Genomic DNA, 57671 nt, shown 5'->3' on the forward strand with positions numbered 1-57671 from the left:
AATCGCATTTGCATCAGTTTATCGCCGATGGCGTTTTTTACGGCGTACCGGACGAAGAGTTTGACTTAAAGGATGAAAGTCAACATACGATTTCTGAGCTTCTGAATCAGGAAATGCAGGAAATTAAATACGAATACGATTTCGGCGATAGTTGGATGCATACGATTACACTAGAAAAAATCCTATCTAACGATGACAATGGCGGCCATTTGCCTCGTTGTATAGAAGGCGAACGCGCAGCACCGCCTGAAGACTGTGGTGGTATTCCAGGTTATGAAAACTTGCTCAAAATCCTAAGCGATCCGGAAAATCCGCAATATGATGAAATGCACGAATGGTTGTCAATCGATGAATTCGACCCGGCCTATTTCGATATGGCAGATGTTAATGACGAGTTGCTGGATTTATAGGTGAAAGAGGAAAGAGGAAAGAGGAAAGAGGAAATTAGGATTTGACTAGCGGTTAAAATGTCGCACCATTTCACTATTCACTATTCACTATTCACTATTCACTATTCACTATTCACTATTCACTATTCACTATTCACTATTCACTCTTCACTAATAAACCCATGAAATCTAACTCATTCATCGACATTTCGATTCCCGTGCAACGATTGGTAATTGTCGATGAAGGTAGGGTTGTAAAGTCGTATCCCGTTTCTACGGCAAAAAACGGCGCCGGCGAATTGAGGGGCAGCGAATGTACGCCGCGCGGCTGGCATAAGATTCGCGCGAAAATCGGTGAGGGTATTCCTGTCTATTCCGTTTTCAAAGCACGTAGGCCGACCGGTGAGATTTATTCACCGGAATTAGGCAAGCAATTTCCGGAACGCGATTGGATTTTGACTCGAATTCTCTGGTTGGGCGGCCTCGAGCCGGGAAAAAACCGTTACGGTTCAGTCGATACGGCCTGGCGTTATATTTACATTCACGGTTGCCCCGACGAACTGATGAACGGCAAGCCCGAATCGCACGGCTGCATTCGTATGATCAATGCCGATCTGATCGATTTATTCGAGCGCGTTGCGATCAATACCGAAGTTTATATTCATGAATAAATTATTAGATTGAGATGCCTAGAATCGTTTTAGGAATCGAATACGACGGTAGCGCTTTTTTCGGTTGGCAATGGCAAACCGCGCGGCGCACCGTTCAATCCGAGTTGGAAACTGCACTGTCCAAAATCGCCGACGAGCCGATTACGATAATCTGTGCGGGCCGGACCGATGCCGGCGTGCATGCGCTCGAGCAGGTGGTGCATTTCGACACGCAAGCCGAGCGATCTATGTACGGATGGATGATGGGCGGGAATACGCATTTGCCCGATGACATCAGGATTATTTGGGCGCAACAGGCGGTTTTCGATTTTCATGCCCGTTACAGCGCTATTGCCCGGTTTTATCGCTATGTCATCTTGAACAGGCCGATGAAATCGGCGTTGCTGCGCAAACAAGTCACATGGTGCTATCAGTCGCTTGATGCCGATAAAATGCATCGAGCGGCACAATATTTGATTGGCGACCATGACTTTTCGTCGTTCAGGGCGCAAGGCTGTCAATCCAAAAGTCCTTGCCGCATGATGCATTTTATCGATGTTTACCGCGAACAGGAAAAGGTCATTATGGATATTTCGGCCAATGCGTTTTTGCACCACATGGTCAGAAACATTGCCGGCGTGTTGATGGAAATCGGTATGGATAAACAGCCGGTCGATTGGGCACAAGAATTATTGTTGATCAAGGATCGCGATCAAGGCGGAATCACAGCGCCGCCCGATGGCTTGTATTTAGGTGGCGTTTATTATCCGGAACATTACGGCATTACTAAGCATCCGGTATTCGATAAACTGCCGTCCGATGCAAAACGTTTCGATGATCGTCCGAAAGTTTAAATTATAGCGCTTCCAGTGATGACTTCATACAAAGCCTTTTTTACTGTAAAAGTTCGTAGATTTGGGTTCTTTATCTAATTTTTCGATATAAGAAGCTCGGCAGAGAAAATGCCGGTTCCGGAGAGGGTGCGGTTGCTCGACCGACAGGCGTCGGCGGCAAGGACAGCCGCCGTCGAGCCTACATGGACGTATTCACGGCGTCTTGTCGGGCGAGTGACCGCACCCTCCAACACCAAGAGCTTTCATTTGCCGAGGCGATGCTTGGCCTTTATGAACGTTACTGTGAAAGTGCGCCATCTAAAGTACGCGATCAAAATAGGGTGCGGTTTCTCGACAGACAGGTGTCGGCGGTAGGGAAAGCCGCCGTCAAGCTTACATGGATGTATTCACAGCGTCCTGTTTGGCGAGTTACTGCACCCTAACCGCCCAGAGTATTTTCATTATCCGGGGTAATGAAAGTAACTTCATGTACTTCATGGATAAACTACCGAATTTAGATTAATGCGCTTGTCATGGTATCGTTTCCTTTTACGTTTCTTAAATACCCTAGGATGTTATAAAATTGCAATCTTGTTCATCGGCATTTGATGCTGTGTTCTCAAACATTGCGGATACTTGGATGACTCCGAACGGTTCCCCTCTTTCTCTATTAAATGTCGCTATCTAAAATCATCAATCAACCACTTCCATATTTCGAAGATAGTGCTCGCTTGTTCGCACCGCTTGCCGGTAAACCTTGGGCGGTGTTTTTGGATAGCGGATATCCGGTTAGTCGACATGGCTGTTTCGATATCATCGCCGCCGATCCGGTTTGCACCTTAGTCACACATGGAAATGTCACTAAGATCAAGCGGGGGGGTGTTGTCAGCGAATCGACCGACGATCCTTTTGAATTGGTTAAAAAACAATTACTACCGAAGCGGTCGGGATTCGACGATTTGCCATTCAATGGTGGCGCTATCGGATATTTTTCCTACGATTTGGCCCGCCGCTTGGAAAAACTACCGGTCATTGCGCGAGATGCCGAAAATATTGCCGAAATGGCGGTCGGTATTTACGAATGGGCTGTTATTGTCGATCATCAGTTGCGGCGCAGCCGCTTGGTCGGTTACCTCGATGAAGCACAATTGGTGGATTTGACGGCATTGTTTAGCCGATTGCCGGAAGAGGGGGCTCAAAATGTGTTCCGTGTCACGGGGTCTGTCGAAGCCAACTTCGATCTGGCGGATTATGCCGAAGCCTTTAGTCGTATCAAAAAATATTTGAAAGATGGCGATTGTTACCAAGTCAATCTTGCCCAGCGTTTCAGTGCACCATGCCATGGCGATCCTTGGGCGGCTTATTTGAAACTGCGAAAATTAAATTCGGCGCCGTTTAGCGCATATATGAATACGCCGGAGGCATCCGTATTGAGTTCCTCGCCGGAGCGTTTTTTAAAGCTTCGTGACGGCTTTGTCGAAACCAAGCCGATCAAAGGAACGCGCCCGAGGAAATCTAGTCACGCCGACGACCTGGATCAAATCAGTCAGTTGGAAAGCAGCAAGAAAGATCGTGCCGAAAATGTCATGATCGTCGACTTATTGCGTAACGATATCAGTAAAACTTGCAAAAAAGGTTCCGTTAAAGTTCCCCGTTTATTCGATATCGAAAGTTATGCGACGGTGCATCACTTGGTTAGCACGGTTACCGGCGAGTTGGCAGATGGGCGGCATAGTTTGGACTTATTGAGAAGCTGTTTTCCCGGAGGTTCGATTACCGGTGCGCCAAAGATCAGGGCGATGCAGATCATCGAAGAATTGGAGCCGCATCGGCGGGGTGTTTATTGCGGAGCGATCGGCTATATGGGTTTCGACGGCAATATGGATACCAATATTGCGATCAGAACCTTGGTGCATTCGGATGATACGATCCGTTTTTGGGCCGGCGGCGGTATCGTCAACGACTCGGTGATGGAAGAGGAATACCAGGAGTGCTTCGACAAAGCCTCGGCGATGATATCGGTTTTACGTCAGTTGACGGTTGCATGAAAGCCGGATTGCGGGTCATAAAATTCGGCGGTAGTCTTGAATGCAGCGGTACTTTAAAATCGTGTATGGACAAAGCGGCTGCTTTCTACCGGGAAGGATGTGTTTGGGTTCCCGGCGGCGGCGATTTTGCCGAACAAGTGCGTCAGGCTCAACAGCGTTGGCATTTCGATGATATTACCGCGCACGCAATGGCTCTTTTGGCGATGCGGCAGATGGCCTTGCTAATGCATTCGATGCATCGCGATTGTGTATTGGCTGGGTCGATTGCCGATACTGTTCGGCAGCTCGATCTAGGAAAATCGGTCATTTGGTCACCCGATGTCAATGAACTTAATCAAGCCGGTGTCCCCGCAAGTTGGGAAGTAACTTCCGACAGTCTTGCCGCTTGGCTCGCAGTTAGACTCGGTGCCGATGAATTAATTTTGATCAAGTCGGCTGAAATTCCGCAAGCCGCTGATGTAAACAAACTTGCGGAATTAGGGATTGTCGATCGGGCTTTTCCTGTAGTTACCGAAAATGCCCGATTTAAAATAAGCGTCGTTAATAAAGATAAGTTCTGATGGCAGATAACAATTTAACCCGAAAAACGCTCAATTCGGTCGGACGTTTGGTGAGCAAATTAGCCCGTCAAGCCTATTATCAGGCCAAGGAGTCGATGGGGCATCCGAAACGGGATATGGTGGTGAGGCATGTCGAACAAGCCTGCAGCAGTTTGCAAGAAACCAAAATTCATTTCGAAAGTGCTTTGGATCGATTTAAAACGATTGTCGTCGTTGACGATTCGACGCTCGAAACCAAATATCGCTTATTGCAGCAACAATACGATTTCTGTAAGGCGAAGGCAGATGAGGTCGGTTGCCGCGTTCGCGCGATCGAAGAAGTCACCGGTGCGTTGTTTGCAGAATGGGAAGCCGAAATAGACGAGTATAGTAATCGCTCGTTGAAGACCAAAAGTCGGCAGCAATTAAGGCAATCCCAGCAGCATTACGCTAAATTAATCAAAACGATGCACAGAGCCGAAAGTAAAATCAACCCGGTTTTGGCGGCATTCAAGGATCAGGTATTGTTTTTGAAGCACAATCTCAACGCGCAAGCGATTGCCGCGATCGAGCATGAGTTCATCGAAATCAGCATGGATATGACGCAGTTGGTTCAAGCGATGGAGCAGACCATTTTCGAAGCGAACCGCTTTATCGCCGGTTTGGTCGAGCAAAAAGCCTTGCCCGCAGCTTGAAATGGGGTCATTAAACAGCAAAGAGTCTGTTCGTCGAGTCGCTTAACAACCTAGGGTAAGGGGCCGCGAAGCTTTCTCTGCGCTAATTCGCAGGGGCGGATCGATGGTACAAATCCGCCCTGCATGTTTCTCTCTTAGGGCTTTTACAATTTGTAAAGAACGTCGTTCGCTTTATCTCTTTGGTCGGGTTTAATGTGTCGGTCTTGTTCGCGGCGTTCCCTTGCATATTTGTCGATCATTTCTTCCCAGGAGCTATATTGCTGGTATTCCCTGAAACCTTGGTTTTTACGTTGCTGATAAATCTCCCGGCCTGTTTCAATGACTTCGTCCGGATTTTTGCCGTCGACTTGAGACAGAAATTCAGCGGTGTCTTTGTAGGCGTCACGAATGGTCCAGAACGAGATTTCGAATTCAATTCGTTTTTCCGGGGGCAAGCGTTCCTTTAGCATTTTGACCGACCGGTAAGCGGTGCTGCTGCTTCGCCCGTTAATTTGTTCCGATCTACCGCAGGCGGTTAGCGATAAAGTCAATACGGAGAGCAAAAGGGCTGATAGAATCCTCATAGGGTTAACCTCAATCGTTATAGTGTCTGGTGTACTATTCTTATAATAATGTTAATTAGCTAATTAATTTTTCGGAAACTCCATTTTCCTGTTCGGTGTCCGCTGTGAAGTCGAACACTCCAATTACTTGGCGATTATAAACCTAAGCCACATCAATATGCTGGAATTTATTCAATTACTAAAGCAACGCTATCAAACGGTTTCTTCGCATACCGCTAACGATGCGGTCAAGGCAGTGTATCAGCAACGCATCGATCGGCAAATTTTGGCCGAAGCATCGATTCGTAAGGCCGATATGCATAAACGGTTTACTTTTCAACCCTTACAAGTGGCCGTAGTTGGTCCGACGCAAGCCGGAAAAAGTACCTTGGTCAATCTATTGCTGAACAGCTCTCAGGCTGGTGTGAGTCCGTTGGCCGGATTTACCGTGCATGCGCAAGGTTTTTGTAATGCGGTCAAACTTGAAGACTGCGAAAATGTGCAGCATTTCTTTGGACGTTTTCAACAAGTGCGCCAAGACGAATTACGTAAGGACAGGCTCGAGTGTTATGCCTTGACCGAGAACATAGGGTCATCCGATTTATTGCCCGAGTGCTTGGTTTGGGATACCCCTGATTTCGATTCGATCGGCGCGATTGGTTACAGCGAGGCGTTAATGCGTTCGATTGCGTTGGCCGATGTTGTGATTTTGGTCGTCAGCAAAGAGAAATATGCCGACCAATCGGTATGGGAGCTGATGAGTTCGATTGAAACATTGCGTCAACCGACCTTAATTTGCGTGAACAAGCTGGCCGAAGGTAGCGAGCATATCGTAATCCGTTCGTTGACCGAAAAATGGCGACAATCGAGAAGCGACGATTGCCCGACTATCGTGCCGCTATTCTATCAAAAACAAGCCGCACCAACATGGCCGGAAAGCGAGCGGTCGGCGGTCCGGCAATTGTTTCGCCAAGTCAATCGCCGCCGTTACAATGAAGCGGTTCAAGAGTTTTTGCTTAAACATTGGCAGGAGTGGCTGGAGCCTGTTCATGCGGAACACCTGGCATTGCAAGAATGGCGAAGCCTTGTCGATGCATCGATCAAACAGTCGTTAGCGCAGTATCAAAACGATTATTTGAATCATCCGCGTTATTACGAAACTTTTCAAAGCGCCTTGGCAAAATTGTTGAGTTTGTTGGAAATACCCGGGCTCGCAAGAGTTTTGGTCGGTACTCGCAAAGCACTAACTTGGCCGATTAGGCAAGTCATGAAAATAGGGGAGAAGAGATCTCGCATAACCGACAGCAGTCAGGAGGTTGCTTTATTGAATCATCTGGCGGAACATTTATTGATACGCATCATGGATGCATTGCTGGAAAAAACCGAACAAAATAGCGACAGCGCTTGGTGGCGGGGTGGTATCGGATTGTTGCGCAATCGGCGGCATACGTTATTGGCAGAATTCAACGATGCCGTGCTGCGTTATCATAATGATTTTCAGCAGGAAGTCGAAAGCGCGGCTTTTCGCCTCTATGCAAAATTACAGGAACAGCCTTATGTATTGAACGGTCTTAGAGCCACCCGCGCGACCACCGATGCGGCTGCCGTTGCCATTTCCCTTCAGGCTGGCGGACTAGGTCTGCACGATTTAATCATAGCACCTGCGATGTTATCGGTGACTTCGTTTTTGACCGAAAGCGCGATGGGGAGCTATTTGAATAAGGTCGAGGCGGAACTCAAGCAGCGGCAATTGCAAATTGTCAGGCAAAAACTTTATATCGAATGCCTTCGAGAGGCCTTGTTCAAACTGCCCGAGCAATTGTCCTCGGACAGCTATTTCAATATTACCCCGGAGCAATTAGAACAGGCCGAGCAGCAACTCAAGAATAAAAAACATGGATTACGATTACTCTGATTTAGTCGCAAACACCAAGCGTTGGGCCGAACGAGCAGTAGCGGCCGGATGGATAGACCAACATACGGCGAGACAGCTTGAGGCGATCGACTCGAGAACGCCGGAGTCGCTGATCGACCGTTCGTTATCCCGGCCCCTGATCGTCGCATTCATGGGCGGAACCGGTGTCGGCAAGAGCACATTATTGAACCGTTTGGCCGGTCAGGCGATCGCAAGAACCGGCATCGAGCGTCCGACGTCGCGAGAAGTGACGATGTACCGCCATCGCGCAGTGCAATTGTCGAAATTGCCGGAAAACCTACCGTTCGATGAAATCCGTCAGGCCGAGCACGATGACGAAACCAATAAAAATGTCATCTGGATCGATATGCCCGATTTCGATAGTACAGCCTTGCATAATCAAGAAATCGTGCGGCAATGGCTGCCGCATATCGATGTATTGATTTATGTCGTCAGTCCCGAACGATACCGGGATAACAAAGCTTGGCGTTTATTGCTGGCCGAAGGCGGGCGTCATGCTTGGCTGTTTGTGATGAATCAATGGGATCGCGGTGAGGCTGTGCAATACGGCGATTTTAAAGAACAGTTAAGCGTGGCCGGATTTGACGCCCCGATTATTTTCAAGACTGCCTGCGGCGAACCTGATTTCTCCGACGAGTTTGAAAACTTGGCTGAGACGATTGCAGCACTTGCGACCGAAACCACAGTCAAACAATTGGAATATCGAAATACTCAGGCTCGAAAGGATGCATTGAAAATGAGATTGGCCGATTGTTTGAATCATGTCGGCAATGACCTGGATTATCGAAATCTTGCTGAGCGCTGGCGACGGAGCTGGCAGGACACCGGTCGAACTTTGCAGCAAGGTTTCGAATGGCCGCTTCGACATCTAGCCGGTTATTATGCCGAACATGATAAAGCGTCGAAACAGCAGCAAAGCGAGTTATGGGATGCGTGGGCGCAAAGCCGTTTTGAGGATACGCTCGACGACCTTATTCTACATGCCGATGCCAACGGGTTGGCGACAGCTGCGCTGAAACGCGCATTATTGCAATTACGAGGCAAGGCCGAAAAACTCATGTATGACCAAACAGAACTCGCGGTCAGACAGGCCTTGGCCAATCCCGGACATGCCGCGCATCGTGCTTTTTTAAAAGGTATGCGGTTTTGCGAAATCGTACTGCCGCTCGGCGCGATGAGTTTTGTCGGTTACCAGGTTTTTTCCGGTTACTATCATAGTAGTTTGGAATACCGTAACTATCTGGGGGCGAACTTTGCGATCCATAGCGTTTTGTTTGTAGGCCTCAGTTGGCTGATTCCGTTTTTCATCCTGAAAAAGCTCAAGCCATCGCTTGAAAAAGCCGCATTGAAAGGTTTGAAAAAGGGCGCGGCGATAGGGCTGATACAAATCGAAGCGGAGATCGTCAATGCCATCGAGAGGCTTTGTCAGCAACGTAACGAAATTGCGGCAGAGGTCGAGCAGATAATACGACAATGCGAGAGCAGTCAAGAAAGTATCGAAACGATACGAATTGATAGTCGTTTAGCTAGAATGTTGGTTGATTAAAGTTTTTTTGGTAAGCAGTAAGTTGTAAGCGGTGAGCAGGGAAAGAGGAGGGAAGAGGAAAGAGGAAAGAGGAAAGAGGAAAGAGGAAAGATGAAAGATGAAAGATGAAAGATGAAAGATGAAAGATGAAAGATGAAAGATGAAAGATGAAAGATGAAAGATGAAAGATGAAAGATGAAAGATGAAAGATGAAAGATGAAAGATGAAAGATGAAATTAGGACTTGACAAATGGGTTAAATGCCGGATCATTTCACCGCTCACCGCTCACCGCTCACCGCTCACCGCTCACCGCTCACCGCTCACCGCTCACCGCTCACCGCTCACCGCTCACCGCTCACCGCTCACCGCTCACCGCTCACCGCTCACCGCTCACCCAAACATATCCAAAATTAAATTTAAACTTAAGGAACTGTCGGTCATTAAGAAGGTCTTTATATGCGAACGATGCAGAAACGGAAAGAGGCAAGTTCGAAGCGCGATAATAAATTAACATTTGCTAATGATGAATTTAATTGTTAATATCGCGCAACACTAAGGGGGCGACATGGCTTCGACGTGGGTAGCAAAACCTTGAGTGCATGCCGAGCACAGTACAGCTCGTAAAACCTACTGAAATAAAGTATTCGCAAACGACGAAAACTACTCAATGGCTTTGGCTGCATAAAAACAGCCACCATTCCTCTGACTATCTGTGCTTATGCGGGTAGGATCTTCGGATCACTCAGGGGTCACAGCACATAAGATCGTGCCGATGCCTGTCCGGAGCTGACGCACTAAAACCTAACGGAATCGCCGACGGTTTTCTTGGCCTGACGGGTAGCCGGCGGTTAAATCAAAAGATCAGGATAAGCATGTAGAGCTTGTGGCGGAGTGCTTGCGGACGCGGGTTCAATCCCCGCCGCCTCCACCAAATTCAAGAAGGTGAACTGATCTCAGTTCACCTTTTTTTATGCCTGTGTCCCGCGCTACAGGCCTTATTTGCCAAGGAGTTGCGGACTTGGTCGTCGCGGACTTTCACCTTTTAATGGAAAAACGCCCGATGAATGGTTGCAAGAATTGATTGCAGACACGATCAAACAACGTGCGCGCAAGGCGGCGACCTATTCTACTTCGGCTGGTAAGGAAGAGCCTTTTCAATCAGCCGGCGAATGGGATGTTTTTTTCGAGCGTTTTAGTCGCCCCGTCGTTGATGAAAGTCCTTGTACGAGAGAGGAAATCTATGCCGGCCGCTGTATCGATAGCACTATTGGGAGCCAATGATGTTAGTAGAATTACAACCCGAATTTGAAGAAGTCTTGCAACCACTAGGTCAGCATGCCATTGAATTTTTCCTGGCGGCAAGCTTGTACCATGCAGGTAAAATCAGTTTCGCCAGTGCCGCACATATTGCCGGACTTAGTTTCGAAGCGTTCAACGACCGCTTAATAGAACATTTCGATCAAGGTTACCGAATAGCCGATCAATGTGTTTTAGAAGATATAGCAACGGTTGATGACCTCAAACTATGAAAATAGTCTTGAACACCAGCCCGATTATTTTCCTTGGCAAGATCAATTGTCTGCATTTACTAACGCATTGCGCGACCGAGATTTTGGTGCCGGAAGACGTCAAAGCAGAATTAGGCGATGACAGTTTGCCCAGCTTCATGCTTGTTAAAGCATTATCGAACACCGGTGACGCTTACCTCAGAGGCGCATTAGGCCAACTCCATCGCGGCGAATTGTCCGCCATGGTATTGGCGCAAGAAACACTGGCCGACTTTGTCATTCTGGACGATTTGTTGGCCCGAAAAAAAGCCCAGCGTCTTGGGTTAAAAGTCATGGGTACCCTTGGCTTATTGTTGCTGATGGCAAAATCCGACATCCTGACCCCGGTACAAGTTTGGCGGCATATTAACAAATTAACCGGACAACATGGCATGTATTTATCGTCTCGCCTTATGGAACAAATCAGGCAAAATCTCTTAATTTCCTCAGACACGAAGTAATTGCCGCACCGCTGGTTAAAATTGGACTGCCCATTCGAATGAACACCAACAACATCAAAAAATACGCCCCACATAGGTGCGCGGGCGTTTAGTCAGATCTCCGGTATGGTCAAGAATAAGTTCTTCATACTTAGGAGTTAGATATTCTGAAGGTGGATTTTTATTTGATACAAATGGCAGCAACAAAACCACCAGACAACCATGGAAATGCAACAGCTGGAGGAAGAAAACAACCGCTTGTTCATCAACGCCTATGGCTTGCAAGACGAACTAACTGACACCCGATGAACCACTGGAGCAAATCACCTTAACCGTCAATCCCAAATATCGCTATGGCGGCAACTATCCTGACACGGGGGGAAGCTGAAACGCAAGCACTGATAGCGAAAAGTCTGGGCTACGTAACGAGCCAGTATACGGGGTGGATAATCTGCAGCTCGCGCCAGGCTATGAGCCTGAACCCCAAGAGAACAAACATTAATGACGTTGATATCCCTAAAAGACCTCGAAGCCCATCTATGGCACGCCGCTCATATCATCACCGGCCCCATAGACGCCTCTGACTACAAAACGTACATTTTTCCGGTTCTGTTTTTCAAACGGATATGCGATGTCTACGACGAGGAGTTTGATCAAGCCTTGGCGCAAGTGGGTGATGAAGAGCTTGCCAAGGGCGATATGTTCCATCGCATACAGATTCCAGAAAACTGCCACTGGAGCCATGTATTCAATCGAACGAAAGACGTCGGCCAGGCTCTGAAGGATGCGTTCAGAGGCATCGAGCTGGCAAACCCAAAGCTCCATGGCATTTTTGGTGATGCCAGCTGGACCAACAAAGATCGCCTGTCAGATGAACTATTAAGCACACTGCTCAATCATTTCAATAAGGTGAATCTCGGTGTCGCCAGCGTACGCGATGACGATATGGGTCGTGCGTACGAATACCTGATTAAACGCTTTGCAGATAAGGCCAACAAAAAGGCGGGCGAATTCTATACCCCGCGCACAATTGTTCGCTTAATGGTCAATATTCTTGACCCCAAAGCCGGTGAAAGTGTCTACGACCCCGCATGCGGCACCGGCGGCATGTTGCTGGAAACCATCCATCACGTTAAAGAAAACGGCGGTGATCCACGCCTGCTAAAAATCAAAGGCCAAGAAAAGAACCTAACCACCGAAGCCATTGCGCGCATGAATCTGTTTCTCCATGGCCAGGAAGACTTCGATATTGTGCGCGGCGATACATTGCGTGACCCTAAGTTTCTGGTCAGCGATCGGTTGGAAACCTTTGATTGTGTAATCGCCAACCCGCCATTCAGCCTCAAAGAATGGGGCTATGATCTTTGGTCGGCGGACCCGTTCGGCCGCAAACAGTATGGCCTGGCTCCCAAAACTAACGGCGATTTTGCCTGGGTACAGCACATGTTCGCCTCGTTAAATGACAAGGGCCGAATGGCCGTCGTTTTGCCACATGGCGTGCTGTTCCGTGGCGGAGCTGAAGGTGCCATCCGCACCAAACTACTACAAGAGAATCGCATTGAAGCCATTATCGGTGTGGCATCGAACCTCTTTTATGGCACAGGCATTCCAGCCAGCATTCTCGTGCTACGCAAATCACGCCCGCAGACTCATAAAGATCATGTGCTGATCGTTAATGCCGAAGAAATCTTCACCAAAGGTCGAGCGCAAAACACCCTAAGCAATGATCAAGCCGATGAAATCTACGCTATCTACCAAAGCCAGATTCAACAGGGCCCTAAAGCTGCAGAAATTGAAGGGGTTGCGCGCTGGGTTCCAATCAGTGAAATCGAAGAAAACGACTTCAACCTGAACATTGCGCGCTATGTCCAAAAGCCACTGGAAGAAGAAACCATAACGGTTGAGGAAGCTTTGAGAGATTTTCAACAAAAGCTCGCCGCATTGGAACAAGCCGAAGACGAATTGGAAGCCCTACTGATCCAAGAGGGTTTTGAGATATGAAAAAAGCAGATTTAGAAAACCTCCTTTGGGGTGCGGCCGAGTTTTTACGCGGCCAAATCGACGCCTCAGACTACAAACAGTACATCTTCCCTCTGCTGTTTTATAAACGCCTGTCCGACGTGTACTTAGAAGAATACGCCGAAGCGTTGGAGATTCACGAAGGCGATGCCGAATACGCCGCCATGCCCATGTTCCACCGTTTTGATATTCCACAAGAAGCGCGTTGGGAAAAGGTGCGCAACACCAGCAAAAACATTGGTGAAGCCATTCAAAACGCGCTGCGCTTAATTGAAGCGAACAATCCGCGCTTGCATGGGGTGTTTGGCGATGCCCAGTGGACCAACAAAGAGCGTCTGCCCGATCACCTGCTGGCCGACCTCATTGAACACTTCAGTAAAATTCCGCTGGGTATTAAATCCGTTGCTCAGGATGATCTGGGGGAAGCTTACGAATACTTAATCAAAAAATTCGCCGACGACTCCGGCCACACCGCTGCCGAGTTTTATACCAACCGCACCGTGGTGCATTTGATGACCCGCATCATGGGCTTGAAACCCGGTGAAACCGCCTACGACCCCACCTGCGGCACTGGCGGTATGTTGCTTAACGCGGTGATGGATCTGCGCGAACGCGGTGAAGAATGGCGCAGTGTGCATTTGTATGGCCAAGAAGTAAATTTGCTCACCTCAGCCATCGCCCGTATGAACATGTTCCTGCACGACATTGAAGAATTCGATGTGCTGCGCGGCGACACCCTGGCTGAACCCAAGTTTATTGAAAACGACCAGCTCAAGCAGTTTGATGTCATTTTCGCCAACCCGCCTTACTCCATCAAAAAGTGGAACCGCGACAAGTTTGCCGCCGACCCCTATGGCCGTAATCTGTATGGCGTGCCACCACAAGGCTGTGCCGACTATGCGTTTTATACCCATATCATCCTTAGCCTAAAACCCGACACTGGCCGCGCCGCCATGCTCTGGCCGCACGGCGTACTATTCCGCGATTCCGAGCAAAGCATCCGTAAACAGGTGATTGAATCCGACATTATCGAAGCGGTGATTGGCCTTGGGCCAAACCTATTCTACAACTCGCCGATGGAATCCTGCGTGGTGGTGCTTAATTGCAATAAACCTGCCGAGCGCAAAAACAAGGTGTTGTTTATTAATGGCGTAGAACACGTAACCCGAGCGCGCGCCCACAGCCGCTTATCCGATGAGGATTTAGCCGTGCTGTGTGAAGCCTACTTTGCACCTGACAAGCAAAGCGACATCACGGCTTTGGTTGATATCGACACCATCAAAGAAAACCTCTACAACCTGTCGATTCCGCTCTATGTGCAAGCACAAAGCAATGGCGAAGTACACGATATTGAACATGCCATCGAGGCATGGAAAGTCAGCCGTGTGCAATTGAAGAAACAGACCAATAAATTATTCCAGAGCCTCGCGCAGTTAGGTTACGAGGTAAAAAACAATGACTGATAAACAAACCGTTAAATTTGGTGATATTTGCCGTGAAGTAAAGCTCACCACCAAAGACCCGATTGCCGATGGCTATGAACGCTACATCGGCTTAGAACATTTGGATTCCGGTTCGCTAAAAATCAAACGCTGGGGAATGATTGCTGAAGATAACCCAAGTTTTACCCGAGTCTTTAAAAAAGGGCATATCCTTTTTGGGAAGCGCCGTCCATACCTAAAAAAGGCGGCTATTGCTGAGTTTGATGGGATATGCTCAGGTGACATTATTGTTATGGAGCCAAAGGCAAACTTCGACAGGGATTTACTGGCGCATATAGTTCAATCAAATATATTTTGGATGACGGCAATAAACACATCATCTGGGTCGCTATCACCCAGAACTAAATTCAAATCAATTGCAGAGTTTTCTACTACCAAGTCCTCATTGAATACGCTTTCAGAAAAGAAAAACATTCTTTTAGCTTCAGAAAATATCAATAATTATGCAAGGGCGGCTATTAGTTCTGGCGAAAATCTTGTGCCGCTGTTAATGCAAGAATTGTTGTACGGATGTAAGAGTGATGAACCAAAAAGGCAAGCGAATTGCGGCTTGATACCTGAGTCGTGGGATGAGGTTAGGTTTGATTTGGTAGGCAAGTTTCTTAGCGGTGGAACACCTTCAAAGTCGAAATCTGAATATTGGGGAGGTTCAATTCCTTGGTTCAGCCCAAAAGACATGAAGACGGTAAATCTATCGGAATCTATAGATACTATAACTGATGAAGGTGCAAAGTCAGGTTCAAAAATTATATCTGAGAATACAATACTATTTGTTGTAAGAGGAATGATACTGGCACATACGTTCCCGGTTGGAATAACCAATGTTACAGCGGCTTTCAATCAGGATATGAAGGCTATAGAAGTCGATGAGGATTTTTGCCCTCGATTTATTCTCAATTGGCTAATTGCGAGCTCGCCAAAGTTCCTATCGAGCGTTAGCACATCCACTCATGGCACCAAGAGATTAAGCTCTGATTCTTTTTCTACGTTTTGGGTTCCTAAGCCACCAAAGCATTTGCAGGAAAAAACTGCACTAATTTTGGATGGGTACCGTGAATTACTCAGCACTATTCGCTCTAAGGAAGAAAGAGCAAACTCAATTAGGCAGGAAATAGTAGGAAATTATTTGGGGTAACATATGTTTAACGAACAAACCGTCACAGAAAATGGAATGATTGACCGCTTAAAAGGTTTAAGCGGCGTAAAGTGGACTTACTGCCACGGTGAGAGCCTGCCCAAACAAGCGCAGGATATCTTTGTCGATGAGTGGCTTAAAGACGCGTTGTGTTCGTTAAACCCCGATATCGCCAAGCAGCCGGATTATGCGGATGAAGTGATCTACAAACTGCGTGGTGTGGTGCTGGAAGCGCGCCACACCGGCTTGGTGAAGGCCAATGAAAACTTCCATGAATGGTTGATGGCCGAGAAAACCTTGCCCTTTGGCGAGAACGGCGACCATATCACCATCAATCTGATTGATTTCGACAATATCGACAACAACCATTTTGTGGTCGCGCAGCAAGTGCACTATATCGCGGCCACCGAAGTCTATTTTGATATTGTGCTGTATGTGAATGGCATTCCCTTGGTGGTGGGTGAAGTGAAAACCGCTACCCGCCCGAGTGTTACCTGGCAAGACGGTGCCGCCGATTTTATGGGTGGCAAAAAGCACTACTGGAAAAACGTTGAACCCTTCTTTGTGCCCAACTTGCTGTGTTTCGCCAGTGAAGGCAAAACCTTTGCTTACGGCGCCATCAATGCCCGGGTAAAAGATTGGGGGCCTTGGCACAACACAGATCAGCGAAATGAAATACTGCCTGGCATGGCTTCGGTACTCGACAGTTGCGAAGGTTTGTTAAACCCGCAAACGTTGTTGCAGTTACTCGAATCCTTCGCGTTGTTTTCAACGGTAAAAATCGGCAAGAACACGCCACCCAAGCGCATTAAAATTCTACCGCGCTACCCGCAGTTTGAAGCTGCAAAGCAGATTGTGGAGCGTGTGCGCAAAGGTTACCCGAAAAAAGGCCTGATCTGGCACTTCCAGGGTTCGGGTAAATCCTTGTTAATGCTCTATGCCGCCAAAATGCTGCGCGCCGAAAATGCGCTTAAAAATCCCACCGTATTGATCGTGGTCGACCGCCGCGACCTGGACAGTCAAATCAACGAAACCTTTGGCGGTGCGGATGTTAAAAACCTCATCAAGGTGCAAAGCTGCAAGAAGCTCGGTGAGCATATCGAGCAAGACAGCCGTGGCATATTGATCTCCACCATCTTCAAGTTTAAAGAGGTCGAGATTGACGAGTGCAGCCCCAATGGCCTGAATAACCGCGACAACATCATCGTGCTCGTAGACGAAGCCCACCGCACCCAAGAGGGCGGCTTGGGCGAGAAGATGCGCTGGGCCCTTCCCAATGCGCATTTCTATGGGTTAACCGGTACACCGATTTCGGGCATTGACCGCAACACCTTCAAACTATTTGGCGCCGAGGAGGACCCCGGCCGCTATATGAACCGCTATAGCTACAAACAATCCATTCGCGATGGCGCCACCAACCCGGTTAAGTTTGAGCCACGCTTGGCTGAACTGCGCGTAGACCGTGACGCCATTAACCAAGAATTTGAACAGCTGGCCCAAGAAAACAACCTGGACGAAGAAGAAAAGGCGGCGCTCTCCAAGCGTGCAGGTAAATTGGCTGTGATGCTCAAAGCACCCAAACGCATGGCCGCAGTCAGCTCCGATATTGCCGAGCACTTTACCAGCCATGTGAAGCCGAAAAAGATGAAAGGCATGGTGGTGGTGTACGACCGCGACGCTTGCGTGCAGATGTACTATTTGCTCGGTGAAAAACTCGGCTTTGATGCCGTTGATGTGGTGATGAACGTCGACCAAGCACCGGTAAAAGCCGGAGAAGGCGGTAAAAAAGACAAGCTCAACAAAGACTGGCGCAAGTGGCATGACGATTTAGAACTGCCGATTCAGCAGACAGATTTCGAGCGTTGGCAGCAGATTGATGCCGAAGATCAGGCTCAGAAGGACTTAATCGAGAGCTACAAAGATCCCAAGCACCCGATACAGCTGATTATCGTGACCGCCAAGTTGCTCACCGGATTTAATGCGCCGATTTGCTATTGCATGTACTTGGATAAGCCCCTGCGCGATCACACCCTGTTACAGGCCATGTGTCGCACCAATCGCTTGTACGAAACGGACGAGGTGCGCAAAGACATGGGCCTGATCATTGACTACCTCGGCGTATTTGAAAACCTGCGTACCGCGCTGGCCTACAATCCGGAAGAGATTGATGGCGTAGTGGAAGGCATTGAGGCCTTTAAAGAGCTGCTGCCTGCTCAGCTAAACAAGTGCCTGGACTTCTTCCCCGATGTGGACCGCACACTAGAAGGCTTCGAAGGCATTATGGCCGCGCAAGAATGTTTGCCGACCAATGAAAAGCGCGATGAGTTCGCCGCCAGCTTCGGTGTGTTGTCCAAGCTATGGTCAGCTATTAATCCTGACCCATTCTTAAGTCCTTTCAGAAAGGATTATAAATGGCTGGCGCAAATCTATGAGTCCGTCCGCCCTGTAGGCCAAACCGGCGCTCTTGTGTGGGCGGCATTGGGCCCTGAAACCATCAAGATGATCCACGAGCATACCGATATCAACCGCATCCGCGACGATATCGATGAGCTGATCATGGATGAACACGCTATTTTTACCCTGACTGAAAAAGAACAAGAACAGCGCGCGAAGCGACTGGAGATTAACTTAATGGGGCGCCTGCGAGGTCACACCGATCCGAAATTTATCGAGCTGGGTGAGCGCCTGGAAAAGCTGCGCCAAGACTACGAAGCCGGTGTGATTAAAGCGATCGACTGGTTAAAAGGACTGTTAGACGCAGCCAAGGAAACCGTGCAAGCCGAGCGCGAAACGGGCGACCGCGTCGTTACCGAAGAGGACAACAAACAGGCCTTAACCAAGCTCTTCCTGGAAACCCGGCCCGAAACAACACCAAAGTTAATAGGCGATGTGGTTGAGCAGATCGACAAAATCGTCAAAGCCACCCGTTTCGAAGGTTGGCAAAACTCCAATAGTGGTCCGCGTGAAATCCAAAAGGCGCTTCTGGTGACGCTTGCGCAATTTGGGCTGGGTAAAGATAAAGAGCTGTTTAATAAGGCTTACGCCTACATCGAAGAACATTACTAACAGGGATGGACGCATGACCGTCAGAAAAAGAATCTCAAAAAGCACCATGTCGATGTTTCTTCGTACAAAGTGTGATCGTGAACTCTATCTCTCTTTGCATGAGGATTCTGAACTCGAGGCTAATGGTATGCCGGTTCCGTTGCAGGCTCGACCGGGAATTGGAGTGCTACAAACGGTTGGAAGGGATTTTGAAGATGATCGCAATGAACAGCTGATTCAGGCGTTTTACAGTCTTGTCATATATCAGCCCGACAAAGGAGGCGCAAACTATAATGGCCCCCTAAATGTTTTGTCGTTGATCAAAAGACTTTGAATGACGAATGGGCTGCTTTGGTGGGTCTTTGTTTGAAATTTCGCCGATTGTTGTTAAACCCTGGGTTTAATAATCATGATATTTTCAAACTCTATTTGATTCGAAAGTCCTCGTGTAAATTAATCCAATGGCCTTTCAGTTTCTGCTTGTGCGCCTCATTCATGGGGAGATCTTTGATAGCCTCTCGCCAAAGATTTCGAGCCTTCTCCATGACATCATCCAAGTGGGGTTTAATTACTCTCCATGGAATCTCGGCACGATTAGCCCATGACTGAAAGTTTGCCAAGGATACGTCATACCACTCTTTAGTCTTGCCTAAATTCAGTGCGAAATGTCGTTCACCGTCGATATATAAGCTCGTGGTAACAATATCGTACGCGGGTGAAAGCCTTGGCGTGATTTTATCTGAATAAATCAAACTCCAATTCTTTAGATGTGCATCGCCATTTGCGAGAAGAATGTTGACAAGCAATCGCCTAGCGAATTGTTGTGCATCGGCCAAACCATCACCAGAAAAACCGTAAATAATTCGGCCTATTTGTTCGTAGTTTGCCGAGTTGTATTTTTCATGGGCGTATTTAACCAGCACCTGGGCAAAGTCTTCCATGTGGATGCGCGCATCATTATCGCGATCAAAGCGTTTGATTGCGAAGGCTAGCTTTTCATCGGGCAGATTTATCTGCGGAAGATTATCGAGTTTATTTAGCTCAACCAGCTTAATTTCCGGAATGTCCACTCCGACCAATTCCGCAAGTTTCATTGCGGTATATTCGTTTACCGGCACATCTTTATGCTTGGTAGAAGGCGTTTTTACAATCCAATCGCCCAAGACATCGCCTTTGGAAAGATTGTAACGTCCGTCTTTTTCCTTCATGGAAAATTTCATCTGAACGCCGGCCAATGAAAATTTGTTTTCCGGTGATACATTGTCAAACTTTATTGCTCGAGCTTTGCCGTGAGTATTGAGAACACTATCTGGAACATCGTCTGGTTCCATCGGCTCGGCCACCAAGGCGCCAGGCAGGTCAGCACCTAAATAGGAAAGAATATGGAACTCGTTGTCGACATGAACTTTGAGTCCTTGAGCAATCAACTCTCTCAGTGACCCCTCCGGAAGTAAATTGGACAATGTAGGGTGCAGCCTTTGGTTTCTTGTCCATGGTTCCGCCATTATTTTTTTAGAATGAGGAAACGCTGGGTGAGTAATCAAACTAAAGGTAGGACGGTTTGCATCATTTTTAAATTCCTCGGTAAAGCTCAGTACATTTCTACCGCCTTGAAAGCCAGCCAAATACCCAACCAGCCTGTCGTGCAGGCTCAACTTGATTACGTTTATCTCATCGACTTGGGCTTCGCTCATGAATCATCCCCCAGCAAGTCCTGCCATGGATCATCTGAAAGACTTTTCTTTGCCTCTTCTTTTGCAGTTTTTGTCGCCTGGCATATATGCTCCTTACCTAGCTCGGAACTCTCCTGTTCAAGCAGCGCTATGACAGCGCCAAGCTTTTCCTTTGGTATGAGCATAAGTTCGCTATTCAAGCCCTTCGCTATCAACTCCAAGGTGTTTAGCCTAGGGTTTCCTTTTGATTCCATGCGCTGATATTGCTGACGAGATACGCCTACACGCAACATCATGTCGTTCTGCTTGAGGTCGAGTGTCAGTCGCCGTTGTTTTATCTGGTGGAGTAAAGAATTCATCTTAGTAAACACATATGTTGCTTTCACGATGGATAGCAACATATTAGTTGCTTTCATATCTAAAGGCAACTTATCCGTTGCTTTTGAGGGGTGCCACACCAGCAGCATAAAAGGCAGCATATATACCTTTCGCACTTCAAATTTCGGCAGTGCCGGAGGAGGCCTCGGGGTGCTCGATAAAGGCTTTGCCAGCATGGAGCTGGCATAGAGCCTACATGGACGTATTTACGGCGTCCTTTAACGGGCACCCCGAGGCCGAATTTTCATCTGCGATGAGTATATATTGCCTTTTGGCCGTAGCGCTCTCGTTGTCGAACAGTCGAGTAAGCCGCCGATTCCCAAAATGAACGGAACTTTGTAGCCGAACTCGGCACCCGTGATGAAGTAGTGGTCAACGCCAAACTGCCGAAAGGCTTTTTCATGTCGACGCCGGTCGGTGACTACAATCCGAATTGGATGATCGCGCATTCGAAGATTGAATGCGCCCGCATGTTTTTCGAGCGACTCAATCATATAGTGTTCGCACATCAAATTTCGTTTTTTTATCCCCTCATCCTAGCTTTCTCCCGGAGGGAGAATATATTGAAGCGCCGAAATTTGATGTGCGATAGGCAAAAATCAACGAAGAGCAAGTGAAATCCGACGTCGAGGACAATTACATAAAACTGATGAGGTTAGTGATGTAAACAAGCTTGTTTATTGCAATGTTGATGGGAGAATTGAAATCCGGCAACTCAATAAAAAACAGTGGGTCGCTTTTGCTGCGGCAGTATCGCATTTTTCAAAAGGCAATAAAAAAAGGCCTTAACGGAAAATCCGCTAAAGCCTTGATTATTCTTTGGTACCGAGGGCCGGAATCGAACCGGCACGGTATCGCTACCACTGGATTTTGAATCCAGCGCGTCTACCAGTTTCGCCACCCCGGCAAAGAACGGATATTATATTGAAATTTTTTCAATTGTCCAATGTTTTTTTAAGTGTCATTATTCGGAGCAAACTGGTATTATCGCGCGCCATGAAAAAAAGCGACTTTAATTATCATTTACCGGAGCATTTAATTGCTCAATACCCCTTACCTGACCGCGTTAGCAGCCGATTGTTGTGTTTGGATGGCGCTAATGGGAATTTGCGCGATAAGCGGTTCAGCGATTTTATCGATTTGGTCGAGGCTGATGATTTATTGGTATTTAATGATACCAAGGTGATTCCCGCGCGCCTATTCGGACAAAAACAAACCGGCGGCAAGGTGGAAATTTTGATCGAGCGCATCGTCGATCGGCATGAAGCCATTGCGCATGTACGAGCGAGTAAGTCGCCCAAAGCCGGGACGATTATCGATTTGGATCGAGATTATCGCTGCGTAGTGCAGGGTAGGGAGGATGACTTGTTTAGGCTCCGCTTCGATGGCGACGCCGGCGTGCTCGACATTCTGGAAAGCATCGGTCACATTCCGTTGCCGCCTTATATCGACCGGGCTGACGACGCTGTCGATTTGGAGCGCTACCAAACCGTATTTGCGAAGGAAGCGGGTGCCGTGGCGGCGCCGACTGCCGGCCTGCATTTTAGCCAAGCTATTCTTGATCAGTTAGACGCAAAGGGCGTACCAAAAACGTTTGTGACGCTGCATGTCGGGAGCGGTACGTTTCAACCGGTTCGAGCCGAGGATTTGTCTCAGCATCTAATGCATAAGGAATATTATGCGGTTTCGCCTGAAACAGTCCAAGCAGTCGAGCAAGCCAAGTCTCGTGGCGGACGTGTCATCGCTATCGGCACCACGGCGGTAAGGGCATTGGAATCGGCTTCGAGGAGCGGCAGACTTGAGCCCGGTTTTGGCGATACCGATTTGTTCATTACGCCGGGTTACCGATTTGTATCGGTCGATGTTTTGCTGACCAATTTTCATTTGCCCGAGTCTACGTTATTGATGCTGGTTTCGGCGTTTGCCGGTTACGACAATATTATGAAGGCTTATCGGCATGCCATAGAACAAGAATACCGTTTTTTCAGTTACGGCGATGCGATGTTCTTGACACGTTGATGCGCTCATAAATTACTATTTGCCGCTCCCTTCAGCTCGATAACATTATTCTCCGGATCTTCGATATACAACGAAGGTCCGTAGCCTTCTGCTCCGTAATGTATTTCGATATCACTGTAGCTAACGCTTTTTTCTACTAAGTACCGTTTGATTTCTTGTTCATCGAACGGGTCGATACGCAGGCAAAAATGATGCATGTTCCGACCCTCTTCGCTCGGAGCCCGGCCTCCTTGGCGGCCGAGTTCGCCTTGGACCGAGACGATGTCGATCAATGAGGCTCCTGCTCTCAATTGATACAAGCCGATTTTTTCCGACGATTTTTCGAGATGGCAAGCCAGCACATCGCAATAGAAGCGGATCATCGTTTCCGGGTTTCGGGCCCGGATCACGACATGGTCGATATTTTTAATCTGGAGCATGACTGGACTCCTTGAGGATAAGAGCTATCAGCATCGGCTTGGCGCGCTTGAAAGCCGGCATCGGCCTCTTGCTTATCGGAAAGCGCCATGGCAACTAGCTTTTTGCGCTTCGAGAAAGCTTAAGACTCGGCATCGGCTTCGGCCAATAGAAAAATTACCGACCAAGGCGTCAGCCGGCCCTGTTCGACACGTTCGGACGCGTCCGGTTCGGCGGCAAACAAGACTTCGCCATCGCTAAAGCAGTTGACCCAAGCCGGTTCGCTGCCGAGGTTGGCGATCATTTTTAAAATGCTTCCATCATTCATCGGCCATTGCACGCATAACGCATGTTCATTGAGAACTCGGTATTCGGCTTGCCCTCCGGTCAATCCGTAGAGTCTCGGTCGAATATACCGGCTTCGAATGCGTAATAGTTTTCGGTGATATTCGAGCCATTGCAGATGCGGCGTTTCGTCGATTTCGTTCCAATCCAGTATTGCCGACTCGAAGGTTTCCGGCTCATTCGGCGTCGGAATCGGCTTTTTGGGGTTCGGTTTGAAATCGGGGAACTTGGCAAATTCGTTGAGCCTGCCTTCGGCGACTTGCTTATTTAAGTCGTCGGAGAAGTCGACAAAGTAGTTGAAAGGACGGCTGCAGGCCCATTCCTGTCCCATGAACAACAACGGCGGGGCAGGGGCTAGCAGCAATATCGCGGTTGCGGCTCGTAACGCTTCGGGCGAGCATAGAGCCGATAAGCGTTCGCCATAGGCTCGGTTGCCGATTTGGTCGTGAGTCTGGAGAAAATTGACAAAAGCGGTCGGCGGTAGATCCTTCGACGGTTCGCCGCGCGGATTGTCGTCTCGGTATCCGGAAATCTCTCCCTGGTAGGCAAAGCCTTCGGCAAGACACCGCCCCAGGTGTTGAATCGGCTGCTCGCCGTAGTCTTGATAATAACCTTGGTGTTCGCCGGTCAACTGTGCGTGTAGTGTATGATGAAAGTCGTCATTCCACTGCGAGGTAAAATAACGTTCCGGGTGCTCCGAATTCTGCCTCAAGTAATGCGCGGCATTGGCGTCGTTTTCCAGTATCAAGTGAATTTGCCGGTCGAAACCCGGACCCCGGCGCACGGCTTCGGCCAGACAACTCAAAAAATCCGGGTCGGATTCGTCGAAAATGGCATGTACCGCATCCAGGCGTAGGCCGTCGAAATGAAACTCGTCAAGCCAATACAAGGCATTATGGATAAAAAACTGGCGTACCCAATGGCTGTGTTCGCCGTCGAAATTTATCGCCGCGCCCCACGGCGTATGCGTTCGATCGCTGAAAAATGCCGGCGCGTAATGATGCAGATAATTGCCTTCCGGTCCGAAGTGATTGTAAACCACATCGTTGAAAACCATCAGACCCTTGGCATGAGCGCTGGCAATCAAGTCTTTTAAGTCGTCGGGTGTCCCGTAGCGGCTGTCGGTGGCAAATAACAGAGCACCGTCGTAACCCCAATTACAGCGCCCGGGGAAGTCGGCGATCGGCATCAATTGCAATGCGGTGACGCCTAAATCGACCAAGTGGTCTAGATGTTTTTTAACGCCGGCGAATGTGCCTTCTTTACTGAAAGTGCCGACATGCAATTCGTAAATGACCGAATCTTCCCAAGGCAGGCCTATCCAATCATTGTCTTGCCATTGCCATTCGCTAGGATCGATGACCTGACTGGAACCGTGGACATCCTGCGGTTGATATCGGGAGGCAGGATCGGGAACTTGTATTTTTTTATCGATTCGGTATTGGTAATAAAATCCCGCGCTGGCCAATTCGGTAGTAATGCCGAACCAGCCATCATCTTCCGGGGCCATCAGCAATCGTGTTTCCGGAGCCAAACCTTGTAAACAAAGTTCGACTTGCTTCGCGCCGGGCGCCCACAAGCGGAAATTGACGCGTCCGTCGTCGAGTATATGAGAGCCGAACGGCATGGAGTGTAGACGTTTTACGATAGACATAAGCTTTAACCTTACGCGGCCTTTAGCGACCGCAACTTTTGCGATCCTTGCAAACGCGGGGAGAGGTTTTCACTCTTAGTAAATTCTCAAGAGAAAACCGTGATATTCACTTATAGGACTGTTCGTATTCTTGCGATCCTTAGCTATCAATATACGCCGACGAATTTATACATGCAAGGTTGGGTCGGAATTCACCCGTTAGGAACAGGCATGAAATCTGTGCTTTAATGTCCTAAGGGTTTGGTCGTAAATAACTTCCCTATTTTAGGGAGGGTTTGGTAATTCGATTGGCAGGTGTCGGCAGCAGGGCAGATTTTTGCTCTATGCAAGATCTGCATTCACGGCATCCCTGGCGTTCGAGTTGCCGTCTTCGATAGACACATCCCATACCTTTTTTCATAGACGGTTTTTCGATCAAAAGGGAGTCAGGTGAAACCGCCTATTTGAAGATCGTTAGAATTAACGTTTCCGCCATTCTAAATTTCAAATGCATCTACTGAGAAGCTGACAACGAAAAGTATATAATACCCTTTTTAAATTTCTCAATTTTGACTCCGAGTCATGTCCAAACATCAAGATTTGATTTTCCCCACCGAAATTTCATTACAACCGCATACCATTTCAATTTGGACAGGTTTAAACGGTTGCGGCGATTCGCTTGCGTTGGCATCGGCGATACAACAAGAAAAGCGCTTATTCGTGATTATTACGCAGGATAGTCAAACTGCATTGCGTCTTGAGCATGAACTGGCGTTCTTTCTGCAAAATAAGCATCCCATTTTGCATTTCCCCGACTGGGAAATCCTGCCTTACGATGTATTTTCGCCGCTGCCGGACATCGTCTCGGAACGCCTGAAAACGCTCGCGGTGCTGCCCGAAGTACAACGCGGCGCGCTGATCGTACCGGTCTCGACTCTAATGCACAGGCTTGCGCCGCGAGATCATGTTCTGGCCAACAGTTTTTCAATCGCCGTCGGCGATACCTTCAATCTGGAGCTGAACCGCTCAAAACTCGAAAGCGTCGGCTATCAGTGCGTGTCTCAGGTCTATCAGCATGGCGAATTCGCGGTGCGTGGCGCCATCGTAGATCTGTTTCCGATGGGCAGCAGGGTGCCGTACCGTATCGAATTGTTCGACGAAGACATCGAATCGATCCGCACCTTCGATCCCGAGACGCAGCTTTCGGTTGAAAAAATCGACCGCATACAATTGTTTCCGGCGCGCGAATTTCCGTTCACCGACGAGGCGATCAAGCATTTCCGCCAAGCCTTTCGAACCCGTTTCCCGAATGCCTCGCAGAAAAACAGTCTTTATCTAGATGTCAGCAAAGGCGTCGCGTTCGGCGGCATCGAATATTATTTGCCGTTGTTCGTCGAAAGCACCGCAGCGCTATTCGATTATCTGCCCGATTCTGCGGTGTTGGTCACGGCCGACAATTTTGCGCAAAGCACCGAGTCTTTCTACAGCGAGGCAAAAGAGCGTTACGAACAACGCAAATATGATGTGGAGCGGCCGCTGCTCGAACCCGAAACCTTGTTCCTGTCGCCGGGAGAAATGCGCGAGCGTACCGATAAGTTTACTCGTATTACGTTGAGCCAAACCCAGCTCGGCGGAATTAGCGAGATTGATTTTCGCTGCAAGCCGCTGCCCGAGGTAACGATCGACGCGAAGTTGAAGGAGCCGGCGCGGGCGTTGCAACAGTTTCTCGACGAGTTTCCGGGCAAGGTATTGTTCGTCGCCGAAACGGCCGGACACCGCGAAGACTTGATCGGTAAATTGAGCAAATTCGGCATTAAGACCCAACAAGTCGAACATTGGCACGCGTTTCTGCAATCCGAACAGTCGCCGTGCATGGTCGTCGCGCCGATGGATCAAGGCTTGTGGCTGGATTCGCCGCCGCTCGCCGTGATTACCGAAAGCCAGTTGAGCGGCGAAAAAGTCCAACAGCGCCGCCGTCGCCGTAAATCGGCCGCGAAAGAACTCGAAAACATCGTCAATAATCTGAACGAATTGACGATCGGCTCGCCGGTTGTGCATGTCGAGCACGGCGTCGGACGCTATATGGGACTGCAAACCCTCGAGCTCGGCGGCATGACCGCGGAATTCCTGATGCTCGAATACGCGAACAACGACAAACTCTACGTGCCGGTCTCGTCGCTGAACCTGATCGGCCGCTATACCGGCATCAGCCCCGAAGACGCGCCGCTGCACAGGCTCGGCGGCGACCAGTGGAGTAAGGCAAAGAAAAAGGCGATGGAACGCATTCGCGACGTCGCGGCCGAATTGCTCGACATCCACGCCAAACGCGCGATGAAAAAAGGCCATGCCTTCGATGTCGACAACACCGAATACCAAGCCTTTGCGGCCGCTTTTCCGTTCGAGGAAACGCCGGATCAGCAAACCGCGATCGAAGCGATTCTCGAAGACATGGCCAGCCCGCAGCCGATGGATCGCGTGATCTGCGGCGACGTCGGCTTCGGCAAGACCGAAGTGTCGATGCGCGCGGCCTTCATCGCGGTGCAAAGCGGCAAGCAAGTCGCGGTTCTGGTACCGACCACGCTGTTGGCGCAGCAGCATTATCAGAATTTCCGCGATCGCTTCGCCGACTGGCCGGTGCGCATCGAAGTGATGTCGCGTTTTGTCACGCCGAAGCAGCAAAAAGCGATTCTCGAAGACCTGGAGCAGGGCAAGGTCGATATCGTGATCGGTACGCATAAACTGTTGTCGAACGAGATCAAATACCGCGAGCTCGGCCTGGTCGTCATCGACGAGGAACACCGTTTTGGTGTGCGCCAGAAGGAGCATTTCAAGAAGCTGCGCAACGAGATCGACATGCTGACGCTGACCGCGACGCCTATTCCGAGAACCTTGAACATGGCGATGTCGGGTCTGCGCGAAATCTCGATCATCGCGAGCCCGCCGCCAAACCGCCACGCGATCAAGACCTTCATCAGCGAATGGATCGACTCGCAAATCAAAGAGGCCTGTCAGCGCGAAATCAAGCGCGGCGGTCAAGTGTTCTTTCTGCATAACGACGTCAAAACGATGGAGAAAATGGCGCGCCAGCTCGAAAACCTGGTGCCCGAGGCGCGCATCGAAATCGCGCACGGCCAGATGCCCGAGCGCGAACTGGAAAAAATCATGCTCGATTTCTATCACCAGCGCTTCAACTTATTGCTCAGCACGACGATTATCGAAAGCGGCATCGACATACCCAGCGCGAATACGATCGTGATCAATCGCGCCGACAAGCTCGGTCTCGCGCAATTGCATCAATTGCGCGGCCGGGTAGGGCGCTCGCATCATCGGGCCTATGCCTATTTCGTGATTCCGCCGAAAACGGTCATGACCAAGGACGCCTTAAAACGGCTCGAAGCGCTCGAAGCGTCGGGCGACCTCGGCGCGGGCTTCATGCTGTCGTCGCACGACATGGAAATTCGCGGTGCCGGCGAATTGCTCGGCGACGAACAAAGCGGGCAAATCCAGGAAATCGGCTTCACGCTCTACACCGATCTGCTCGAACGCGCGGTCAACGCATTGAAATCAGGCCGCCAGCCCGAGCTTGACGCGCCGATGGAAACCGGTCCCGAAGTCGATTTGCAGTCGCCGGCATTGATTCCCGAAGATTACCTGCCCGACATCCATGCCAGACTGGTGCTGTATAAACGCATCGCCAGCGCCGACACGCACGACGACCTGAGAGCCCTGCAAATCGAAATGATCGATCGCTTCGGTCTGCTGCCGGAACCGGTCAAGACGTTGTTCAGCGTTGCCGAATTGAAACAGCAAGCCGAAAAACTCGGCATCAAGAAAATCGAAGCGAACGCCGGCGGCGGCCGCATCGTGTTCTCGCACGAACCGAAGATCGACGCGGCCAGTCTGATCGAATTGATACAAACGCAGGCGCAAGTCTACAAATTCGACGGCGCGGATAAATTGCGCTTCATCATGCCGTTCAACGCAACGGAAGAAAAGCTGGAGTTCATCGAGGCATTGTTGAAACAGTTGGCGCCGGCGGATTGATTACAGCGTTGTGGGAGCGATGCCCAGATCGCGACTGATGATTGGGCGGTAATGATCACGGTCTATAAACCGGATTCCGCGCGTTGGAATGATTGGAAGGTGAGGGTGAAGAAATGATTCCATTTGAAAAATGCCCTGTATGCGGTGGCGAGCTTGAAACTAAACCGGTAGAGAAACTATTGCGAGGCGGTGGCAACACTCTGTCATTTAGGGTAACAGCAGAAGTTTGCCGACAGTGCGGAGAACGACTTTATGCGGTGGATGTTGTTAGGTCTTTTGAAGAAATCCGAGCCAAGCTCCAGAAACAGGAGTTTGATCATCTCAAGCCACTTGGACGGTCATTTACTGTTGACAACGATTGGTCGAACAAAGCCATTCAGCCAAGCGCTTAACTTGACTCTAAACCTCAAAAATATCAATCATCCAAGCAGGTATTTCTCCACCATGAGTATAACCGAACTTCATAAATTACCCGCCATGGAGAAACTGAAGATAATTGAAGAACTTTGGAGCGATTTGATCTACGACGGGTATACAACGCTTTTACGCCAAATGTCCGGCCGATAAATTGTTGTTTTAATGGGTTCTATCTCTCTTGCTTGGCTTATATTCCGTTTTTACATACACGTTTGAAAAATCAGAACCATCCCAAACATAACAGTAATGTTTACCTTGGCGTACGGGTGACAAAGCCTTAGGTCTAAATATTGCGATACACTCTCCACCCTGGCGCCTGACGCTATCGTAAACGATACCGTTTGAGCCATTATTGCGAAGTTCACGCGCAAGCGTCTGAGGATAAGAATATTGATCCGGACTGGACTTATAAATATCCTGCATGTCGCTCTGTTTGCCACGGATATCGTGAAACTCTGTGTTTATGTCCGACGCATAGCTGCGCATGTCTATTTCTATTGGCGGCTGATTGGTTGCCTCAAGAAATCGTTTCCTATGAAACTTGGTTTCCTCAATAGCGGTATCAATATCCTTTGCCGCGTAATATACGCCATATGAGCCATCGGTAAAGCGGCTGCCTTCCGGATTTAAATGCGTGAATGCGGCCATGATTGGCGTTGTTCCCGGGCCTGAAATTCGTTCGTCCGGCGGGACAAGAAAAATCTCTCCGGCCTCTTCGCGTAAACGGTCATTGGTTAGGCTTTCAATAAAGAAAACCACTTCCAAATCCTCCGGGTCTGCAACTCGATCAAATAGACCAACAGGTGAAAACCTGCTTGGAACGAGTCGCCAGCATGATTTCCAGCTGATTAAAGAGGTCTGCAATAACTCACTACGACCAACCACGTTGGCTATCCAAGTATTGGCGGACGACATAAAGATCGGCTACATGTCCTGATAACATTCTTTCCAAAGCAGACTGCCCATTAAACGGACTCGCTGAATTTGGTCGGCTCAACCAAGTATCGGCGGCCTCAGGTTTAGGTAAAAGAATTTGCAGCGCCTTGTAGATTCCAAAGATATAGGAAAGCCGCTCAAGCTTATCTTGGGTCAAGTTGGCTTCCTCGGGCTTCTTTTTCCATTTAAAGAAAGTGCTTTTTGAGTCTAATCCCAATAGCTTCATGGCCTGCTCTGTATTAAGCCGCCATGCGTCGGCTATATTGAAGAATGTGTTTAAAGCGCCTTTTGCGATAGAAGATTTATCCTGTGAAAAATTATGTTTAGTACTCTTGTTCATGCCTTCTTCCTGTCTATCCATAGATATAATTACAAAATATGTCCATTTATGCGCTTTGTCAATCATATCTGACTGCACAAAAAATCAAGCATGCGAGGACCATTGAAGCCGTTTGGCGAGGCTATAAGGATTTCGTGATAAATAACGTCCTGTCAAGCGAGTCACCAAACCGCAGCAATTCCCAGTTTGAGCAGTTTCGCCGATTTTAGGGTGTGGGGTATGCCTGTCGAGGAACGCCGTAAACCCATCCATGGGGGCTTGGCGGCAGCTCGAGCGCCAAGGATGGCGTGAATGCAGATTTTGCATGGAGCAAAAATCTGCCCTGCTGCCGACATCCTCGCCAAGCACACCCCACACCCTTTTTGATCTCCAAATTGGGAATTGCTGACCAAACCGCCACAAAGCCTACTATTTGTATAAGTTATTTTGTGCATATTCCTTAGTGGCATTACCCCTTTGACCGCCTCTCGTTTTGATGATCTTGAATTGACAATCAATTTAATATTTTCATCATTATCAACAATCGCTAAACTATGCTGTTATTCAAGAGCGCCCCTGCTTTTCATGTTTCGATAAATGACCACCGACAATAATGTGACGACCTTATTTCCCTTGCCGCAAAACCACCCGCAACGTTTCGTGTTGCACAATGAAGTCCATGCCCGCGCATCGCTGAACTTGGAGTTACCGATCAGGGCCTCTCATCTGGCCTTGCTGTTGACGAGCGATGAAAAACAGCGCGAGCGCGACCATCTGAGCAAGCTCTGCGAGCGATACGGCAAGCCGTGTCCCGAAAACGACGCTAGCCATTTGAGCGAAACCTTCGATACGTTCGAAATCCGGTGGGAGCAGCACAGCGAGTTCAGCACTTACACGTTTTACGTAGCGAATACGCCGGCCGATCCGTTTTCCGACCCTGCGTTGAAGAAAGTGCCGGTCGATTGGCTTTCCGAATTGCCGGGTCAATTGATGGTCGCCGCGCATGCCGTAATCCAACCGGCGGCTGTTGTCAAGAACGGCGACGGTCTCGATATGGCCGCTATTTCCGCCTGTTTCGCGAACAATCCGGTCGTAGGTTCCAGCGTTACCGGCGGGGACGCTCAGGTATTTACCGATTTTAGGATACATGTCGACGGATTCAGCCGTTTTCTGATCGTCGACCATAATTTGCGCTCGGCGCAGGCAGGTCGATTGCTGCATCGTCTGTTCGAAATCGAAGTCTACAGAGTAATGGCACTGCTGGCGTTTCCAATCGCGAAAAAGCTCGCGCCGGAACTGAGGCGGGCCAATCAGAAGCTTTATACGATCACGAATGCAATGGCGCAATCGGACAACAGTAAGGACGCCGGGCTGTTGGACGAATTGACGACGTTGGCTGCCGAAATCGAAAACCATATTTCGACGCATCTGTTTCGATTCACGGCTGCAAGCGCCTACTATCAACTGGTCGGTCAACGTCTAGAGGATTTACGCGAAGTCCGGATTCAAGGCATACAGACGCTCGGCGAATTCATTCGGCGGCGCATGGAACCGGCGATGAATACCTGTTATTCGACCTCCAAACGATTCACATCCTTGTCCGAAAGAGTCGGCAATGCGAGCCAATTATTGCGAACACGAGTCGATATCGTGATCGAGCGGCAGAATCAAGGGCTGCTGAGCTCGATGGCGCGGCGAGCGAAGATGCAGTTCAAGATGCAACAGACCGTTGAAGGCATTTCGATCGTCGCGATCACCTATTACGCGACCGGGCTGATCGGCTCGGTCTCCAAGGCTGCGCGCGCTGCCGGTTGGCCGGTCAATCCGGAGCTCGCGGTAGGCGCGGCGATTCCGTTCGTGATGATAGCGGTCGCGTTGGGCCTGAAACGGATTCACAAAATGATCGAAAAAACGAGCGACGAATAAAGTCGCGTAGTCGGGTTAGTGTTGCGTAACCCGACGTTCTGGAGAAGTCTTATTCCCAAGCTATCGTCTGTGGATCGAACGCCAAGAGAATCAAAATCTGGAGCCGCAGGGTGCTTACTCCCTTTATATACACATCCCATATCTTTTATTCTTAGACGGTTTTTCAATCAAAAGGGAGTAATAGCTTATGACCGACTTGCTTCTAGCCAACTCGGTAAGCCTAATGTGAGTGCCGGCCAATAAGTAATGATCAGTACGGCTAATAGCAGAATGAAGAAAAAAGGCAATGTGGCTTGGTATAGCTGTAATAGAGGTCGCTGGAACCGGTAACTGGCGATAAACAAGTTCATGCCCACCGGTGGCGTGAAGTAGCCGATTTGCATATTCGCCAGAAAAATAATGCCCAAATGCACGGGGTCTACGCCGTAACCGACCGCGATCGGCAGCAGTAACGGAATCATGATGACCAACGCGGCGAAAATGTCGAGCATCATGCCCAAGATCAGCAAAAACACGTTCAGCGCGATAAGAAAGGTCAATCGGCTCGAGATATGATCGTGAACGAATTCGAATAAACGCCCCGGCACATCGGCATCGATCATCACGTTCGTCGAGGCCAGCGAAACGCCTAAAATTACCAGAATGCCGCCGACCATGACCATTGCGCTTCGCATCACGGCAGGCAATTGGCTTAGACTGATTTCGCGGTGAATCAAGACTTCGACAATCAGCACATAGACCGTCGTGACGGCGGCGGCTTCCGATACCGCGAAATAGCCGCTGTAAATGCCGCCCAGCACGATAAACGGCAAAGGCAGTTCCCAGCGCGATTCGCGCAAAGCCTGCCAGGCTTCGTTTACGGTGAATCGAGTCAGTCCGATATCGCGGTTATGCCAATAACTCCAACCCGACAACATGACCAACATCAGCAGACCCGGCATGACGCCGGCCAAAAACAACTCATCGATCGTAAACGGCCGGCCGACGCTCATTTGCTGTGCGATAACGCCGAACAATATCAGTGGTAATGAAGGGGCGAACAGCAAACCCAGGCTGCCGGATGTCGTCACCAAGCCGAGGCTGAAATTTTCACGGTAACCGGCTTTGATCAAGGCCGGATAAAGCAAGGCGCCCAATGCGACGATCGTGACGCCCGAAGCGCCGGTAAACGCTGTCAACAATGCGCAAGCCGTCAATGAAACCATGGCCAGGCCGCCGGGCAACCAGCCTAGCAGCGCTTGCGTCAGGCGCATCAGCCTTGCCGGCGCTTGGCTTTCGCTTAATAAGAAACCTGCAAACGTAAACAGCGGAATCGCCAGTAATATCGACATATCGGCCAGGCGGTAAAACTCGATCGCCACGACCATCAAGTCGATTTCGTTATGATAAAACCCGAGCAGGGCGCTGGCGGCAATAATCGCGAACAATGGAGTGCCCAAGAGCGCCAGAACGATTAGCGCAACTGCGATGAGCATCAGGGCGCCTCTCTATTCAGCAAGACCGAAAGCCCATGCAATACAAAGCGCAGGCTCATGATGCCGAAGCCGAATGGGATAATTAGTTGGCAAATCCAGACAGGAACCGAGGCGAATGCCGTAGTCGCATCTTGATAGTCCATCAGCGTCAATCGCGCGCCTTGCCAAGCCAGTAGTGCGCAAATGATAGCGGTAAACCAGTGGCTGATGAGTTGAGCGGGTATTTTCAGAAATGGGGGCAGGTACTTGCTAAGGACATCGATGCTGATATGGTTATTATCGCGGGTTGCGGCCATCGCCCCGAGCAGCGCGATCCATAGCACTAGGATACGCAGCAGCGGGTCGGCCCAGTCCAAGCCGGCGCCCCAAACGTTTCGCAGCACGACCTGGCCGATGGCCAGCAAAATCATCGCGGCGAGTACTAACGCCAAAATGCCGTCTTCTAGCCGCCTTAAACCGTTGATGAGACGCCGACACATGGAGCTAGTGGACTGAGCCTTGGCGAAAGTCGTTTAAATGCCGTCTTAGGGTCTCGATAATCGATTGGCTGAGAATGCCTTCCCGTTCCATTTTCGATTTAGTGTCTTCGAGCATCGCCTGCCAGTTTTTTCGATCGTTTTCATCGGTTGCGACGAATTGAATGCCTTGGTTGCGTAAAACCCTGAGCGCTTCGGCATTATCGCGGCGATTGATACTGTTGAATTCCTTATAAACCGCGCCGATTACATCGCGAACGATTCGTTGATCGTCCGGCCTTAATCGCGAGAAGGCCCGTGCTTGAACGATCATCGTACCGTACAAATAAGCCAACGGTTCATCGGTAACAAATTTGACGCGGGCGTGCCATTGCAGCGCAATCGCGCCCATCGGCGAGCTGGCGACCGTATTGATCAGGCCGGTTTGCAATGCGGTCATTACATCGGTTAACGGTAGCGATATCGGGGATACGCCGATGGTTTGAAAAGCGCTTCGGCTGATGTAATCGCCTTCGGGAATCCATATCTTTTGGCCTTTCAGGTCTTCGACCCGCGACACCGGTTTGTCCGACATCAAATAGGCAAAACCGCCTTCGCTCAGACCGAAGCTGATGAAACCGTTTTGCTCGAGTCCCTTGACGATCAAATCGTCCATGCGCGAGCGCACATAATCGACTTCGTCGAAAGAGCGAAAAATCAACGGCAAGCTATACACCTGCGAATCCGGGTAAATGTCCTTCAAACCGCCGCCGGGAATAATGCCGCCTTGTAACTGATTGACATTGATTTTACGCATCACGCTGGCGTCGTTGCCCATGATACCGCCCGGGTAAAACCGAAAGGTAACGCGACCGTTCGTGCGCCGTTTAATCTCGTCGGCAGCTTCGCGCATTTTTTCCATCCAGACCGTACCGTCCGGCGAAGCTGTTGCGATTTTGAGCATTTGCGATAGGGCCGGCGGCGAAAAAACCGTCAGGCACATTAAAAACAGAGTCGCGATTAAATGATGCATAAGTCACTCTTGGAAGTAGCTGTCGGATTCGGCCAGTAATTGTTGGGCTTCTTGTTGCGCCATGGTATTGGAAAGGGACAGGCCCGGCACATTCGGGTCAGCCTGCAGTACTTCGCGCAGCAAACGGTCGTGGAGATCACGATCATACAGCATCCGAGCATAATTGCGTGCCAAGGCGACCTTGACGGCCAGATCGTTACCGCGCGACAGTTCTATCGCGCGCTCGAAATGGCTTTTAGCGGTTTCCGGATCGCCGCCCAAAGCCGGCGATAATTGCGAGCGGAGCAGTCCCAGATAGAAATGCGCCCGTCCGGAATCGAAGGACTCGTCCAATTCGAGTATTCTTTCGAATAACGATTCGATTTTCGGTCGGTCGGCAATAGCATCCCAATCGCGGCTGTGAGCTTGCAGCCACGAAGCCCAAGTCAGTCCGTAGGTGTACAGAACATTCAAGGATGCACGATCGGCATTTTGCAAAGCCGGTGCGAAAGCGTCATGAGGCAATCGGTCGATCCGACATAGGGAGTGCCGTTCCAAACACAGAGCCCGTTCGGCGTAAGCGCGCGCTTTATTGCTGAGGTTACGGGCACGGGACGTCTCCCTCACCAATTCCGATGCATATAATGCATAGAGCTTAGCGCCGGAAACCAGCAGGTCCGTATTTTCCGGTTGTTGCTCGATCAATCCGTCGGTCATCAATAGATAAGCCGGCAAGCCTTTGCGCACGATCTCGATGTCGTTCTGATCGAGAATTGCCGAGGACAGAGAGTCGGAAAGGTTTTGAAGGGAAGCGCTCACGCAGCCCATCAAAAACGCCGATAAAACCGGCAATAAAATAAATCGGGTTAATTTCGCTATGGCCATAGGATTATTCAGAAAAATTCGATATTCGGCCGGTCATTATACCTTTATTGATCAGCGAAAGAGTACAGAAGCTAAAAGCGGATCGCTAAAGAGTAGAATCTATAATCGCTGCTTCGGGGTTGCATAAATTCGGAGTTGAATCCAAGATTGAATTTTCAGATTTCAAATTCGTATAACGCCAAGCGTAGCGATTGAGGAAGTGGCGTAGGGCGCATTGTCGTTCCCTCTTTCATCATAGAGGCGATTTGTTGTTCGCCGCTGGCGATCAATTCTTCAGTATTTTCTTGACGGACTCTTAGATAATCAAATTTCATCGTAACGCGATTTTGTGTGATCTGAGTTGCAAACATTTTTATGAGCACTTCGTCCAATGCGAACAACTCCTGAAAATATTCGCACGATACCCGCGTCGTTACTAGGCTTAACCCTTGCCCAAGCGCATCGATCACGTCGGGTGCATAATCGCGTAGAAACATTTCACGTACTCGGCCTTGCCAACGTATATGGTTGGCGAAATAGACATTGCCGACCAAGTTGGTTTCTTCAAAACTAACGATGTGCCGATATTCGTAGGCTTTCATATTACTTCCCGAATGCTGCCGGCGATTTTGATTGGCGATTTTGTTCGATCAATATCGAAAACATCAATGGCGAAGAAGTGCCTTTGAGCTTTGCGATGTAGGTGGCAATGACGAAAGGGCCGGCTGTAAAAGTGACCCATCCGTCTTTTTCAGCCGATTGTAAGGTCAACGGGTGATTGGCGCTTGCGCCTGCTTTTTTCAAGCATTCGATGGCACCCCAAACGCGGGTCGCCGTTCGATCCAGGTTTTCTCCGAATTGTTCGACGGTCAACCGCGCCAATGCAAAGCGTTCTTTGCCGAGTAAGTCTTCCCACGCGGTAATCGGCCGATCGGTAACGGTTTCTAAATCGCAAGCGACTTGTGATTCGCTTGTAACCGCGAAAACCCAACCCTCAGCATGTGCTACGGAAATCGTTCGGCCATCGACGGATTCGGGTTTGCCGTCGCTACGGCGCAAAATAGTGTTTTTATTGCCCAAGGCCAATTTTATCGCAGTCTTTGTCGGTTCTTCGGCAACATGGCTGTCTTTGCGTAACAAGACGAAGTTCAAATCGTGTGGTTTAACGATTGCATCAATCTTGCGCTGCAGATAAGGCGCAATTAAACCAACATGCCAAGTTTCCCAATCGATGTTCGTAATCTCGCGCAAATGTAGGCCTTGCCAAATTTCTTTCAAAAAGCCCGCATGGGTTCGAATTTCGAGGTCGTAGCAAAATTCATCGTGTCGTTGCCACCGTTCTCGGGCTAAGACATATGTCGGGCCGTCGATATTCAAGTCTTTCGGTATCCAGCGTTCTAAGGCGGTGGGTAACACGATTGCATGCGGAATGCAGGCTTGAATTGCGTGGAGGGCTGCATCTCGAGTACCGGGATCGCCTATCAGTAAGGTTTGCGGCAAAAAGCGGGCAAACCAAGTTTCTTCCGAAAGGTCTGTGCCGATATCGGCAGTACATTGAAATGCGGAAAGCTGCCGATAGGCTTTTACTTGTCGAAAGCGGCCATCTTGAAAAAATAAAGGGCCGTAAAGTTCGGCGTCCGGGTCGATGGCTATTTTTTGTGGATTAGTTGAATTCTCCTGAGCTGCTTCGTCGCGATAATTATTCGGACAGGCATCGAATCTTAATATCGCATGGAAGTGATCGATTTGGAATGCGGTCTGGCTGAAACGTAGAGCGACCTCGATGCTCTGGTCCTCTTTAACTAAAGCAACGGTGCGCAACGTAACGATCTCGTTGGGAGGCACTACGATCGGGTGGGCAAAACGCAAGTCCTGGAAGGAAGGAGTTTCAGTCCGGCCAGTGACCGACCGGGCTGCTTGCACCATAGCTTCCATTCCGATGACAGCCGGAAAAATATGTTCGCCTTGGTAAACATGATCGTTCAAATAAGGATCGTTGTTTAATGAAATTTCAGAATCGGTCACTAATTCGATTCCCGGATAAAATAGTCCGGGCTTTTCTATAAATCGAAGAAAAGGTAATTCGTTGGTCGGCAGAACCGGCAAAGGCGGAGTAATGCCTAAACGGCCGCTTATTACCACGTTTGAACTCGGCAATTCCAAATCCAGCAACCGGTTCAACCATTCGATGCCTTGTTCCGGCGATATCGGGCTAATCCCTTCACGTAATAAAGTGTCGATACGGCCTAAGCGCTCACCCATGCCGACGCCCGACCATATAGACCATTCGAGAGAAAGGCAACGACAAGCGGGGTTACGCTCTTTGAACGAATCGGTTTCATGGCTCAGCCAAGCATTCGCCAATGCATAATCTGCTTCGCCGCGCATTCCAACGCGGCCAATAATCGAGCTGAAGTTAATTAATAGCTTGAGTTTGCCGGAGTCGACCGATGCCAGTAGATGCTTAAGGCCGGATATTTTGGGAGACAATGTGCGCTTTAGAATCTCAATATCCAAGTCGTGGATCAATCTGGGCTCATTGACGCCTGCGCCATGTAAAATAGCGGTAATCGCGCCGAATTCGGATTCCGCTTGCTTTACGGCGTTGTGAATACTATCCGCATCGCCGACATCGGCGGCATAATAGCGGAATGCGATGTCGGCCTCACTGAAACGCATCAGGTTTTCATCTAACACGGTATCGTTTTCCGGTAATGCGCGTCCCAAGAGTATCAAGCGTAGACCATGCACGCGCGCCAGCGAAAAGGCGCATTCGGCGGCGATGCCTTTACCGCCGCCACTGACTAACAGCACATCGCCCGATGTTAATAACGAATTTCCGCTATCGTCGGCAAGAGTGGCAATTAAACGCAAAACCCGTTCCGATCGTTGTCCTGAACTATCGTAAATCGCTTCACAAAAACCGTCGGCAGCAAGCGTTTCGGCAACAATCCAAGATAACGCTTCTTGGCGATAGGGCGTATCGATAACGCTAACGGATAATCCATCGGCTTCTTCAAACAAGGTTCTTGCAAATGCCGAGGCAAAACCGTTGTGCTGAACCAGAATGAAAGACCTTGGCGTTCCGTCTTGTTCCAACGCGACTTGTGCCGCATCCAACAGTAATCGGTCGTATCCGGAGTCTGGGATGGGAGGGAGACAGAGCAAAACGCCCGTGCCGCCGATCGACTCGAGCCGCTTTAATAAAGGGGCGGCCAGTATATGATCTTCAGGGGCAAATACACGCCAAGACGAAGGCTGTTGTCTTTGACGGTCATTAGAAGAGGGCTTGGCTGGCTTTAATTCGCAGGGGCGCTGTTCGATAGTGAAGGCTCTTACCCAATTTTCTAGTCCTTGAGGCGCTGTATGTCGTTCGATATCGGCGTCATTATTAACGGTGCGCATCGATTCCAAAAATCGGGCTGCTTGGCCAACGGTGGCGTGTGCGTATTCCGTCGGCGCCAACGAAACCGGCAGATTCAGTTTCCGTGCGGCGTCGGCCATAATTTGTCCGATGCTGATCGAGTTAAGATGCAAATCCCGTAACAAATGATGTTGGTCTTGAATTTCCGAAGCGGGCAGTTCAACTTTTTGAGCCAGCATTTGACGAAGTAACTGTAAAGCGTCGAGGCGTTCGGAGGTTTTCGGTAAAGCCTCATTCCGCGGATCACGGATAAGGGCTTCGGTGTTCGTTTTCGGCGCCGAGTCGTTTAAACGGTTTTCGATAGTATCTGTTGGTGCTGCCTCGCAAGGGTTGGATAAAAACGACAAGGGTCGTAACGGGTCGAAATACCGTGTAAATCGATCCGCGAACAAGCCTCGGGTTTTGATTGGCTGCCCAAGCGCGTAAGCCGCGCCGATTGCCATGAGCAGCCCTTGTAAAGACGGCCCCGAGGAATCGAGCGCCACGACAGGCGTGGTGTGGTCGGTTTTAAGTAAGCCGCTGAGTATGCGTCCAGGGCCGACTTCCAGACAAAGATCGCAATGCGGTAGCAGTTTGGTGAGCGCTTCGGTGAAACGAACCGGAGAAGTTAATTGTTCCCCAAGATGTTTTGGAAAATGAATGTCCGACAAAAAATCGCCGGTTACGGTCGATACGACGGGCCGGATAATTGAATGAAAATTCTCGGATTCCAGAGACCGGGTCAATTGCTCGGCGGCAAGCGCCATTGAAGGCGAATGAAAGGCATGTGTAATCGGTAACAGGGTAAATGCAATATCTTGCGCTTGAGCGAGAGTCATCACACGGCGAATGGCATCGGTATCGCCGGCTATCACGCATTGGTTACTGCTGTTCAAACCAGCAACGACGACGCCGGATTCTTGGCCGATTAGCGCTTGCGTGTTGGCTTCATTGGCGCCTATAACCGCCATTGCACCTTCAGACCGTTTATCGGCAGACATGATCGCGCCACGCCGGCGAACGATGCGCATCAAAGCCTGTTCGTCTAAAGCGCCAGCCCAATGCAGGGCAGTTAATTCGCCCAAGCTGTGACCGGCTGCTATTTGCGCTTCGATACCGACGGCGTCAAGTAAGCGCAAGCCTGCGATTTCAGCGAGGGCGATCGCCGGTTGAGCATGACCGGTATCTTCAGGATCGCCTGGTAGCGGCGGTTGTTGGTCATAATATAAGCTGTCGATTTCGCTAAAGCGTTTGCCCATCGCGCCGCCTGTGAACCGTACAGGCGAAGCTTGGCCGGGAAATAAAAAGGCGATGCGCGGAGCCGTTTCGCCACAGCCTAAAAACACGCCTGCTTCGGTATCGAATCCGGAGCTTTTTTCTTCGTCAAGCCAACCGTGCAAAATGCCGAGGTTTTCTTCCAGTTGTTTCGGAGTTGCAGCGACGACAGCAGCGCGGACGCTGCAGGGCTTGATCGCGTTTGTCAGCGCGGCGGCCAAATCGGTCAATTCGGCATAAGAAAGAGAAGGTGCTAATTGCCGCAAGTGTTCGGTCGATTCGATTAGAGCGACCGGGGTTTCGGCGCAGAAAATAAACAACTCGCAATCTTGTCGGCTGCGTATTAGTGCGGTTTCGCGTGACGTTAAGCTTTTTCGGCGAGCCGTCGATGCGCCTTCCAAGGTGACATGTACATTAATACCGCCGAAACCGAAAGAACTGACACCGGCTCTTAACGGCTGTTCTTCTGGCCAGCTAACGCCTGTTTCCAGAAGGCGTAGATTTCCTTGCTCGAATACCCGATGAGGACTGTCGATGGCGGTGGCGGGTGGTAAAATTTGGCTATGCAAAGCCATGAGTGCTTTTGTGAGTCCGGCCATGCCCGCCGCGGCCTTGGTATGGCCGATATTGGCTTTTATCGAACCGATCGTTGCGGGTGTTCGGTTGTCCGCCAGTAATTCGGACAAAGCATTCAGTTCGACTTCATCGCCGACCGCCGTGCCGGTGCCGTGACCTTCAAACAAAGGCACGGTGCCGATTCCATAGCCGGCTCGCCGGTAAGCGCGTTGCATGGCGAGTTGTTGTCCCGATAGTTCAGGGCGGGTCATGCCTCCGCTGCCGTCGGATGAAATTCCCCAGCCGCGAATAAAACCATAACAACGAAGCCCCCTGCCTAAGGCTTCGTCATGTCGCATTAATAAAGCGAAGCCGCAGCCTTCGCCGGGTAAAAATCCGCTTGGATTTCTATCGTAAACCCGCATGCTGCCGCGGGAAAGAGCGCCGACGCGAGAAAAACCGATCAGTTCGAAAGGATCGAGGCTCAAATCGACACCGCCGACCAATGCGGCATCCAAATCGCCCGATTGCAAAGCGGTGCAGGCTTGTGCAACGGCAAGCAACGACGAACTGCAAGCACCGTCAACGGTAAATCCGCCGCCCTGGAAATTGAAAAAGTTGCAGATTCGTCCCGCTATCGTGTTGGCGAGACCGCCTGCCAAGGTTTCCTCGCCGACCGGCTCGAAAGGGGCTTTATAATGTTGTTCCATGAGCCGCAAGAAATCGCGGCGTTTGTCGTTGTCCCAACCTTCGGCGGTCAAGCGTTCGTTTAGCACTCTTTGAACATAGGGCCAGCGCAAACGCATCAAAGCTGCTCGAGAGAACTCTCCGGTCAGCGTATTACCGACAATGACGCCGGTGCTTTCTTTCGGTAAGCCGATACCGTTCGGCAGACCGGCGTCCTCGAGTGCGCGAGCGGCAATATCGAGCGCCAGCCAATGTGTCGTATCGGTGCTACGAAAAGTCGAACCGGCAATGCGGAACTTTTGCCGGTCGAACGAATAACCCTCGAGCACGGCCGCCTCTTTGACGTATATCGAGTCGGAATGCTCGGTCCGGTTCTCTAAATAGTCCTGCAGGTTGAGCCGTTCGGACGGCAAACGCCTAAACGCGCGGCGTTGGGCTAATACGTTTTCCCACAGCGCTTGCGGCGAGTCGGCATCGGGGTAACGGCATGCAATTCCGACAATCGCGATCATTTTCCGGCACTCTCGGCAAGTTGCGCATTCTGGAACAGTCGTTGGCGGTGTGCGATCAGATACAGCCCGGCTCCCCGGCAAGCGCAAACGGCAAATAATGCGATAAACAATCCGAACACGATATTTTCAATCAGCAACAGTGCATAAACGGCGGCAACGGCCAGGCCGAACAGGATTTGGCGCAATGGGTTTAAAGGCGTCGTGGCCGGATCCGGAATCATATAAAGCGTAAACAGGATAAAAGCGGCGCTGGTCATGGGAATCAGAGGTACGATCCAAGGAATATCGAAATACCAACTGCGTAGAAAGGCTTGCAGCAAAAAACCGCCGATCCAGGCGATGCATAACGGTAGACGACCGGTAAAATAAGCATGAACAATAATACCGCTGATTAAAATGAACCCCGGAATAATCCAATGCCAAAGGCCGGTGACGTTTTCGGTGAATTGATAGGGCGGAGCGAGGCCGATCCATGGAAATAGCAGCAAGGTTACCGTAATACCGAAATTCGATGGATTGAAAATATGCTGCGAACCTTGACCGACAGGCGCCCTAAAAACGATTTTGGACGCGATCGATAACGCGGAAGCGAAAATCATCGGCCAAAGCAGTTCGTTCGGATAAATCAGCATACCGACAGCAAGCCCCGGTATTAGGGCTGGTAGCAAAAAGATAAATCGGTCCGATAAGCTGTTTCCGTATCGCGGCGCGCGTCGGGTCGAACGGCTATCCACCCACTCCAAGAGCCAATGCGTGAAACACGCGCTTGCCACGGCGACGATCGGTTGCAGACCGGATTGCTCGAATCCGAGCACGGTATGTCCAAGAATCGTCCAAAGCGTAATGAGAGCGGCAAAATAGCCTAATGCGAACAGGCGTAACTTAGGGCTGCCTTTCGGATAAAAAAAACGGGTCGTGATCGTTTCGTTAATATTCATAAATTTTCCGCCTCTGCTTCGCCGAGTATTACAGTGTGCCAGCCCTGTTCGAGGTTGAGCGTCTTACGGTGCATGCTGCCGGCTTGTCCGCGCCAACGCAGTTCAATCTCCAAAGGAGCATTACCGGACAGTTTTCCAAGTCCGAAATGGAGATCGGGGCTACGTTGACCGGAATGACCGTTTCCACCGTCGACTTGAGCGACTATTTTTTTTCCATTCGGTAAATAAACGGTTGCTTGGGCTCCGATTGCCGGATAAGCGGAAATGTCATGATCCGGATGTCCCTCGATAATTCGAGTATGCGCCGAATCGCCGGCGATTCGAAGGTGTAGACCGATAAAATCGCCGCAGTCAGGGCATTCGTTCCGAAAGAAATACGATCTTTCCCATTGATTGGCTACGACAAAATCCAAGTCGCCGTCTCCGTCGACATCGGCCACGGCAATGCCGCGACTGACCATCGGATCGTCCAGTTGAAGTTCCGATGCTAAATTGTAGAAACGACCGTCCTCGGCGCGCACAAAAAAACCGTTGGCTTCATGGCCACTTAAATCGTCGCCGAGTTTGAAAGAGGGCCAATGCCGAGGATTACTCATCATGCGGTCGTTTCCGGTGCCTAACGCTTGCAATTTTGCCCAACGAGGCGTTTCGCCCTTGACGAAACCGGTCGCGACCAGTGCTTCCGGATAACCGCTGTTATCGAAGTCGGCTAGACGCGTGTCCCAACCCCAACCGGCTCTGGAAAGGCCGAGCTTTTCACTGGCTTGAACATAGGGGGCAACGCCGTCGCGCATGCGTTCCGGCTCGCCGGTGCTCAACCATAATAAATTGCTCTCTTGCAAAGCCCATTCGCTGGTGATATTGCTGACGAATAAATCCAATAGGCCATCGCCGTTGAGATCGCCGAAATCGACGCCCATGCCTTTAAAGGAATCCTGACCCAGCACGAACGATTTCGGCGTGGCGAGGCCCGCTTTACCGCGCAATTCGACCCAATTTAAGCGCCCCGGGGTCGAACGGTTGTGCAGTAAGCGGTCCGGGCCGAAGTCATGCCCTAAATAAAGTTCCGGCAACAAGTCGCCATCCAAGTCGGCCGCGCCGACCGCCAAGGCCCAGCCGTGCTCGGTCGCCGGGTCGAGCACGCCGGTTACGGCTCGATAACGAACATTGGGTTGTTCACCGCTTTCGGCACCGTCCCAAAGCAATAAATGCGTTTTGCCGCCGCTGAACGAGCGGGACTTGGTGTCGTGCATCCGCTCGATGCCTGTGCCGCTTGCATCGAGAATTTGCGCGCCGTCCGAAAAATAGTTGCCGATAACCAAGTCGATATGGCCGTCGCCATCTAAGTCGGCTAGCGTTGCGGCATTGGTAAACCAACGCTCGTTGCCGGGAAAGATATCCACCGGTTTAAAGCTTTCCGCGGTGAGACCGGTGCTATCGCCACGCTGTAAAAAGGCGACCGGAGTGCGCCCCCAGTAATAAATGATAGCATCGAGTAAGCCATCCTCGTTGAGATCGCCGAATAGGCAGCCCATCGGCGCCATCGTCGCGGCATCGAATGCCACGGGCGCCGGATGCAATTCGAATGGCGTATAGCGTTCGCCGGTTTCCGGAACGGGCGCGATGATAACCGAATCGAAGCGCGGATCGACATGGCAGAGATCGTTCGGCAGGCCGTCGCCGTCAAGGTCGCCGAGCGCAACGCTCGCACCGACCGATGAGATCCACGCGGAAATATGTTCCAAGCTTGGATGAACGTTTCTTACCGAACGCGGGTTTTTTCCGGACGGCTCCGGTAACGCCAAGCGGGTAAAGTCGAAGCGTCCGGCGATGGCTTTTCGTTCCGAAGGGCTCAAGCTCGGCGGTTGCATAAAGCCGTAAAGAAGGCCGATCCAAACCAGGGCGGCCAACAGCGTCGCGCGGCGGCGTAGCAGTGGATAAATGCTATTCATATTGCTGGTATCCTCTAAGGTGAGGCTGCGATACAGGCTTAAATAAAGTGTCGCCGTATCCGTTGCCGCCAATGTTCGTAAGCCGGCAGCGCGTTATCGGCAGGCACTTTCCGCAAGGCATCGTCCGTTAATTGCGCGGCATGTTCGGCGCTTAAATTGCAAAAGATGCGGCAGGCCAGCTTGGTATGATCGGCCGGATTGCCGGCCCGTTGTCGGGCTTTGGCTGCAAATGCAGCGCCTTGAGCGAGATGCGCAAGAAAGTCGCCGGCCAAAACTTTCAGACGCTCTAAATCGTCCGGTTCGACACCGCCGGCATAAGCGCCGGCCAAGCCGACGCCGCTCCACAAGTCGCCCTGCCTATCCGTCGGAAAGTCTTGCAGCGCCGATACGATACGCTCGGGATCGGCTCCCATGACGAACCACAGACTGCGTCCTAAACCTTGGTCGAAAGCCCTCTTTTCATAGCCTTGTAGGCATGAAGGACGCTGTTGACGGCCGATACTGTCCGGCCAATGAAAATAGCCTTCGTGGAAGCCGTAACCGTCAAGGACCAGCCAACGGAGTAGGCAGTCCATGCGCGAGGTCAGGCTTGCCGGCGACACCGGCAAGCGGGCCAAAGCCCAACCGGCGCCGACATGCAACATATAGGCGTGATGCTGCGCCGGGCCTGTCAAAAATGCTTGAAAACGGCTCGGTCGCCACGGGCAAAGGAAATCCGATATCACCAAGCCCATCGCGGCACCTTCGAAGAGGAAACCGCGCAATTCGTTGTCGTCGATTGCGTTCAAATGCTCGGTAAGGCGCAACGGATCGTTATCGAGCAAGGCGGCATGATAACCTTCGACAAAACTCTTGCCGATGCGCTCGATTCGCGCCTTGACCCGGTCGTCGCCGACCTTGAAACCGCGCAGTTCGATTCGGGTTTCGGCATCCGAAATGCCGAATAAAGCGTGTCGGCAGCGTCCGAAAAATGCAACCATAGAAAATTTTTATCGTTATTAAAGCCAAAAGCTTAGCAAAAAGCGCCGAAGGACTCGGCGCATAGTCTTACGCTTAAGCGAGGGGTTTGCGGCGATGTTGCCAGCCGAACAATGCTAGTCCTGCGGACAGTAGCATGAATGTGGTTGGCTCAGGGACAGTATGTGTGGCGCTAATTACGGATACTGATAGTTGTTGTGGTTCAAGTTCAGTTCTGTCGGGTTTGATGAAATACAAATTAAGAGGCAAAGATTCAACATCTGCATCAAAAGTACCGATCGATGGATCTCCAGCGCTTACTTTACCCAAGCTAACATAGGTTGTACCTTTAGGAGGCGGAACATCATCCAATAAATCAAATGCCATTCGTAATGCATAACTATCTAGAATGCTATCGCCGGATAAATCACGGACATCGTTACTCACTACCTCCCCTACATCAACAATGCCATCGTTATTGAAATCGATCCATACGTCAAAGAAGATATCGAAGATACTGTTTGCAGGAAAGTCTATAATGCCATCAGTTGGTGAACCGGCTAAGTCTTGGATTTGCCCGCGAGAGTGATCGAGACCTATAGCGTTAAGGTCATCGAAAAAAGACCAGCCTTGCCCAACTCGTATTTGAGCGTCATAACCAAGAACCTCTCCAATGAGATGAAGACTTATCATTTCAGTCATGATGGTATCAAACTCATTCTGCTCGAACGGCGTTCGGTTGCAATTAGCTATTTCACCAGGAGAGATGCAGTCGCGAATCACCTGTGTTGGGCCAGTGCCATAAAAACTTACTTGCTGTCCATTTATGGTAAGCCCTTTGACACCTCTAGAACCAAAGCTATCTGTAATATCAAACGGTTGTTCCCAAATAGCTGCGGCATTGGAATCAGTTGATAACAACGTGGCAACCAATGCAAATGGTAGAGCGAAATATTTTAAGTCGCGAAATACTTGAGTACTTGATAGATAAGAGTGATAAAAAGACCGCCTTGTTTTATAGGACGAAAGATTAAAGAGTAAGAACATAACTCCCCCAAATTTTTTAAAATTGAAGTCAAGTTTCAACGAAAATCGATATAAGTTGCTTTTTCGCCATGTGTTAGCATGAGTGTCTATTCGCCAACAAATTAAGAACACACAATATTGATACCAAAAGGCCTAGGTCATACGGTGCGTCATTGTGCTTGTCGCACGATTCAGGCGGAACGTAGCGTTAACGACCGTTATTCAACAGTAGCAAAACGATGAAACGACAAGATCTAAGCCATAATCGTCTGGTGCTTATCGAGACGTTAAATAAATATTTAAATAAATCGCGATCCGCGCGTTTTCAATATCGATTACAGATCTTGATTTTAGCGACGGCGGGACTGAGTTACGAACGGATTGCCCAATGTTTCGACATCAGTATTCGAAGCGTTCAACGCTGGGTGCGTTTTTACCGAATATTCGGACTGGAAGGCCTTAAGGATGACAAGAAGACCGGTCGGCTTACCGTTTTGAAACAAGACGAGAAGCTCAAGGTGAAGCTTGATTTGTCCCATTCGCCGATCGAGTTAGGCTATCGGGATCAAAGCTGGAGCGGCGGTTTATTGAAATCGCATTTACACGAAAACTATGGCGTTAATCTCAGTCTTAGGCAATGTCAGCGCATATTGAAGGATTATCGAGACGATTTAAACAGTAAGGAGCCTGCGCCATAGTTATACCCATCGCAGATCAAAACTCGGAACCAGGGTGTTCGTCAAAGGACGCCGTGAATACATTCCTGTAGACTCTATGTCAGCTCCATGCTGGCAAAGCCTTTGCCGCACACCCTGGCGCCTCCTCAGGCACTGCCAAAATTTGAAGTGCGAAAGGTATAATGGTTTTGCGACAAGTATTTTGTCGCTAGTACTAAAGTACAATTGACTTGTTACTGAGCGGAATAAAGATTATGTCGATCTGTAAAAATTATGGACATTCCGGCATCGTTTGTGTGGATGTGTTTATTATACCTTTACGTTTCCAATCTAACGGCGTAGCTTTGAAGTTATCAATGATTCAGCAAAACAATACCTTAGAAGAATAAGTCAATTCGAGTTGTCTGCCTAGAGTGTAAAAAAAGCTGACAGTTAGCCCGGCTAAATTGAGCTCATTTGCGATTATTCGCATCGCCGTCCCACAGCATCAATAAAGGCGGCAGCAGTAATAAATCCAAGAACAAGGCGATGGTTAGCGTTATCGCGGTCATTAACCCCATTTCCGAATTTATCGTAAAAGGCGAAAAACTCAAGACGATAAATCCGCAGATCAAAACCGCTGACGTGATCCAGATCGCTTCGCCGACGGTCGAAAAGGCGTGTCGTATTGCCTCCCTGCAGCCATAGTTTTTTTCCAGTCGTGCATGCCGGTATTTGCTGATGAAATGAATCGTATCGTCGACTACGATGCCAAGCGTGATGCTTGCCACCACGGATAGGCTCAAACCCACGCGCCCGTCGATGAGCGCCCAAATACCGAAAGCGGCAATAGAAGGCGTTAAATTCGGAATAATGCTGATAAGTCCTAAACTTAGCGAACGAAATGCACCGATTAGAATAAACGAAATAAAGACGAGTACGAGCAAGGTTCCTGTAATCATGCTGCGGATATTGCGTTGCCCGACATGGGCGAACATCAATGCCGTGCTGCCGGTTTCAATGTTCGTTTCCGGCATGTCGGTTTTTAACCATGCTTTCGAGCGCGATTCGAATGTCAGCATTTGTTTAGAGCTCAAATTCTTCAAGGTGACGATGACCCGCGTACCCGATTTATCGGCGTTGATTTGATCGTTTAAGTCCAAGCCGTATGGCAACGACAATTCGTACATTAAAAGGTATTGAGAGGCGAGTTCGCGCCGGTCGGGTAAAGCGTAATATTTCGGGTCGTCGTCATGCATGTTTTTATTGAGTCGTTTGAATATATCGGTCACGGTATTGACATGCACGGTTTCGGGTTGTTTTTTCAGCCAATCGTTAAATCGGTCGAGATTTCGCAAAAAAACGGGTTCTTGTACTCCGCCTTCCTGTTGAGTATCAAGCGAATATTCGATCGTGTATATGCCTCCGAGATGTTGGCTGAGAAAATCGGTGTCTTGCCTGAATTCGATCGATTTCCCGAAATAGTTGACGAATTCGTCGTTCAATTCGTTGTCGGGTGCATAGCCGATCAGAATCATGGCAAGCAGACCGTTGATCGGTAGCAATGCTTTACGATAACGGATCACGAATATGGCCAAATGATGCATGGGCCTTTCGGTACGTTGTTGTTTTAACCGGGGTCTTATTGGCAATAGCGTTATCAGCGAGGGTAACAACGTAAGTGTTAAGAATAGCGCAGCCGCAACGCCGGTTGCGACGATATTGCCGAAGTCCCTAAAAGGAGGCGCTTCGCTGAAGTTCATGCCGAGAAACCCGAGCATCGTACTAACGCTGGTGAGTAAAATCGGCTGAAAATTCGAGTGTAGGCTTTCTTGAATGGCTTGTTTTTTTTCTTGCCCCGCCTCCATATTTTGACGTATCGCAAGCAATACATGGAGGCAGTCGGCTACCGCAACCGTCATGATGATGGTCGGCGCGACCGCCGAGGTAGGCGTTAAGTGGCCATGAAACCATCCGAATGTTCCTAACGCGGAAGCCATTGCCAACATAATGAGCAAGACGACGGCGAATGTCGCCGATAGCGATCTCAAGCTTAGCCATAATACCCCAATGATAACGCTATACATCAGCGGCAATAATTTCAGATTATCGCTCATCGCCACCTCAACAAAGGCATTACTCATCATTGCTATGCCGCTGATTCGAATTTTAACGCCGGGATATTGACTCTCGATTTCGCCTGCGAGCTTTCGTGCTCGTTCGGCAAGACGAATCGATTCCATCGGGCTTTTTCCAGGCAAATGCACATTAACATTGACGCCTGCGACATGGCCGTTTACAGATACCAGTCTATTAACCAGCAGGGGCTCATTCAGTGCCGTTTTCTTTATGGATAGAATTTCGGTTTCGGTCAAAGCCTTCGGGTCGGGAATCAAGTCGGCGATGATTATGTTTTCGTTGTCTGAATAACTATGTTGAAAATTAACGATAGAATCGACTCTGCTCGCATAAGGAAGCTGCCAGGCGGCTTGAGTCAATTGCGCGATGGCCTGAAGGGAGGAAAGATTAAAAATGGAATCGTTCGGCGGTTGAATGACAAAAAATACGCTATCGGTTCTATTATAAACGGCCTCTAAGGCCTCAAAAGCAAGAAGCCGCGGATTTTCCTTGCTGAAATAGACCCGTGAATCGCTATTGAACCCAAGATTCATCGCGCCGGACGATAATGCAACAACGACCGAAAAGACAAGCAAAAGAACGCGCCAAGGATAATACGTTACCCAGTGTGACAATCTATGACTGACGCTTTTCCAAGGCATATAAATGATTTGTTGTTTGAGGTTGGCGAGATTGTGCATGAAAAATTTAAATGCACAAACTGAAAGTTATTAACGGTAAAAGGTAATTTAAAAATTCTGTCTAAAATAACTTTCGGATTTTGCTCCCTTGTCCTTCGGGATAGGAATAGTCCTTGGCAGGAGGACGGTTTTTCAATTAAGGATTTGGCCGTAAATAACTTCCCTATTTTAAGGAGGGTTCGGTTGCTCGATTGGCAGGTGTCAGCGGCAGGGCAGATTTTTGCTCCTCGGCAATTGCTCCTGCATTGCCCTAATACACGTCATCCATGGCAATCAGTCACCGCCGTCAAGCCTGCACGGACGTATTCACGGTTTCCTGTCAAGCGAGTTACCGAACCCGCTATAAAACTCATAGCATCAGGAAGTTATTTTTGACACTGTTTGCAAAAAACCGAGCTTCTGTTGGCGATGCGGATTTCGGTGAGCGGCGTTAAGCAGGTGCGGCAGGGCTCTCCGGCTCGTCCGTAGACTTGCAATTGTTGTTTGAAATATCCGGGTTTTCCGGTTTCGTTGACGAAGTCTCTTAGCGTCGTGCCGCCTTGTTCGATTGCGCTGCTCAAAACCGAGCGGATACAGTCGGCGAGCGTTCGATAACGGGCGAGCGATATGAGGCCGGCAGCGCGGGTCGGTTTGATGCCGGCCATGAACAAGGCCTCGTTGGCATAGATATTACCGACGCCGACCACGATATGGCTGTCCATGATGAACGATTTGACCGCAAGGCCTCGCTTTTTAGACAACCGATAAAGATAGTCGCCGTTAAAATCGGTTAGCAGGGGTTCGGGGCCGAGTTCTTTCAACAAAGGATGCTCGGTAATCGCTTCGGAAGTCCACAGCACCGCGCCGAAGCGTCTCGGGTCGTTGAAACGCAGTATCGTCGTATCGGAAAACACCCAATCGACATGGTCGTGTTTCTTGATTTCTTGTTCGCGGTTGACGATGCGTAGACTCCCCGACATACCCAAATGAATGATCAGCACGCCTTTTTCGGTGTGCAGCAATAAATATTTTGCCCGCCGGTCGACTCGTTCGATGCGAAGTCCGTTCAATAGGCGATCTAAACGGTCCGGCACCGGCCAGCGCAGGCTCGCTTGGCGTACCACCGTTTCTTGGATGGTTCTGCCTTCGATATGAGGCTTGATGCCTCGGCAGGTTGTTTCGACTTCAGGTAATTCAGGCATGATAAAGTTGTCGCATTAAATCCAGTGTGGCAAGCCGGCTTTTCAACGGCGTCTACGCCGGTACCAAATCAACCAGCCGGTTATCAGCAATACTATCGGAATAATCAACAGAAAGCCGAAGCCCATCAAAGTGACCGATAGTGGAGTCAGCTGCAGATGCCGATCCGGAGCGGATTTGACCGGAATTGCGACATAGCGGTCGTCGCGGAGTAGCCAATTGATCATTCTTAGGCCCAGTTCAAGGTTGCCGACGTTGCCAAGGTAGGCATTGGCGAGAAAATCGCCGTCGCCAATCACGATGATGCGTTGTTCGGTCGTTTCATCGATTTGGCGGGTTAAGGCGTAAGCCAGACTTAACGGGCCTTTGCGTTCTTCGGCGTCGGTCCATGATTTATCGGAGCTTTTTATTAAGACCTCGCTGTCGAATGAGCTTTCCTCGCGGCTTTGCAGCGCCGCCGCGGCGGGAAATAGCGTCATCGTCTGTAGATTTTGCGTGATCGGATGGCCCGGGTATTTGGGGATTATCACGAAACTCGGGTCATTTATGCCGTAGAGTCCGGCGCTCATATCGACGATCGTGCCGGGCAAGCGGTCGATGCCTAGGTAATCAGCCAAGCCGCTTGGAATTAGGCTGTCGGGATCCGCCAACCAAAATAAATGGCCGCCTTGTTCGAGATAGTCATGCAAAATGCTGACTTCTCCAGGTAATAAGTCGACGCGCGGGCCGGCGATGATCAATAATTCCGAATTATCCGGAATAGCCGGTATTTCGGCCCAGTTGAGCGTTTGCGCTTTGATGTTGCGTTGCGCCAGCTCTTCGCCGAAGCGACTCAGGTCGAAATTAGCTTGCCCTTCGGGAGATCTTTCGCCGTGGCCGGTCAGAAAACTGATCCAACGGACATGAGCGCCGGTCAATTGTTGTAAGGCATTGGTAAGTGTCGACTCGTCCAGAAAATTGATACGTTCGGTGCGGCCTAGATAATCGACAATGATAGCGCCCGAGGCGCCGATTTCCAGTTTTCGCGTTTTTTCCGGCGTCGAGTCGGGATCGATGAAAGTCAATTCGATATCGGGCTTGTGGAGCTTAAAGCGATCGATCAATTGCTTGATCTGGGATCTGAGTGCCGGATCTTTTTTGATATAAGCCGTCACGACGATTTTATCGGTCAACGAATTTAAGACATTTTGACTAACCGACGATAGGGTATTGCGCGATCCGGCGCTGATGTCAAAGTGAATAGGGCGCAGCGTGCTCAACCATGCCAAACCGAAAAGAATGCTAAGCCAAAGCGTGGTATGAAACAGGTTTTTAATGCGAAGTTGCCGGTGAATATGGCGCGAAATTTTCATTTTTGCAGCCGGTCGTTATCGAGGTTACGAATGCTGAGGATCAGGAAAGTCGCGATAAATAACGCGAAATAGATTAGGTCGACGGTGTTGATCAACCCGCTTTGCAGGTTTTGAAAATGCCTCAGCAAGGATAGGTATTCGAATAATTCGCTTTTATCGTCGCGAAGCCCGGCCGACCAGTCCACAATCCATAAGAGCATTAACAGCCCGAATGCGCCCATCGCTGCAACGGTCGGATGTCCCGAGAGACACGACATGAATAGGCCGACCGAGCTGAAGGCGGCCAGCAATAACAGCAATGCCAGTATATTCGCCAGCAGTTTGCCGAAATCGAGCGTGCCGCCGGCGAGCAGCGATAGGGGCATTAACGTGATCATCAAGAGCACAGTCAGCATTAAGCCTAAAATTCCCAGATATTTGCCGATGACGATTTCGGTGCTCGATACCGGCGCCGAAAGCAACAGGGCCAAGGTTTTATTGCGCCGTTCTTCGCAAATCAGGCGCATCGTCAACATCGGCGTTACCAACATGAAGATAATCGCGGCATTGCCGTACAGCGGGGCGGCGATAACATCGGTCAAGCCGGGAGCATTATCCAAGCCTTCGAGTTGAGGCTGGAGGATGATGAAGGTTTCGACTTGGGTGAGAAACAAATAGGCTAGGATAAATTGTAAAATCGCTAGTATGGACCAGGCCAACGGCGATAAAAACAGGCTTTTGAATTCGCGTAAGGCTATTGCTGTAATCATTATTGACGATGGTATATTAGGCCGAAATTGAAATTCATGCGGTTGACAGTGTAAGCGCAAACGTGTTCAGAGACAATTTTAAACCCTGTGTTATATCTATCGTATATCAAAATTCGGCCGCGATATTTGACTCGCAAGTAGGTTATTAACCTAACGTTCATGAAAGCCTGGCAATCACCCCGGCAAATGAAAGTACGAGACGTGGGGAGGGCGCGGTCACTCGCCCGACAGGACGCCGTGAATACGTCCATGTAGGCTCGATGGCGGCTGTCGATCGAGCAACCGCACCCTCTTCGGAACCGGCTTAACCAGGCCGGTGAAAGTGTTGTAGCCCCTTCATGCTTCGACTTTACTCAGCACGAACGGTCTACAACACATGCCAACTGCTCTTTTTAGGATTATACCTTTTGCACTTCAAATTTCGGCATTGCCTATGGAGGTGCCGGGGTGTTCGGCAAAGGCTTTGATAGCATGGATGCTATCATAGAGCCTACATGGACGTATTTACGGCGTCCTTTGACGGGCACCCCGGCACCGAAATTTGACAAGCAAAGGGTATAAATGATAACCGAGTCACTCGCTACCGAATCACGGCTGCGATTCCGAATAACACCGGCAGAAGGAATAGGCTGACCCATAAACCGCTACGGATCATTTGTTTTTGCGACACTAAGCCGCTACCGAAAACTATCGCATTCGGCGGCGTTGCGACCGGAAGCAAGAAGGCGCAAGAAGTAGTAATGGCCACCACGATAGCGATCGATTGATTATCGATCTGAGGAGTTATACCGATAAACAAAGGTATCAGCAGCGCCGCAGTAGCCGTGTTACTGGCAACTTGGGTAAGCAGCATGGCGAATATGATCATCAACATCAGACAGCCTAATACGGGCATCGCGGCAAATGGGCCGCCGAGTTGTCCGGCGAGCCATGCGCCCGCACCGCTAGAGGACAAAACGAGACTGAGTGTAAGGCCTCCGCCGAATAGCAGCAATACGCCCCAGTCGACGTTGTCCTCAATATCTTTCCAATGAACTAAACGCAATCCGTGCATCAAAATCAGCGAGAATAGGGCTACCGCCGCATCGTAACCGCGGCCGATGCCCAGCCATCGATTCAGCGGTGCTCCGAATGCCCAAAGTCCTACCGTCAGGAAAAATACCGCCAGCATTAAAGTATGAGATCGAGACCAAAGGATTTCGTGCTCCGGAGTTTCTATATCGACCTGTAAATTCGGACTAATCGCAATGCGTAAGGCCAATTCCATTAGCGGCATCATGAGCAATACAGTGGGTAGACCGAACAGCATCCATTGGCCGAAATCGATACCGACAGTGGATGCCGCAATAGCGTTTGGCGGGCTTCCGACAAGGGTTCCTATGCCGCCGATGTTGGCTGAGAACGCTACTCCGAGCAGGATGTAGATGTAGGTCGAGCGGAATTCCTTGGGGTTTAAAGGCGATAACAGGCCGAGCGCCAGCGGTAGCATCATCGCGGCGGTTGCGGTGTTGCTGATCCACATCGATAAGACGGCGGTTAACCAGAATAGATAGCGCGATGCGATATCGACACGGCTGCCCGCCTTTGCAATCACCGAGGCCGCAATCCAGCGATCAAGCCCTTGTTTCTGTAAGCCGCCGGCGAGAGCGAAGCTGCCGAGAAAAAGAAAAATAACCGGGTCGGCAAATTGGCTAAACGCTTCGTCAAAAGCCATTATGCCGCTCGCTGAGGCCAGCAAGGGGACTAATAGCGCGGTCACACTAATATGGAGCGCCTCGCTGAGCCATAACCAGGCGATAGTGACCAATATGGCAATACCGCCGCCAGCAAGGCCGATTTCGCCGCCCAACCAGTGATACAGACTCAAATACAGCACGATTGCAACGGCAAGATTAATCGATCGTGACATTTGAGAGGATTTTCGGCTCACACTGCTGTACTCATCGCTGTTCTAAAATTAGACGACGGGATTCCCCTCGGCGGGACGGGTTTATAACTCGTCCTCAATGTTTCGTTTTACCCTAAGGTCTTTCCGATCAATTGGCCTAATTTCACCGGGCTGTCGGCCGTAAAATCGGCTTGCCAGTCGGCTTTGTCTCTGCCGAACAAGACGATGATCGTCGAGCCCATGTTGAAACGGCCCATTTCCTCGCCGATATTCAACTGCGGAGCATCGGTTTCGTAATGCCAGGTTCTGACTTTTTCGATCGTTGGCGGCGTGACCACACCGTGCCAAACCGTTTCGACGCTCGATACGAAGATCGCGCCGACCAATACTAAAGCCATCGGGCCCGCTTCGGTATCGAAGATCGCCGCGACACGCTCGTTGCGCGCGAACAGCCCGGGTACGCTGTTGGTCGTTGCGGCATTGACGCTGAATAAACGGCCTGGAATATGGATCATTTCTTTCAAGGTTCCGGTCAGCGGCATGTGCAAACGGTGGTAATCGCGAGGCGACAAATAGATGGTTGCGAACGAACCGTCTTTGAATGCTTCGGCGCGTTCGTCATCGCCGCCGAGTAGCTGCGTTGCGGTAAAGCTTTTACCTTTGGCCTGGAAAATATCGCCGTCCATGATTTTGCCTGCCTGGCTGACGACGCCGTCGGCCGGCGAAACGATCGCGCCGGGTTCGTTGGCAATCGGTCTGGCTTCGGGTTTTAATTGGCGCGTAAAAAACTCGTTGAAGCTGGCATAGGCGTCGATATTCGGCTCGAGCGCCTCGCTCATGTCGACACCGTAGTGCCGTATGATTTGCTTGATGAACAGGTTTTTCCAACGCTTGTTTTCGCAATGGGTCAGTTTGCTCATCAACTGCGAGAGCGTATGATGAGGCAAAACATATTGGGGCAGGGTGGTTAGGGTTTCTTTAATCG

General features: G+C 50.0%; 46 protein-coding genes, 1 tRNA gene, 1 other RNA gene and 1 pseudogene (3 of these 49 cut by a window edge). 23 read left to right on the forward strand and 26 right to left on the reverse strand.

The window, feature by feature from the left end:
- The 6 genes from METBU_RS0102755 to METBU_RS0102780 form a co-directional block, all read left to right on the forward strand.
- Positions 1 to 410, forward strand: the 3' portion of a protein-coding gene (locus METBU_RS0102755; protein WP_017839168.1) for a plasmid pRiA4b ORF-3 family protein. Its footprint begins 136 nt before the window's first position; the window shows 410 of its 546 coding nt (coding positions 137–546); the start codon falls outside the window, past its left edge; the stop codon is at positions 408 to 410.
- Positions 411 to 571: 161 nt separating this feature from the next.
- Positions 572 to 1060: a L,D-transpeptidase gene (locus METBU_RS0102760; protein ID WP_017839169.1), complete on the forward strand. Its 489-nt coding sequence runs from the start codon at positions 572 to 574 to the stop codon at positions 1058 to 1060.
- A 14-nt stretch (positions 1061 to 1074) separates the two neighbouring features.
- Complete coding sequence (gene truA, locus METBU_RS0102765) at positions 1075 to 1893, forward strand: tRNA pseudouridine(38-40) synthase TruA (protein WP_017839170.1); 819 nt, start codon at positions 1075 to 1077, stop codon at positions 1891 to 1893.
- Between the two features lie 653 nt (positions 1894 to 2546).
- Positions 2547 to 3920, forward strand: coding sequence for an aminodeoxychorismate synthase component I (pabB, locus tag METBU_RS0102770; RefSeq protein WP_017839171.1), 1374 nt, complete (start codon positions 2547 to 2549; stop codon positions 3918 to 3920).
- Positions 3863 to 4480 carry an amino acid kinase family protein gene (locus METBU_RS0102775; protein ID WP_235726370.1) on the forward strand — a complete coding sequence of 206 codons (618 nt, stop codon included), beginning with the start codon at positions 3863 to 3865 and terminating at the stop codon, positions 4478 to 4480. The genes pabB and METBU_RS0102775 overlap by 58 nt, the downstream gene beginning before the upstream one ends.
- Positions 4480 to 5154 (forward strand): DUF2959 domain-containing protein, encoded by a 675-nt coding sequence (locus METBU_RS0102780; RefSeq protein WP_017839173.1) that lies wholly within the window; start codon positions 4480 to 4482, stop codon positions 5152 to 5154. The genes METBU_RS0102775 and METBU_RS0102780 overlap by 1 nt, the downstream gene beginning before the upstream one ends.
- A gap of 143 nt (positions 5155 to 5297) precedes the next feature.
- On the opposite strand, the gene METBU_RS0102785 is transcribed toward METBU_RS0102780, so the two are convergent.
- Complete coding sequence (locus tag METBU_RS0102785; protein ID WP_017839174.1) at positions 5298 to 5717, reverse strand: hypothetical protein; 420 nt, start codon at positions 5715 to 5717, stop codon at positions 5298 to 5300.
- A 157-nt stretch (positions 5718 to 5874) separates the two neighbouring features.
- Here METBU_RS0102785 and METBU_RS0102790 point away from each other — a divergent pair, with 157 nt between their 5' ends.
- The 6 genes from METBU_RS0102790 (at position 5875) to METBU_RS0102810 (ending at position 11166) form a co-directional block, all read left to right on the forward strand.
- Positions 5875 to 7611, forward strand: coding sequence for a GTPase (locus METBU_RS0102790; RefSeq protein WP_017839175.1), 1737 nt, complete (start codon positions 5875 to 5877; stop codon positions 7609 to 7611).
- Complete coding sequence (locus METBU_RS0102795) at positions 7592 to 9178, forward strand: GTPase (RefSeq protein WP_017839176.1); 1587 nt, start codon at positions 7592 to 7594, stop codon at positions 9176 to 9178. The genes METBU_RS0102790 and METBU_RS0102795 overlap by 20 nt, the downstream gene beginning before the upstream one ends.
- Positions 9179 to 9714: 536 nt before the next feature.
- Positions 9715 to 10089, forward strand: a transfer-messenger RNA (tmRNA) gene (gene ssrA, locus METBU_RS25755).
- Positions 10090 to 10226: 137 nt separating this feature from the next.
- Positions 10227 to 10439 (forward strand): hypothetical protein, encoded by a 213-nt coding sequence (locus METBU_RS0102800; RefSeq protein ID WP_017839177.1) that lies wholly within the window; start codon positions 10227 to 10229, stop codon positions 10437 to 10439.
- Positions 10439 to 10687: a UPF0175 family protein gene (locus METBU_RS0102805; protein ID WP_017839178.1), complete on the forward strand. Its 249-nt coding sequence runs from the start codon at positions 10439 to 10441 to the stop codon at positions 10685 to 10687. Before METBU_RS0102800 ends, METBU_RS0102805 begins: the two co-directional genes overlap by 1 nt.
- Positions 10684 to 11166: a hypothetical protein gene (locus METBU_RS0102810; protein WP_017839179.1), complete on the forward strand. Its 483-nt coding sequence runs from the start codon at positions 10684 to 10686 to the stop codon at positions 11164 to 11166. The genes METBU_RS0102805 and METBU_RS0102810 overlap by 4 nt, the downstream gene beginning before the upstream one ends.
- Positions 11167 to 11220: 54 nt before the next feature.
- On the opposite strand, the gene METBU_RS27900 is transcribed toward METBU_RS0102810, so the two are convergent.
- On the reverse strand, positions 11221 to 11430 hold the full coding sequence (locus tag METBU_RS27900) for a hypothetical protein (protein WP_175421686.1): 210 nt from the start codon (positions 11428 to 11430) through the stop codon (positions 11221 to 11223).
- A gap of 216 nt (positions 11431 to 11646) precedes the next feature.
- Between METBU_RS27900 and METBU_RS0102820 the strand changes: the two genes are divergently transcribed.
- The 5 genes from METBU_RS0102820 to METBU_RS0102845 are packed head-to-tail and all read left to right on the forward strand — an operon-like array spanning position 11647 to position 19180.
- On the forward strand, positions 11647 to 13146 hold the full coding sequence (locus METBU_RS0102820) for a type I restriction-modification system subunit M (RefSeq protein ID WP_017839180.1): 1500 nt from the start codon (positions 11647 to 11649) through the stop codon (positions 13144 to 13146).
- Positions 13143 to 14627 carry a type I restriction-modification system subunit M gene (locus METBU_RS0102825; RefSeq protein WP_017839181.1) on the forward strand — a complete coding sequence of 495 codons (1485 nt, stop codon included), beginning with the start codon at positions 13143 to 13145 and terminating at the stop codon, positions 14625 to 14627. The genes METBU_RS0102820 and METBU_RS0102825 overlap by 4 nt, the downstream gene beginning before the upstream one ends.
- Entirely contained in the window at positions 14620 to 15801 is a 1182-nt protein-coding gene (locus METBU_RS27905; RefSeq protein ID WP_017839182.1) for a restriction endonuclease subunit S, read from the forward strand. Before METBU_RS0102825 ends, METBU_RS27905 begins: the two co-directional genes overlap by 8 nt.
- A gap of 3 nt (positions 15802 to 15804) precedes the next feature.
- Positions 15805 to 18867 carry a type I restriction endonuclease subunit R gene (locus METBU_RS0102840; RefSeq protein WP_017839183.1) on the forward strand — a complete coding sequence of 1021 codons (3063 nt, stop codon included), beginning with the start codon at positions 15805 to 15807 and terminating at the stop codon, positions 18865 to 18867.
- 13 nt (positions 18868 to 18880) lie between these two features.
- Positions 18881 to 19180: a hypothetical protein gene (locus tag METBU_RS0102845; RefSeq protein WP_017839184.1), complete on the forward strand. Its 300-nt coding sequence runs from the start codon at positions 18881 to 18883 to the stop codon at positions 19178 to 19180.
- Between the two features lie 91 nt (positions 19181 to 19271).
- On the opposite strand, the gene METBU_RS0102850 is transcribed toward METBU_RS0102845, so the two are convergent.
- Both METBU_RS0102850 and METBU_RS0102855 read right to left on the reverse strand, forming a co-directional pair.
- Positions 19272 to 20540: a type II toxin-antitoxin system HipA family toxin gene (locus METBU_RS0102850; protein WP_017839185.1), complete on the reverse strand. Its 1269-nt coding sequence runs from the start codon at positions 20538 to 20540 to the stop codon at positions 19272 to 19274.
- Positions 20537 to 20998 carry a helix-turn-helix domain-containing protein gene (locus METBU_RS0102855; RefSeq protein WP_017839186.1) on the reverse strand — a complete coding sequence of 154 codons (462 nt, stop codon included), beginning with the start codon at positions 20996 to 20998 and terminating at the stop codon, positions 20537 to 20539. Before METBU_RS0102855 ends, METBU_RS0102850 begins: the two co-directional genes overlap by 4 nt.
- A gap of 222 nt (positions 20999 to 21220) precedes the next feature.
- Here METBU_RS0102855 and METBU_RS29180 point away from each other — a divergent pair.
- Positions 21221 to 21514 (forward strand): annotated as a pseudogene (locus tag METBU_RS29180) (restriction endonuclease); the annotation flags it as partial.
- 203 nt (positions 21515 to 21717) lie between these two features.
- Here METBU_RS29180 and METBU_RS0102865 read toward each other — a convergent pair.
- Positions 21718 to 21804, reverse strand: a tRNA-Leu gene (locus METBU_RS0102865).
- 89 nt (positions 21805 to 21893) lie between these two features.
- Between METBU_RS0102865 and queA the strand changes: the two genes are divergently transcribed.
- Positions 21894 to 22916, forward strand: coding sequence for a tRNA preQ1(34) S-adenosylmethionine ribosyltransferase-isomerase QueA (gene queA / locus METBU_RS0102870; protein WP_026129994.1), 1023 nt, complete (start codon positions 21894 to 21896; stop codon positions 22914 to 22916).
- Positions 22917 to 22921: 5 nt separating this feature from the next.
- Here queA and METBU_RS0102875 read toward each other — a convergent pair whose 3' ends face one another.
- Together METBU_RS0102875 and treZ are read right to left on the reverse strand one after the other, a co-directional pair.
- Positions 22922 to 23335, reverse strand: coding sequence for a VOC family protein (locus METBU_RS0102875; RefSeq protein WP_017839188.1), 414 nt, complete (start codon positions 23333 to 23335; stop codon positions 22922 to 22924).
- Between the two features lie 119 nt (positions 23336 to 23454).
- Positions 23455 to 25311: a malto-oligosyltrehalose trehalohydrolase gene (treZ, locus tag METBU_RS0102880; RefSeq protein ID WP_026129995.1), complete on the reverse strand. Its 1857-nt coding sequence runs from the start codon at positions 25309 to 25311 to the stop codon at positions 23455 to 23457.
- A 561-nt stretch (positions 25312 to 25872) separates the two neighbouring features.
- On the opposite strand from treZ, the gene mfd reads away from it, so the two are divergent.
- A complete protein-coding gene (gene mfd, locus METBU_RS0102885) occupies positions 25873 to 29334 on the forward strand; it encodes a transcription-repair coupling factor (RefSeq protein ID WP_017839190.1) in 3462 nt (1153 codons plus the stop codon).
- A gap of 113 nt (positions 29335 to 29447) precedes the next feature.
- Entirely contained in the window at positions 29448 to 29726 is a 279-nt protein-coding gene (locus METBU_RS25770; RefSeq protein WP_083877606.1) for a YgiT-type zinc finger protein, read from the forward strand.
- Between the two features lie 184 nt (positions 29727 to 29910).
- Here METBU_RS25770 and METBU_RS0102895 read toward each other — a convergent pair whose 3' ends face one another.
- Positions 29911 to 30666: an RES family NAD+ phosphorylase gene (locus METBU_RS0102895; protein WP_051056231.1), complete on the reverse strand. Its 756-nt coding sequence runs from the start codon at positions 30664 to 30666 to the stop codon at positions 29911 to 29913.
- Positions 30623 to 31093, reverse strand: a complete 471-nt coding sequence (locus METBU_RS0102900; protein WP_017839193.1) for an MbcA/ParS/Xre antitoxin family protein — start codon at positions 31091 to 31093, stop codon at positions 30623 to 30625. The genes METBU_RS0102895 and METBU_RS0102900 overlap by 44 nt, the downstream gene beginning before the upstream one ends.
- Before the next feature lie 510 nt (positions 31094 to 31603).
- On the opposite strand from METBU_RS0102900, the gene METBU_RS0102905 reads away from it, so the two are divergent.
- Positions 31604 to 32932, forward strand: coding sequence for a DUF3422 family protein (locus METBU_RS0102905; protein WP_017839195.1), 1329 nt, complete (start codon positions 31604 to 31606; stop codon positions 32930 to 32932).
- Positions 32933 to 33117: 185 nt separating this feature from the next.
- On the opposite strand, the gene METBU_RS0102910 is transcribed toward METBU_RS0102905, so the two are convergent.
- The 10 genes from METBU_RS0102910 to METBU_RS0102955 all read right to left on the reverse strand — a co-directional run bounded on the left by METBU_RS0102910 (position 33118) and on the right by METBU_RS0102955 (position 48103).
- A complete protein-coding gene (locus METBU_RS0102910; RefSeq protein ID WP_017839196.1) occupies positions 33118 to 34407 on the reverse strand; it encodes a TRAP transporter large permease in 1290 nt (429 codons plus the stop codon).
- Entirely contained in the window at positions 34407 to 34838 is a 432-nt protein-coding gene (locus METBU_RS0102915; protein ID WP_201764842.1) for a TRAP transporter small permease, read from the reverse strand. The genes METBU_RS0102910 and METBU_RS0102915 overlap by 1 nt, the downstream gene beginning before the upstream one ends.
- A 52-nt stretch (positions 34839 to 34890) precedes the next feature.
- Complete coding sequence (locus METBU_RS0102920) at positions 34891 to 35895, reverse strand: TRAP transporter substrate-binding protein (protein ID WP_014148082.1); 1005 nt, start codon at positions 35893 to 35895, stop codon at positions 34891 to 34893.
- A 3-nt stretch (positions 35896 to 35898) separates the two neighbouring features.
- Positions 35899 to 36759: a TRAP transporter TatT component family protein gene (locus METBU_RS0102925; protein WP_017839198.1), complete on the reverse strand. Its 861-nt coding sequence runs from the start codon at positions 36757 to 36759 to the stop codon at positions 35899 to 35901.
- Between the two features lie 155 nt (positions 36760 to 36914).
- Positions 36915 to 37340, reverse strand: coding sequence for an acyl-CoA thioesterase (locus METBU_RS0102930; protein ID WP_017839199.1), 426 nt, complete (start codon positions 37338 to 37340; stop codon positions 36915 to 36917).
- 1 nt (position 37341) lies between these two features.
- Positions 37342 to 43170 (reverse strand): type I polyketide synthase, encoded by a 5829-nt coding sequence (locus METBU_RS23155; protein WP_017839200.1) that lies wholly within the window; start codon positions 43168 to 43170, stop codon positions 37342 to 37344.
- On the reverse strand, positions 43167 to 44108 hold the full coding sequence (locus METBU_RS0102940) for an RnfABCDGE type electron transport complex subunit D (RefSeq protein ID WP_017839201.1): 942 nt from the start codon (positions 44106 to 44108) through the stop codon (positions 43167 to 43169). The genes METBU_RS23155 and METBU_RS0102940 overlap by 4 nt, the downstream gene beginning before the upstream one ends.
- Positions 44105 to 46060 (reverse strand): CRTAC1 family protein, encoded by a 1956-nt coding sequence (locus tag METBU_RS0102945; RefSeq protein WP_014148087.1) that lies wholly within the window; start codon positions 46058 to 46060, stop codon positions 44105 to 44107. The genes METBU_RS0102940 and METBU_RS0102945 overlap by 4 nt, the downstream gene beginning before the upstream one ends.
- A 38-nt stretch (positions 46061 to 46098) precedes the next feature.
- Positions 46099 to 47040: a DUF1702 family protein gene (locus tag METBU_RS0102950; RefSeq protein ID WP_017839202.1), complete on the reverse strand. Its 942-nt coding sequence runs from the start codon at positions 47038 to 47040 to the stop codon at positions 46099 to 46101.
- Between the two features lie 73 nt (positions 47041 to 47113).
- A complete protein-coding gene (locus tag METBU_RS0102955) occupies positions 47114 to 48103 on the reverse strand; it encodes a PEP-CTERM sorting domain-containing protein (RefSeq protein WP_017839203.1) in 990 nt (329 codons plus the stop codon).
- A 179-nt stretch (positions 48104 to 48282) separates the two neighbouring features.
- On the opposite strand from METBU_RS0102955, the gene METBU_RS0102960 reads away from it, so the two are divergent.
- Entirely contained in the window at positions 48283 to 48741 is a 459-nt protein-coding gene (locus METBU_RS0102960) for a helix-turn-helix domain-containing protein (protein WP_017839204.1), read from the forward strand.
- 431 nt (positions 48742 to 49172) lie between these two features.
- On the opposite strand, the gene METBU_RS0102970 is transcribed toward METBU_RS0102960, so the two are convergent.
- Positions 49173 to 51518, reverse strand: coding sequence for an efflux RND transporter permease subunit (locus METBU_RS0102970; RefSeq protein ID WP_017839206.1), 2346 nt, complete (start codon positions 51516 to 51518; stop codon positions 49173 to 49175).
- Positions 51519 to 51883: 365 nt separating this feature from the next.
- On the reverse strand, positions 51884 to 52699 hold the full coding sequence (gene mutM / locus METBU_RS0102975; protein WP_017839207.1) for a bifunctional DNA-formamidopyrimidine glycosylase/DNA-(apurinic or apyrimidinic site) lyase: 816 nt from the start codon (positions 52697 to 52699) through the stop codon (positions 51884 to 51886).
- Positions 52700 to 52741: 42 nt separating this feature from the next.
- Positions 52742 to 54049, reverse strand: coding sequence for a GldG family protein (locus tag METBU_RS0102980; protein WP_017839208.1), 1308 nt, complete (start codon positions 54047 to 54049; stop codon positions 52742 to 52744).
- The gene (locus METBU_RS0102985) at positions 54046 to 54798 is read right to left on the reverse strand and encodes an ABC transporter permease subunit (RefSeq protein ID WP_014148094.1); all 753 of its coding nucleotides are present in this window, start codon (positions 54796 to 54798) and stop codon (positions 54046 to 54048) included. Before METBU_RS0102985 ends, METBU_RS0102980 begins: the two co-directional genes overlap by 4 nt.
- 580 nt (positions 54799 to 55378) lie before the next feature.
- Positions 55379 to 56707, reverse strand: a complete 1329-nt coding sequence (locus METBU_RS0102990; RefSeq protein WP_017839209.1) for an SLC13 family permease — start codon at positions 56705 to 56707, stop codon at positions 55379 to 55381.
- Between the two features lie 107 nt (positions 56708 to 56814).
- A protein-coding gene (gene asd / locus METBU_RS0102995; protein WP_017839210.1) for an archaetidylserine decarboxylase crosses the window boundary here: on the reverse strand, positions 56815 to 57671 show its 3' portion. The gene runs 4 nt beyond the window's last position; 857 of the gene's 861 nt are visible here — the last part of the coding sequence; the start codon falls outside the window, past its right edge — the gene reads right to left on this strand; the stop codon is at positions 56815 to 56817.
- Positions 57665 to 57671, reverse strand: the 3' end of a protein-coding gene (locus METBU_RS0103000) for an EscU/YscU/HrcU family type III secretion system export apparatus switch protein (RefSeq protein WP_014148097.1). Its footprint extends 287 nt past the window's final position; 7 of the gene's 294 nt are visible here — the last part of the coding sequence; the start codon falls outside the window, past its right edge; the stop codon is at positions 57665 to 57667. Before METBU_RS0103000 ends, asd begins: the two co-directional genes overlap by 11 nt.

This window comes from Methylotuvimicrobium buryatense 5G (assembly GCF_000341735.1).
In the GTDB taxonomy this organism is placed as follows: domain Bacteria; phylum Pseudomonadota; class Gammaproteobacteria; order Methylococcales; family Methylomonadaceae; genus Methylotuvimicrobium; species Methylotuvimicrobium buryatense.

What these genes read in the sequence shown, in the direction of transcription:
- METBU_RS0102960 (WP_017839204.1), top strand. Translation starts at nt 48,283, where the DNA reads ATGAAACGACAAGATCTAAGCCATAATCGTCTGGTGCTTATCGAGACG.
- METBU_RS27905 (WP_017839182.1), top strand. Translation starts at nt 14,620, where the DNA reads ATGACTGATAAACAAACCGTTAAATTTGGTGATATTTGCCGTGAAGTA.
- mfd (WP_017839190.1), top strand. Translation starts at nt 25,873, where the DNA reads ATGTCCAAACATCAAGATTTGATTTTCCCCACCGAAATTTCATTACAA.
- pabB (WP_017839171.1), top strand. Translation starts at nt 2,547, where the DNA reads ATGTCGCTATCTAAAATCATCAATCAACCACTTCCATATTTCGAAGAT.
- queA (WP_026129994.1), top strand. Translation starts at nt 21,894, where the DNA reads ATGAAAAAAAGCGACTTTAATTATCATTTACCGGAGCATTTAATTGCT.
- METBU_RS0102795 (WP_017839176.1), top strand. Translation starts at nt 7,592, where the DNA reads ATGGATTACGATTACTCTGATTTAGTCGCAAACACCAAGCGTTGGGCC.
- METBU_RS0102850 (WP_017839185.1), bottom strand. Translation starts at nt 20,540, where the DNA reads ATGAGCGAAGCCCAAGTCGATGAGATAAACGTAATCAAGTTGAGCCTG.
- METBU_RS0102790 (WP_017839175.1), top strand. Translation starts at nt 5,875, where the DNA reads ATGCTGGAATTTATTCAATTACTAAAGCAACGCTATCAAACGGTTTCT.
- METBU_RS0102785 (WP_017839174.1), bottom strand. Translation starts at nt 5,717, where the DNA reads ATGAGGATTCTATCAGCCCTTTTGCTCTCCGTATTGACTTTATCGCTA.
- METBU_RS0102905 (WP_017839195.1), top strand. Translation starts at nt 31,604, where the DNA reads ATGACCACCGACAATAATGTGACGACCTTATTTCCCTTGCCGCAAAAC.
- METBU_RS0102990 (WP_017839209.1), bottom strand. Translation starts at nt 56,707, where the DNA reads ATGTCACGATCGATTAATCTTGCCGTTGCAATCGTGCTGTATTTGAGT.
- METBU_RS0102980 (WP_017839208.1), bottom strand. Translation starts at nt 54,049, where the DNA reads ATGAAAATTTCGCGCCATATTCACCGGCAACTTCGCATTAAAAACCTG.
- METBU_RS0102945 (WP_014148087.1), bottom strand. Translation starts at nt 46,060, where the DNA reads ATGAATAGCATTTATCCACTGCTACGCCGCCGCGCGACGCTGTTGGCC.
- METBU_RS0102825 (WP_017839181.1), top strand. Translation starts at nt 13,143, where the DNA reads ATGAAAAAAGCAGATTTAGAAAACCTCCTTTGGGGTGCGGCCGAGTTT.
- METBU_RS0102805 (WP_017839178.1), top strand. Translation starts at nt 10,439, where the DNA reads ATGTTAGTAGAATTACAACCCGAATTTGAAGAAGTCTTGCAACCACTA.
- METBU_RS0102950 (WP_017839202.1), bottom strand. Translation starts at nt 47,040, where the DNA reads ATGGTTGCATTTTTCGGACGCTGCCGACACGCTTTATTCGGCATTTCG.
- METBU_RS0102900 (WP_017839193.1), bottom strand. Translation starts at nt 31,093, where the DNA reads ATGATTGACAAAGCGCATAAATGGACATATTTTGTAATTATATCTATG.
- METBU_RS0102875 (WP_017839188.1), bottom strand. Translation starts at nt 23,335, where the DNA reads ATGCTCCAGATTAAAAATATCGACCATGTCGTGATCCGGGCCCGAAAC.
- METBU_RS0102925 (WP_017839198.1), bottom strand. Translation starts at nt 36,759, where the DNA reads ATGGCCATAGCGAAATTAACCCGATTTATTTTATTGCCGGTTTTATCG.
- METBU_RS0102985 (WP_014148094.1), bottom strand. Translation starts at nt 54,798, where the DNA reads ATGATTACAGCAATAGCCTTACGCGAATTCAAAAGCCTGTTTTTATCG.
- METBU_RS0102920 (WP_014148082.1), bottom strand. Translation starts at nt 35,895, where the DNA reads ATGCATCATTTAATCGCGACTCTGTTTTTAATGTGCCTGACGGTTTTT.
- METBU_RS0102840 (WP_017839183.1), top strand. Translation starts at nt 15,805, where the DNA reads ATGTTTAACGAACAAACCGTCACAGAAAATGGAATGATTGACCGCTTA.
- METBU_RS0102930 (WP_017839199.1), bottom strand. Translation starts at nt 37,340, where the DNA reads ATGAAAGCCTACGAATATCGGCACATCGTTAGTTTTGAAGAAACCAAC.
- METBU_RS0102810 (WP_017839179.1), top strand. Translation starts at nt 10,684, where the DNA reads ATGAAAATAGTCTTGAACACCAGCCCGATTATTTTCCTTGGCAAGATC.
- truA (WP_017839170.1), top strand. Translation starts at nt 1,075, where the DNA reads ATGCCTAGAATCGTTTTAGGAATCGAATACGACGGTAGCGCTTTTTTC.
- treZ (WP_026129995.1), bottom strand. Translation starts at nt 25,311, where the DNA reads ATGTCTATCGTAAAACGTCTACACTCCATGCCGTTCGGCTCTCATATA.
- METBU_RS0102940 (WP_017839201.1), bottom strand. Translation starts at nt 44,108, where the DNA reads ATGAATATTAACGAAACGATCACGACCCGTTTTTTTTATCCGAAAGGC.
- METBU_RS0102820 (WP_017839180.1), top strand. Translation starts at nt 11,647, where the DNA reads ATGACGTTGATATCCCTAAAAGACCTCGAAGCCCATCTATGGCACGCC.
- METBU_RS0102910 (WP_017839196.1), bottom strand. Translation starts at nt 34,407, where the DNA reads ATGCTCATCGCAGTTGCGCTAATCGTTCTGGCGCTCTTGGGCACTCCA.
- METBU_RS0102780 (WP_017839173.1), top strand. Translation starts at nt 4,480, where the DNA reads ATGGCAGATAACAATTTAACCCGAAAAACGCTCAATTCGGTCGGACGT.
- METBU_RS0102760 (WP_017839169.1), top strand. Translation starts at nt 572, where the DNA reads ATGAAATCTAACTCATTCATCGACATTTCGATTCCCGTGCAACGATTG.
- METBU_RS25770 (WP_083877606.1), top strand. Translation starts at nt 29,448, where the DNA reads ATGATTCCATTTGAAAAATGCCCTGTATGCGGTGGCGAGCTTGAAACT.
- METBU_RS0102855 (WP_017839186.1), bottom strand. Translation starts at nt 20,998, where the DNA reads ATGCTGCCTTTTATGCTGCTGGTGTGGCACCCCTCAAAAGCAACGGAT.
- mutM (WP_017839207.1), bottom strand. Translation starts at nt 52,699, where the DNA reads ATGCCTGAATTACCTGAAGTCGAAACAACCTGCCGAGGCATCAAGCCT.
- METBU_RS23155 (WP_017839200.1), bottom strand. Translation starts at nt 43,170, where the DNA reads ATGATCGCGATTGTCGGAATTGCATGCCGTTACCCCGATGCCGACTCG.
- METBU_RS0102845 (WP_017839184.1), top strand. Translation starts at nt 18,881, where the DNA reads ATGACCGTCAGAAAAAGAATCTCAAAAAGCACCATGTCGATGTTTCTT.
- METBU_RS0102970 (WP_017839206.1), bottom strand. Translation starts at nt 51,518, where the DNA reads ATGCACAATCTCGCCAACCTCAAACAACAAATCATTTATATGCCTTGG.
- METBU_RS0102895 (WP_051056231.1), bottom strand. Translation starts at nt 30,666, where the DNA reads ATGTCGTCCGCCAATACTTGGATAGCCAACGTGGTTGGTCGTAGTGAG.